A 55,037-nucleotide genomic window follows, 5' to 3' on the forward strand; every position below is an offset into this window, starting at 1 on the left:
GCGCCGGCTCAGAGGTGAAGGTCGTCTCGCCAGAGACCCACTCCCCTGCGATCAGGTGACGGCCGTGCGGCGTGAAGGTGGATTTGTCGAGCATGTCGAGAACTCCTTTACTTGCCCCATTTCAGGGCGATGAGGTCCAGGTCGCCTGCGAGTTGCAACAGGCGCTCCCGCGTGCGCGGGGTCATGGGTTGCAACGGATGGCGGACGTGATCGGATCCGATCACGCCGCCCTCTTTCATCACCACCTTGCAGGCGCGCAGCCCGCACTGGCGGTTTTCGTGATTGATGAGGGGCAGGCACTTCGTCCACTGCGCAAGGGCCGCGTCCTTGTCACCGGCAAGATAGCTGCGGATGATGACGCCGATATACTCGCACTGCAGGCCCGAGGTCATGGTGCCGGTGCATCCGGCGTCGAGATCGGCCAGCAGTGTCACCGCCTCTTCACCATCGAAGGGACCGATGATGTCCTTGCCCCCGGCCTCGATGAGCGCCGCCAGCTTGTCGGCGGCAAAGGGCATTTCCATCTTGAAATAGCTGACGTTTTCCAGCTCGCGCGCCATGCGTGCCAGAAGCGGCACAGACATCTGACAGCCCGACAGCGGGGCGTCCTGCACCATGATCGGGATCGAGATCGCGTCGGAGACCGCCCGGAACTGCTCATAGATCCCGGCCTCGGAGGGGACCAGCCCGACACCGTGATAGGGTGGCATCATCATGACCATAGACGCGCCCAGGGCCTGCGCGGCCTTGGCCCGGTCGACCACGATGCCGGTGCTGAAATGGCTGATCGTGACGATCACCGGCACCCGGCCCGCGACATGTTCCAGGCTGATCCGCATCAGCGTGGCGCGTTCCTCGTCCGACAGCACGAACTGTTCCGAGTAGTTGGCGAGGATGCAGATCGCATCAACCCCCTGGTCGATGATGCAGTCCAGAACACGGCGCATCCCCTCTTCGTCGACGCGGCCGTCATCATGGAAGGGCGTGGGGGCAACAGGAAGAATGCCGGTCAGCGGCGTTTTCATGGCGGGTCCTTTCTAGGTATCGGATGCGCGCAGGCGCTTATTCGTGGAAGGGGGCGACGGTCTCTCGTCGGCCCAGCAGGAAGGCATCGGCCACATGGCGCATGGGCGAGAGATCCACGTCGCTGCCGCCCGAGGCGACAAGCTGTGCCATGCGGGCGTAGAGGCGCGGGTATTCACCGGCCAGCGCCGGGCCATCGGCGCTTTGCTCGATGCCGTCGATCACCATGCGGGCGCCACCGTCGTGCAGTTCCAGCCTGCCCCGGTCGGTCTCGGCCTCGATGGTCCAGATCTGATCACCGTCCTGGCGCCAGTCGAAGACGGCACCCACCTCGGCCCCCGCCGGGTGGGCAAAGCGCAGACTGGCCGCGATCGGCCCCTGCTTGTTCTCGGGCACCTCCAGCGTGGCGTCCGTCAGGTGGATGGCATCGGGCAGGATCTCGGTCAGGATCGACAGCGCGTTGATGCCCGGATCGAAGACCCCCAGGCCGCCGGGCTCCCAGATCCAGGCCTGGCCGGGATGCCAGCGGCGCACGTCCTCTTTCCAGGTGATCTGCAGGCGGCGCAGGGTCCTGTCCGCCAGCCAGGCCTTGGCCGCAGCCACCATCGGCGCCTCGCGCGAATGCCAGGTGGCATAGAGCGAGACCCGCTGCGCCTGCGCCATGTCGATCAGCCGGTGACATTCCGACAGCGAGGCGCCGGGGGGTTTTTCCAGCATGACATGCCGTCCCGCCGCGATGGCGGCAGCGGCATAGTCAAAGCGCGGCACCGGCGGCAGGCAGAGCGAGACCACCCGAATGTCGCTGCGCCGCTCCAGCAGTTCGGCGAAATCGGTAAAGCTCTCGACCCCGTCGACGCTACCCTTGCGCGAAACGGTGGCGGCAAGATCCCAGTCCGGCGAGGCGGCAATGGCCGGAACGTGCTGATCCAGCGCGATCTTGCCGATTCCTACAAGTGCGATTTCCATCAATGCGAGTCCCTTCCGACCGGGGCGCCGCGGCACCCCTTGAGAAAATCCAGGTCGGCGCCGGTGTCGGCGCCCTCGACATGCTGCTGGTGCAACCAGGCATAGCCGCTTTCGGGGCGTTCATGGGTCGGGGTCCAGTCCGACAGGCGCGCCTGCAATTCCTCGTCGGACACATCCAGGTGCACACGCCGCGCGGGCACGTCGACCTCGATCATGTCGCCGTTTTTCACCACGGCCAGCGGTCCGCCCGCCGCCGCCTCGGGCGAGGTGTGCAGGATCACGGTGCCGTAGGCGGTGCCGGACATGCGCGCATCGGAAATGCGGATCATGTCCTTGATGCCCTTTTTCAGCACCTTGGGCGGCAGGCCCATGTTGCCGACCTCGGACATGCCCGGATAGCCCTTGGGCCCACAGTTCTTGAGCACCATGATGCAGGTTTCGTCGATGTCCAGGTCATCGTCGTTGATCTTGGCCTTGTAGTCGTCGATGTCCTCGAAGACGACCGCCCTGCCCCGATGCTGCATCAGGTGTTTCGAGGCGGCAGAGGGTTTCAGCACCGCACCCTTGGGGGCAAGGTTGCCCTTCAACACGGCAATTCCGCCCTGGTCGGTCAGCGGCTTGTCGACCGGCAGGATCACATCCTCGTTCCAGTTCTTCGCCTCCTTGACCTCGTCCCAGATCGTGCTGCCGGAGACGGTCAGCGCGTCCTTGTGCAGCTTGCCGCCCTCGCCCAACCGTTTCAGAACGACAGGCAGGCCACCCGCATAGAAGAACTCTTCCATCAGGTATTCACCCGAGGGCTGAAGATTGAGGATCGTGGCGATGTCTCGTCCGCAGCGGTCCCAGTCGTCCAGGGTAATGTCCACGCCGACGCGGCCCGCAATGGCCAGCAGGTGCACCACCGTGTTGGTGGACCCGCCAACGGCGCCATTGGTGCGGATCGCGTTTTCGAACGCTTCGCGGGTCAGCACGTCCGAGGGTTTCAGATCGTCCTTGACCATCTGCACGATGCGACGGCCCGTCAACTGCGCCATGACGCGGCGGCGCGAGTCCACCGCCGGGATCGCGGCGTTGCCGGACAGGGCCATGCCCAGCGCCTCGCACATCGACGCCATGCTGGACGCCGTGCCCATCGTGTTGCAGGTGCCGGAGGAACGCGTGACGGCCGCCTCGGCCTCAAGGAACTCGTCTTGCGTCATCTCCCCGGCCTTCACCGCCTCGGAGAACCGCCAGAGGTGCGTGCCCGCGCCGACGCGTTCACCCTGGAACCAGCCGTTCAGCATCGGCCCGCCGGTGACGACGATCGACGGCAGATCGCAGGAGGCGGCGGCCATGAGCAGCGAGGGCGTGGTCTTGTCACAGCCCACCATCAGGACGCAGCCGTCCATCGGCTGGCCGCGGATCTGTTCCTCGATCGACAGAGCGGCAAGGTTGCGGAACATCATCGCCGTGGGGCGAAAGGTGTTCTCGGAGGCGCTGAACACCGGCACCTCGACCGGGAAACCGCCGGCCTCCCAGATACCCGCCTTCACCTTTTCCGCCAGTTCGCGCAGGTGGCCGTTGCAGGGCGTCAGTTCCGACCAGGTGTTCAGGATGCCGATGATCGGGCGCCCGTCGAACAGGTCCTCGGGATAGCCCTGGTTCTTGAGCCAGCCGCGGTGATAGATCACATCCTTGGTGCTGCCACCGTACCATTCCTGGCTGCGCAGTTTGCGGGGCCATTCTGCCGGTTGGAACGCCATCTGCTTGCCTCCTTCCCTTGGGGAGATACGCCCGAAGGCGCACCGTCACCCCTGTTTCGATTTGTTGTAGACGTCGAAGATCACGGCAGCGAGCAGCACCAGCCCCTTGATCACCTGCTGGTAGTCGATGCCGATGCCCATGATCGACATGCCGTTGTTCAGCACGCCCATCAGGAAGGCGCCGACGACGGCCCCCACGATCTTGCCGACACCGCCCGACATCGAGGCCCCGCCGATGAAGACCGCCGCGATCACGTCGAGTTCCAGCGCGAAGCCCGCCTTGGGCGTGGCCGAGTTCAGGCGCGCCGCAAAGACCATGCCCGCGATCCCGGCCAGCACGCCCATGTTGACGAAGGCGAGGAAGGTCAGCCGCTCGGTCTTGATGCCCGAGAGTTTGGCCGCCTTCTCGTTGCCGCCCAGCGCATAGATGCGCCGGCCCGTGACCGTACGTTCGGTGAAGAAGGCATAGATGATCGTCAGCACGCCCATGGTGATGAGCACGTTCGGCAGGCCCCGGAAGGTCGACAGCTTGAACAGGATGAAGATCAGCGCAACCGCGATGATGCCGATGCGGGCCAGGAAGAAAGCCTGCGGTTCGCCGGCCATGCCATAGGCCTTGTTCTGGGCGCGCGCCTTGAGTTCCATCCAGACGATCAGCCCGGCAGCCACGAGGCCGGTGCCCAGCGCCAGCACGTTCACCCGACGCTGGCCCAGCAGGTCGGCAACGCCCTGCGAGATCCCCTGCGGGAAGATGTCCGGCACGAAACCGTTGGCCAGCATCTGGAATTCGCGCGGGAACGGGCCAAGCGACTGACCTTCGAGCAGCCACAGCGACGCGCCCCGGAACACCAGCATCCCCGCCAGCGTCACGATGAAGGAAGGGATCTTCCAGTAGGCGATCCAGTACCCCTGCGCCGCGCCGATCAGGCCACCGGCGACAAGGCAGGTGATCATGGTGACGGCCGTGGACATTTCCCATTCCACGATCATGACGGCGGCCAGGGCGCCGACGAACCCCATCACGGACCCGACCGACAGGTCGATGTTGCCCGAGACGATGACGATCAGCATGCCCAGCGCCATGATGACGATATAGCTGTTCTGCAACAGCAGGTTGGTGACGTTCACCGGCTTCAGCAGCGTGCCCTCGGTGACGATCTGGAAAAAGGCCATGATCGCGATCAGCGCGAACAGCAGCCCGTATTCGCGCAGGTGGCGGACGAGGTATTCGCCGATCCCCTGCTTTTCGGGCGCCTCGGCCCCGTGCTCTGCAAAGTCCATTACAGGCTCCCTTATTCGGTCACGATGAGCGACATGATGCGCTCCTGGCTGGCGTCCTCGGCACTCAGTTCGCCGACGAATGCGCCCTCGTTCATTACGTAGATGCGGTCACACATGCCCAGGAGTTCGGGCATTTCGGAGGAGATCATGATCACGCCCTTCCCCTGCGCGGAGAGGTCGTTGATGATCCCGTAGATCTCGAACTTGGCGCCGACGTCGATGCCGCGCGTGGGTTCGTCCAGGATCAGCACCTCGGGCTTGGCGAACAGCCATTTCGACAGGACAACCTTCTGCTGGTTGCCGCCCGAGAGGTTCATCACCCGCTGGAAGACACCCGGCGTGCGGATGTTCAGCGCCTTGCGGTACTCCTCGGCCACGCGGGTCTCGGCGCTTTCGTTCAGCACCTGGCCGCGCGCCACCTCTTCGAGGTTGGCCATCGTGATGTTGCGCTGGATGGTTTCCTCGAGGATCAGGCCCAGCGACTTGCGGTCCTCGGTGACATAGGCCAGCCCTGCCTCGATCGCCTTGCTGACGGTGCTGACGTCGACCGGCTTGCCGCTGATCTCGACGCTGCCGGAAATATTGCGCCCGTAAGAGCGGCCAAAGATGCTCATGGCGAGTTCGGTGCGCCCGGCCCCCATCAGGCCCGCGATGCCCACGACCTCGCCGGCGCGGACGGCCAGGTTGATGTCCTCGATCACCTGACGGTCGGCGTGCAGCGGGTGCCAGACGTTCCAGTCCTTGACCTCCATCAGCACTTCGCCCGCGCGGCGTTCGCGCGCCGGGTAGCGGTGCGCCATGTCGCGGCCCACCATGTCGCGCACGATGTTGTCCTCGGTGATTTCCTGGGTCCTGGCGTCCATCGTGGAGACGGTGGTGCCGTCCCGGATCACCGTCACAGAGTCCGCGACGCGGCGCACCTCGTTCAGCTTGTGACTGATGATGATCTGCGTGACGCCCTGCTGCTTGAGTTCCAGCATTAGGTCCAGCAGCGCCTGGCTGTCGCTTTCCGACAGCGCCGCCGTCGGCTCGTCCAGGATCAGCAGGCGCACTTCCTTGGACAGCGCCTTGGCGATCTCGACCAACTGCTGCTTGCCCACGCCCAGCTTGTCGACCAGCGTGCTGGGCGGTTCCTTGAGGCCGACCTTGCGCAACAGGTCCTCGGTGCGCCGGTTGGTCTCGCGCCAGTTGATGATGCCGCCGCGTGCGCGTTCGTTGCCCAGGAACAGGTTTTCCGCGATCGACAGAAGCGGCACAAGCGCCAGTTCCTGGTGGATAATGATGACGCCCTTCGCCTCGGAGTCCGAGATGTTGCCGAACTCTGCCAGCGCGCCGTCATAGTGAATTTCGCCGTCGTAGCTGCCCGCCGGATAGACCCCGGACAGGACTTTCATCAGGGTCGACTTGCCCGCGCCGTTTTCCCCGACCAGCGCGTGAATCTCGCCTTCCTTCACCGTCAGGTTGACCGTGTCCAGCGCCTTGACCCCAGGAAACTCCTTGGTGATCCCGCGCATTTCCAGAAGCGCCGTCATCCCCACTCCCCAATTTTCTGGTGGTTGCCAAGGCCCGCCCGCCGCCGTAACGCCGGACGGGCCCCGGGAGTAACCGGTTACTGGACCTGGTCCATCGTGTAGTAGCCGGAGCCGATGATCACGTCTTCCCAGTTGGACAGGTCGACCGAGACCGGTTCCAGCAGGTAGGAGGGCACGACCTTGACGCCATTGTCATAGGTGGTGGTGTCGTTGATCTCCGGCTCGCCGCCTTTCAGCAGGGCCTCGACCATGCCGACGGTCACGCGCGCCAGTTCGCGGGTGTCCTTGAAGACGGTCGAATACTGCTCGCCCGCCAGCATCGACTTGACCGAGCGGATCTCGGCGTCCTGGCCGGTGACGATCGGCATGTCCAGGTCGCCCGAACCATAGCCCACGCCCTTGAGCGACGAGATGATGCCGATGGACAGACCGTCGTAGGGCGACAGCACGCCATGCACGCGGGCATCGGTGTAATGCGCCGACAGCAGGTTATCCATGCGCGCCTGCGCCACCGCGCCGTCCCAGCGCAGGGTGCCGACCGTGTCCATGCCCATCTGGCCGGAGACGATGTTGATGGTGCCGTCGTCGATCAGCGGCTGCAGCACCGACATGGCGCCATCGTAGAAGAAATAGGCGTTGTTGTCGTCGGGCGAGCCGCCGAACAGCTCGACATTGTAGGGGCCGTCGCCGAAACGCTCTTCGAGGCCGGCGACAAGGCTGGAGGCCTGCTGCACGCCGACCTTGAAGTTGTCGAAGGTGGCGTAATAGCTGACGTATTCGCTATCGCGGATCAGGCGGTCATAGGCGATGACCTGGATGTCGGCGTAATAGGCGTTTTCCAGCGCGCTCGACAGGGTTGTGCCGTCGATGGCGGCGATCACCAACACGTCGACGCCGTTGGTGATCATGTTCTCGATCTGCGCCAGCTGGTTGGGAATATCGTCCTCGGCGTACTGCAGGATCGTATCATAGCCTGCGGCCTTGAACTGTTCGACCATCGACTCGCCGTCAGAGATCCAGCGCGACGAGGATTTGGTCGGCATCGCGATGCCAACGGTTTCGGCCACGGCGCCATAGCTGGACAGCGCCACTGCCGCCGAAGCGAGCAGAAGTTTCATGTTCATTGGTAGCCTCCCAAGGTCGGCGCGCGCCCTCCTGCGGCGACGCCTGATCTGTGTTTCGGACCCAGTGGATCCGGGCGTGACCGTAAGACGGGGCTGTATACCTGTAAAATTCCGATTATGATGATCTGCATATCAAGAACGATATGAGGCTCCCGCGATGGACATCGCCCGCCGGATCAAACCCGCGCACTTGGACCTGGTCCTGAAGATCGCCGAGACGCAGCAGTTGCAACTGGCCGCACAGGCGGTTGCGATCTCGCAGCCCGCCGCCTCGCGCATCCTGGCCGAGATCGAGACCAACATCGGCAGCCCGCTGTTTGTTCGCCACCCCAAGGGCATGGTCATGTCGCAGGCCGGAGAGGTCTTTGTCCGCCACGCCCGGGTGATCCTGGCCGAGGTGCGCACGCTGGAGGACGAGTTGCGCCACATCCAGTCCGGAGACCTGGGCGAGGTCCGGGTTGGATCGGTCACCGGTCCGGCGGTGGGCGTCCTGATGCCCGCCGTGCAGGCGGTGCAGCAGGACAGCCCCGACCTGGAAATCAGCGTCGACGTGGCGCCCTCTCGGGTGCTGATCCGCGACCTTGAGGAAGGACGGTACGATTTTGTGCTGGGTCGCATTCCGCCCGGCCACGACAGCCGGTTGTTCCGCGTCCACCCCGCAAGGACCGAGGTCGTCGCCCTGCTGGTGCACGACACGCATCCGCTGGCGTCACGCCAGGACGTCGAGGTGTCGGAACTGACCGGCTACCCCTGGGTGATGCAGGAACGCGGCATGCCGATCCGCGAATCCGTCGAGGCCGCCTTTCACACCGCCGGGGTTGCGATCCCGCCACGGGTGCTAAACAGTTCGTCCCTGTTGGTGGCCCTGGCGCAGGTGGCGCGCGTTCAGGCCATCGTGCCGCAGTCGAACGAGGTCAAGGAATTGCTGGTGCATTCAGACATCGGAGCCAGCCTGACGGCGTTGCAACTGCGCCGCTCGATCGTCGTGCCGCCCTATTTCGTCCTGCGCGACGGCAGCCGCAAGCTGTCGCGCGCCGCCGAACGCCTGTTGCAGGAGGTGCTGGCGCGGATCTGACCGCGCCAGCGGTTTGTCAGGTCTTGCTCAACGTGCTCGTCCCACCGGCGAAATGCACCAGAGACCGTTGCGCGGTGTCCTGGGTCACGGCCTCGATCAGGCCGAACAGCAGCAAGGTGCCAAAGGCCTCCTGCTCCTGTTCCAGGCGGCAGTCTATCGCGCCCAGGTTGCCCGGCAGGATCGGCGCGCCGGTCGCCATGCGGCCCAGCTCCAACCCGTCGAACCGGGCCGCGCCTTTGGGGGCGTCGCCCCCCGCGAAACGGTCTAGAATGGCCTGCCCACCCTGCTCTGCCAGGTAGTTGATCGCGAAAGCGCCAGCCTTGCGGATCACCCCCAGCGACGAGGTCGTCGGCATGACGGCCACGCTCATGATCGACGGGCTGGCGGTCAGATGCGTGGCGGAGAAGGCAAGGAACCCCGCCGGCCCGCCTTCTGTTTCCGCCGTCACGATGGCAGAGCCGATGGCGCGCATCCCCTGCGCGCGCCGGAAGTCCTTGATCGACAGCACCTCAGACATGCTGATCCCGCCGCCGGGCCGCGGTGCCGATGTCCTCAAGCCCCAGGACCTGCCGCGCGCCGGAGGGCGTGACGACGCTGACCCTGGACAGGCCTAGCGCGGCCAGCATCTCGGTGCAGGGTGCCCCCGTAGCCCCCCACGGGCGTCCGGATCGGTTCACAGATGACTGCGTCGCGCATGTTCACTTCCTCTTGTCAGTCGGGCGCCCGGACCCATCCGGGCGCCGCTTGTCCGTCTCAGGCAGGGGTCTTGCCCGCCAGCAACTGGCCCAGGCCGTTCACCGGCGGCACGCCAAGCATCCTGGCGACATGCCAGGGGCTGACCTGGTTGGTGGTCAACACCGGCGTGCCGGTCCTGGCTTCCAGCTCTTCGTTGATCGGAAAGCTCTTCCAGTTGCCGCAGGCCTGCATGATCGCATCCGCGTCGGAGCGGTAGATCTCGGCGCCCAGGTCCAGCGCGGTAGAGGCGTCCAGGCGGCCCACCTCGCGGTTGGCCACGATGCCGATGGCCTTCCGGTCCAGCACCTCAAAGCCGTTGTCCTCGATGAACTTGGCGCTGCGGGCGTTGACCGCATGGCTCAGCTTGCGGGCGCCTTCCTCGATTTCCTCGACGATGCGCAGGGTCGAGTTTTCCTCGATGTTCTCCAGCGTCAGGCGCGTCACGGGCAGGCTGCAGCCTTAGGGCAGCGAGGTGTAGAACTCCGGCTCCTGGGTGGAATTGGACGACGGGATAAACAAACCGATCCGCATGTCGGGACTCCTGTTTCTGGAACTTGGGGACGGCGAACCGGCCATCGGTCGCATCCGCGTGTTTGCCGGCAAGGAATTCGTCGCGCAGCTGGACCTTCTGGATCTTGCCGCTGGCGGTCATCGGGAATTCCGACAGCTTGTATTTCGCCACACCCCGGGATTCGAGATAGCCCACCACGTCGGCCAGCGAACTGGATTGGCCCGGGCGCCAGACAAACAGACATCCCTTTTCGCCCAACCGGGGATCCGGCACGGCCACCAGCGCCACCATGCTGAAGGCCCCATACGCCAGCAGCATTTCCTCGACCTCGCGCACGCTGATCTTGAGCCCGCCGCGGTTGACGATCTCTTTCTTGCGGCCGATCAGCTTGACATATCCCTGCTCGTCGATGGTCGCCCGGTCGCCCGAGAACAGCCAGCCATCCTCGCGGAACGTCTCGCTCGCGCGTTCGGGATCGTTGAAGTACCCCAGCGCCACATGCCGATCAGCATGCAGCCGGTTTTTTCGCAGAAGCTCTGGCCCAGTTTTCCGGGATCGCCGCACCGGCGCAGTCGAAGATGCGGAAACTCGACAGGTCATGCGGATCGCCTCGACGGGTCCCAGATGTCCTGGATGACCAGCGTCGCGCCCAGCGTCACCGCCATGCGCAGCCCCCACTGAAAGCCGGTGCCGTGGCTGAGAGGCGACGGCCCCCAGATCACGTCATCCGAGGTCAGTCCGATCAGGTCGCGCATGGCATGGGTGCCATACAGCATGGTGTTTTCGCTGTGCACCACGCCCTTGGGCTTTGACTCGGTCCCCGAGGTGAAGGCCAGCAGGGTCTCCGCGTTGCAGTCGTTGGGCGGAGCGGGCAGATCGCTGCCGTGCAGCTCGGAAAGGGCCACCTTGCCCTCTGCCGGGCCACGTGTATCGCCGACGACCGCGATCACCTCCAGCGCGGGCAGATCCGCGCGCAGGCCCTCGAACATCTCGACATAGTCCTGACGGCGATACTGGTCGGGAATGATGACCGCCATGGTCCCGGCAAACCCCAGGATTTAGGACAGTTCCTTGGCGCGGTAGTTGGTCAGCAGCGGGTTCGCCACCGCCCCCAGCTTGAGCGCGGCGATGTGCACGATCAACAGTTCGCCGCAGTTGGGCAGTTGGACCGAGATCACGTCGCCGGCGCTTACGCCCCGGGCCGACAGGCTGCCGGCCAGCGCGCTCGACCTCGGCGTAGCTGCGCCGACTGCCATCCGTATCCACCGTCGCGGTCTTCTCCGGCGTGGATTTCACTGCCGCCGTGAAGGCGGACAGAAGCGACTGGTCGCTCCAGGCACCCGCCGCGCGGTATTTCGCAATCGTTTCAGGGATTACCGTCGGGTCTATGGGCACCGCCATCTCCTCCTCTGTCTAGCGTGTCGTGGCGGTCAGCTCGGGTCGTGGTACCGGGCGGCCTCGTGGTCGAATTCGAAGTACTCCGGGCGTCGGGAAAAAAGGGATCGCCCCAGTTCTGCTGCCCGCCGTCAACGACGATCACCTCGCCATCGATGTATTTCCCCGAGGGCGCCGTGAGTTAGAGGATCGACTCCGCGATGTCCTGCGCGTCGCCCGCGCTCTTCATCGGATTGGCCTGGTAAAAGCTGGCCTGGCCCTGGGACGAGTCGTAGTTGAAGGCATCCGTGGCGATCGTGCCGGGCGCGACACAGTTGACGCGGATCTTGTAGGGCGCCCATTCGGTGGCGACCGTCTTGGACAGGTAGATCTGCCCCGCCCTCGCCGCACAGGTATGCGACACCTGCGGCAGCCCGCGCCAGACAACCGCGACGACGTCGACGATGTTCCCCGGAGCGCCTGTATCGCGCCAACGGCGGGCGGCGGCCTGCATCATGTGGAAGGTGCCGTTCAGGTTGATGTCGACAACCGCGCGCCAGCCCTTGGGCGAAATGTCCATTGCCGGCTGTGCGAACTGACCGCCCGCGTTGTTGACCAGGATGTCCAGCTTGCCATACGCGGCGTAGACATCGTCGAACGACTTGTCGACCTGTTCGGGATCACGGATCGTCATGGCATGGGATGTGACCTTGGTGCCAAAGCGGCGCGAGAAGGTCACCGCCTCCTACAGCCGGTCACCATCACGGCCACAGATCGCCAGGTCGGCGCCCAGCCGGGCATAGAGCGCGGCGGTCGCCTTGCCGATCCCGGTGCCTCCCCCCGACATCAGGACAACCTGCCCCTTGAACAGGTCTGGCGCAAAGACGGCCGGCAATTTGGCAAGCGCATCGTCCGTCATCGAATAATCGGGCATGTGTGCCTCATCCATACAGCACATCAAGATATGATCGAAACATACAGACCAGTTTTCTGCTCTGAGACTCCAGTAAGTGGAATGCGCCACACAACACCCATGATGTTCTTTGACAACAGGCTAAAGTTGGCTCTCAGATTCCGATGCCTCGCCCACTATTTACTGATCCCGGGCTGTCCCCACGCCGGAACAGCGGGGCCGGAGACACGATTCGGCACATCCGCAAATGAAAAAGGCCCGCCGGAGGAACGGGCGGGCCGCCCCCCATTCCAGGGGGCGAGGGAAAGGCAGGCGCGTCAGGCGCCCATCATCGGCGTCAGACCCGTGCACATGTGCGCAAGGCGTGGACCGATGTCCTTTTCAAACACCTCGGCGTCGATCTGGAACGAGGGCGCCACGCAGTTGATCGCCATCACGGTACTGGAGTCCGGCGATACGATCGGAGCAGCCACCGCCCGCGTGTCCTTTTGCCATTCGCCGTCGACGAAACAGAAGCCCCGCTCGCGCACCTGGGCCAGGCTCTCCTCGATCCGGGCCTTCAGGTCCGGCCAGGCATCGCCGTGGCGACGTTCGAAATGCTGGTAGAAAAAGGCGCGTTCCTCATCGGTAATCCCGGCCAGGAAGGCGCGCCCGATGGCCGAGGTCTCGATCTCGACCCGCGTGCCGACATCGTGGCGCATGGTCCGCAGGGGCGAGCCGTTGACCATCGAGACATAGATCATCGACAACCGGTCGCGGCTGGCCAGGCCGACAGTGGCCCCGGCATGATTGGCCAGAAGCTGCATGTCGTCCCGCGCAAGCTGGCGGATGCGGGTGTTGGTCAGCACGCAATAGCCCAGCGCCAGGATCGAGGCGCTGGGTTCATACTTGCCCGAGGACTCGATGTGGTTGAGATAGCCCAGCGCGGTCAGCGTATGCGTCAGGCGCGACACGGTCGCCTTGGGGATCTGCGTCGCCGCCGACAGTTCCGCGTTGCCCAGGGGGCCGCCGCCGGGCTTGAAGGCGCGCAGGATCTCGAATGCCCGGCCGATGGTCGAGACGAACTTGGCGTCCTTCTCCATCGCCTCCGGCACAAGACTGTCGGCCGCCACGCTTTTGGAGGTCTTTGCAGAGTCACGTTTCGGCATGACACACCCTCATGTCTGTTCCCGCCCGTGCAAACCGCCTGCAAATTGGCAGCTTCGGGCGTTCGGTCTGTCTCATTTCAAGAACACGTACCGCGTCGAACGGAACATGTCGACCAGTATGCGGGGCGCCCGGATCAAAGAAGCCCCGGTGTCCGTCGCAAGTCACGCATCGCGCTTTACCGCACCATAAGTCGCGAGATTTCGGCCAGGGCATCAGGCCGGCTATCGACCTCTCGCAACACCTGCAGGAAGGCCGCAACCCGGTCTTCGGGCCAGTCCTGCAAGGCATCGCGGAACTTGGCCTCTGTCGCCCGGGGCGACATGGGACGGTCCGGGCTGCCAAGGGCCGCCTCTTCCGAGATGTCGGTGACGATGACACCCGCACTCTCGGCGCCGAGGCGGCGGGCATCCGCCGCCTCCTGCCCGCGGCGGCGCCCGTCACGATGGCGACTTTCCCGCCTACCCTTGCCATGTTTCTCCTCCTTCTTGGATCGCGCGGTCCGAGCCGCGTCTTGTTGTCCGTTTCATCGCTACATCTGGCTTGGCAGCCAGAGCGTCAGCGCCGGGAAGGCCACGATGATGACCAGCGTGATGATTTCGAAAATCAGCAGATGGCCCGTGCCTCGGAACACCTGCGCCACGGGCACACCGGTGGTGGCCGAGACGACAAAGACGTTCAGCCCCATCGGCGGCGTGATCAGCCCGATCTCGACCAGCTTGACCACGACAACGCCGAACCAGATCGGATCATAGCCCAGCTTCGACACGACCGGGAAGGTCAGCGGTAGGGTGATCAGCAGGATCATCGAGAGGATCTGCCAGTTCTCCAGCCCGCAGCCGCCGCTCCACTGCAGCAACTGGTCGGGCGCGCGGCTGATGGTCAGGGAATAGCCAAAGACCGGCGCCCCCATGACGATCAGAAACTCATCGTGGACACGCGGATCGACCACAGCAACGCGTTCTTGAAACCCTTCCACCGTCATGCGCCCGCTCAGGGTGATTTAGATGAAGGCCGATAAGGCACCGATGGCGGCGGTCTCGGTCGTGGTGGCGGTCCCGCCATAAAGCGAGACGAAGACGACGGCCACGGTGACCAGGAAGCAAACCCCGCCGCCGCCAGCACCGTGGCGATGGACTGGCCACCCGGCAGGCGCCCGACCCATTTGCGCGCCGCGTCGAAGACATCCCGCGCCATCCCGCCCGAGTTCATGAACTCGGCCATCAGGATGAACAGGGGAATGGCCGCAAGGCTGGATTTGGCCGCCGACCGGTAGGCCGTGCCCGAGAGTTGCGAGACCATCGCCGGAAAGCCGAGGGTGACGTAAATCCCCAGCCCCCCGGTGGCGATCAGGGCAAAGGCAATGGGCATGCCCAGGGCGATGCGGGCGATCATCAGCCCGATGAACAGTAGGATTTCCATGGATATGGTCCCTGAAAGAATGAATGCGCGTCAATCGACGCCTTCGGCCGCCTGTGGCGTGTTGCCCGACAGCACGTTCACCGCCACGGTCAGCGCAAGCGCGCCGGCCCCGATGGCGACGATGAAAAAGGAGGGCGCGATCAGATAGCCGATCGGGTTCACCGTTTATTCGTTGGCCTTGTAGGATTCGACGCCGCGCCCGGCGGCTCTGCGAAACGGTCACTCTGCGTGTTTCTCGGCCAGGTCCAGGATCTCTGCGTAGACATCTTCGACATAGCCGAAACCACGGCCCGAGATCTTGGCGATGAAGGCATCGGCGAGGCGCACTTCCTTCTTGCTGAAGACCTGGTAGGGAGAGGTTCCCACACCAACCAGAAGCTTGATCCCCAGCTTGTCGTATTCCTGTTTCAGCGCCCCTCCACCCAGTTCCATGTAGACCTTGGTGGCCTGGGTGGACGACGAGATCAGGCCCGGCAGCGTCAGGGCGTTGGTCGCCGGAACCCGGCCCGCCATCGAGCCGCAGCCGGGGGCGAAATAGCCGATGTCGATCACGCCACTGCGAGCAAAATCAAGGTTTTCACCGGCGGCGCCCAGCTGGGCGGCGGGGAAGTATTCGACCGTGAATTCGCCGCTGTCCTCCAGCGCCGGGATCATCACGTTCATGATCGTCTCGTTGATCAGGTGGCCGCTGGGCAGCGAGTCCGCGATCTTGAGCGTGATCGGTTCGGCCACGGCGGCGACACCACCAAGGCCAGATGCGGTCGCCGTTGCCAGCATCCATCGTCTTTGCGGGTTCATTTCAACCCTCGCGAAAAGGTTTGTCCCTCCAGGACCCACCCGCACCCGGATACAAGCCGCGTCGGGGGCGAGTCGTATACTTGGCAAACAGTTTCATTTTTGCCTCCCGGGTTCCGTTTTAGAACTCAGGTGTCAACTTTTCGTAATTCATTTCCAAAAAATGAGACAAACACCCACTTTCAAGCCGTCAAAATCATCATGCCCCGTGAAACTCACGCTGCCCGACCGACAAAAAAGGCGTGACACCGTCATTCTCGATTTTACTGCTTCACTTATTGGCAATATGTATCCATTTTTGAGTTTTTTTAGACGCCTCGGCGGTACAGTTGTTCGGAAACAAGGCGCCCACCTGCAGCCGGCCATGCCGTTGCAGGAAGGCACCAACGCGGATCACCGCGCCCAGACCCTCCCGGGACAGGGAGCACAGGAGAGCCGACGTGGAGAAGTAGGAAACGTGCTCGACCTGACCCAGAGTGGCGACCGCGCCATACTCACGATCAACCGCCACTAGGCGCTCAACGCGCTGTCCTTTGTCCTGCTGGACCTGCTGGCGACCCGCCTGGATGAGGTCGAGGCCGGACCGGCGCGCGCTTGTCATCACCGGCGCCGGGACCAAGGCTTTTTCAGCGGGCGCAGATATCGACGGACTGGCCGGGCGCGGGTTGGTCGACGAACTGGACGGCACCCTGAAGGGTCAGCGCGTCTTCGACCGCCTGTCACGCCTGCGCCAGCCCTCGATCGCCTATGTAAACGGCTACGCGCTTGGCGGTGGATGCGAACTGTCCCTGGCCTGCACCTTTCGCGTCGCGGCACCGCGCGCCCGCCTCGGCCTGTCCGAGGTCAAGCTGGGCCTTGTGCCGGGATATGGAGGCACCCAGCGCCTGATCGGCACCGGCCGGGCGCTGGACCTGATGTTGTCGGACGACATGCTGGGGGCCGAAGACGCACTGGCGATGAGCCTGACCAACCGGATGATCCCCGAGGACGAAGGGCTGGACAGCGCGCTCGCCTATGCTGCGCGCTTTTCCGACAAGCGCCCGGTGGCCATTTCGCTGATCCGCGAGTCCGTCCGTCAGGGCATGGATCTTCCGCTGGACAACGGACTGGCGATCGAGGCGCAGAACTCGGTCCTGTCGTATCGCACCGCCGACGGCCAGGAAGGTCTGAATGCCTGCCTCACCAAGCGCAGCCCGCAATTCAAGGATGAGCGACATGGCCACGCCACGCGAAGACGGAAAGAATGACATCGCGGGCGTCGTCGGGGCGGACGTCATGGGCGGCGGGATCGTCCAGCTCTTCGCCTGCGCCGGCTACAGGACCAAACTGTTCGACAGCCGCGAGGGCGCGGCGGCGGCCTCCATCGCCAAGACCACCGCGCTGCTGCAAATGCGGCTGGACTTGGGCAAGATCGACCGCGCGGAACTGGACGCCCTGACCGGGATTGCCAGTGTGGCGGACAGGCTCGACGACCTGGCGGACGCCACCATCGTGATCGAGGCAATGATCGAGGATCTCGACAACAAACGAGGCATCTTTCAGCGGCTCGAAGAGATCGTCGCGGCGGATTGCATCAACGCGACGAACACCTCGTCCATCCTCGTCACCTCTATCACGGCGGGCATGACCGCGCCGGACCGGGCGCTTGGCGCGCATTTCTTCAACCCGGTGCCACTGATGCGCATCGCCAAGGTGATCTCGACCGCATCCTGACCCGCGCGGCGGGGTTCCGGATGGGTCCGTTCAGCCTGTTCGACCTGACCGGTCTGGACGTGTCCTATTCGGTGCTGGAACGCATCTACGAGGATTTCTACCAGGAACCGCGCTTTCGACCGGCCCCCTTCCTGCGCAAGAAGGTGGAAAGCGGGCTCTATGGCCGCAAGACCTGCGCCGGATTCTACGACTATGGCGACGCATCCTCGCCGGTATCGGACAAAGGACGCCCGTGGGGCGCCAGCCTGCCCGAGGCTGTCCCCCTGGCCCTTTCGCAAACACGCGTTGTCCCTGGATCGCGGAACGCCTGGCTGCGGCGGGTGTCGCGCTGACAGCGACACCCTGCTCCGAGGGCTGCGGGCTGAACCTGGTTGCGCCGGTCGGGTGCGATGCCACGGAAACCGCGACCTCCTTGGGCCTGCCCCTTGGCAATGCCGTTGCCTTCGATCCGGTCATCCCCACCCCGGGCGAAGTGACCCTGATGGCCACCATCGCCACCCGGCCAAAGGCCGTCGCCGCTGCGGCCAAGGCCCTGTCCACCGAAGGCAGCGCGGTTTCGGTCATCGAGGACAGCCCCGGCTTTGCCGTGCAGCGCGTGATCGCGACCATCGTCAACATCGCCTGCGAAATCGCACAACAAAGGATCGCGGCGCCCGGTGACATCGACATCGCCGTGGGGCTGGGCCTGAACTATCCGCAAGGACCGCTGGCGCTGGGGGATCACCATGGCCCCGCGCTGATCCTCGAGATCCTCGACGCGCTTCACGCGCGCACTGGCGACCCACGTTACCGCGCCTCGCTCTGGCTGCGCCGCCGCGCCGAGGCGGGCCTGTCGCTGACGCACACGGCCGGCAGCCCCCTGCCTGCCGAAAACACTCCTGCCGAACAAGAGACCGCCTGATGACCGACCCCAGACAGATATCCACGCCCGCGGCCAGCCTGCCGCAGGTCGAAAGTGCCGCCGTTGTCGGCGCCGGGACTATGGGCCTCGGGATCGCAATGGCCTCGGCGCGGGGGGGCGTGCCCACTTTTCTGGTCGATACCTCCGAAGACCGGCTGACGCAGGCAATGGCCGAGGCGACCGCCTCTTTCGACCGGTCTCTGGCCAAGGGCAAACTGACGCCCGAGGCACGCGACGCGGCCGTGACCAACATCCGGACAACGACCCGGCTCGACGACTTGGCGGGCACCGACCTGGTGATCGAAGCGATCTTCGAGGACATGTAGGCAAAGGCCGCCCTGATCGGAGAGCTGGACCGGGTCTGCGGACCGGAGACGATCCTGGCCTCAAACACCTCGCCCCTGTCGATCACCCGGATCGGCGCCCATTCCACCCGCCCGAAAGGGTGGTCGGCCTGCATTTCGGCCTGCCCGCCCAGTTGATGAAACTGGTCGAGGTGACGCGCGGCCTGCGCACCGACGACGCGGTGTTCGACCGGGCCTGGGCCTATTGCACGGCCATCGGGCAAAAACCTGTCGAGACGAAGGACACGCCGGGATTCATCCTCAACCATTTTTGCGATCCCGCTGCACAACGGGGCCATCCGCATGGTGGAAAGCGGCGTTGCCGCACCCGCCAACATCGACCGCGCGATCAAGACCGCCTACGGCCACGCGATGGGCCCGCTTGAATGGCTCGATCTTGTCGGGCTGGACACGCAACAGCGCCTTTGCCGCACGTTCCATGAAATCACCAATGACCCCGAACTGGCCTGCCCCAAACTCGTCCACGTCATGGTGGCCGCAGGCTGGCTGGGCAAGAAGACCGGCCGGGGGTTCTACGACTACGCCGACACCAAGACATTCGGAGCCTGACGTGAGCGACCTGCTCGCCCAATTGCAGCGCCACCTCGGCGACAGCGCCGCCACCCAGACGCTGGTCGAGCTTGGCCAGAAGACCCTGCGCGAAGCCTGCGCCGCGCAGGGCATCGACCCGGACACCGCCATCGGACTGGCGCGATATTCGGTCGATGGCGACACTTATACCGATCTCTTGGAAATCGTGCCCGGCAATGGCTCACCTCCCGCTGTTGTCGAGGAGGTCCGCGAAGGGGTCGAGGCGGCGGGACTGGTGCCCGTTGTCTCGGCCGATATGCCCGGGCGCATCGTCGACAGGCTGATGCGCCCCTACCTGAACCGCGCCCTGCGCGCCGCCGAGGATGGCATCGCCACGCCAGAGGCGCTGGACCAAGCGATCGAGATGGGGCTGGGCTATCGCACCGGCCCGATGACGCGGCTCAGGGGCGACGCCCTGCTGCATCACCATGACGACGCCGCACGGCTGCACGAGGACCTCGGCGACACCGCCTATCGCCCCGCCCCGACCGCGCGCATCGCGGACCGCATCCGCGCCCAGCGCCCGCACTCCGGCCAAAAGGACTGATCCGGTCACGGTTCGGGCCACGGTCCGGGACAGGGCGCCACAAGACAAGGCGGAGGTTCGGCAATGGCGGAAAGCAAGCACAAGACGATCGTTCACCAGGAACTCGAACTGGAGGGCAACGCAACCAAGGACGCGCGTTTCGTGTCGTCGATCGCCCGCACCTTCGAGGTGCTGCGCGCCTTTCGGCCCGGCGAGGGCCCGCTCAGCAACGCCGAGCTGTCAGAGGTCACTGGCCTGCCCAAGGCCACGGTCGCCCGTCTGACCCATACGCTGAAATCGCTGGGCTATCTCACCAGCCTCGGCAACGACAACCGGTTCGAACCCAGCCCCTCGATCCTGGCGCTTGGGTATTGCGTGCTGTCCAACCTGCGGGGCCGGCAACTGGCGCACCCGCAGATGACGGCGCTGACCAAACATGCCTCGGCCCCTGTCGGACTGGCCAGCCGCGACCGGATCGAAGCGAGCATCGCCGAGGTGCGCGAGCGCGGCTTCTGCCTCGTCGACGGCGAATGGCAGAGGGATACGCGGGCGGTGGCCTGCCCGGTCGTTTCGCCGGACCTGTCGACGGTCCTGGCGATCAACTGCGTGGCCCCCTCGTTCCAGATCGGCAACGAACAATTGGTCGAGGATATCGGCCCCCGGCTGGCGCATCTCGCCTCGGGGCTGGTTCCGATGATGGGAGGCACCTGAATGTCCGACACCGAAGATACCCCTGCCGAAAGCCTGCCGAGACGCCCGCTGGGCGGCCGGTTCGCCTGTCTCGACGGGATTTTGGTCCTGGATCTGACCACCTCGCTGGCTGGTCCCTATGGCTCTCTGCTACTGGCGGACCTGGGCGCCGAGGTGGTCAAGGTCTAACGCCGTGGCATCGGCGACGACTCGCGCTACTGGAAGCCGCCCACCCTGGGCGACACCCCGCTCTGGTTCAGCCCGGTCTATCGCAACAAGAAGCCCATCGAACTGGATTACGCCGGCCCGTGGGGGCGCGAGGTTCTTGAAGGGCTGGTGCGCAAGGCGGACGTGCTGCTGACAAACCAGCTGCCTCGCGTGCGCGACAAGCTGGGCATCGACTATGACACCATCAAGGCGATCAACCCGGCGATCATCTATGCCTCCATCACCGGCATCGGCACCGACAATGAGCGTGAGAACTGAGCCTGTTACGACCTGATCGCCGAGGGCTACAGCGGCGTCATGGACCTGACCGGTGAGCCCGACGGCCCGCCGCAGAAGGTCGGCACCCCGGCGGCGGACCTGTTGTCGGGCACCGATGCGGCGCTGGAATGCATGGCCGCGCTGATCTAGCGCGAACGGACCGGACGGAGGCACTACATCGACATTTCGCTGACGGAATCCATGACGCGTTACATGACACCCCGGCTCTATTCCTACCTCGGCGGCGGCGGCCTGCCCCGCCGCAGCGGGGCGCGCGACAGCTTGATCGCGGTCTACCAGGTCTTAGATACCGCGGACGACCCGATCACCCTGGGGTTGGCCAACGACAATGTCTGGCGCCGCTTCTGCGAGATCGCCGACCGGTCCGAGTGGATCGATGACGAGGCCTTTCGCCGCAACGAGAACCGCGCCCAGCAGCGCGCCCGCCTGGTGGCCGAGATCGGCACCATCCTTGTCACCCGCACCGCGCGCGAATGGCTGGACCTGTTCCAGGCCCGCGGCGTGCCCGCCGGTCCGATCAACTGGCTGGACCAGCTGGCGCAGGACCCGGTCCTGCACGAACGCGGCTTCATCTACGCGGTCGACATGAAAAACGGCCCGCTGCCGCAGGTGGACCTGAGCATCCGCATGGACGGCGCCCCATCCGGGATCGAGAGCCTGCCCCCGGGGCTGGGCGAACATTCCGCAGACGTGCTGCGCGACAAGCTGGGCCTGGACGAGGCCGCCATCGAAAACCTGAAGAGTGAGAACATCATATGACCGGAAAGCGCGACTTCGAAACGATCCTCTACGAAGAGGTTGGCCCGGTGGCGGTCATCACCCTGAACCGCCCCGACAACGCCAACATGTTCACCCCGACACCCTGCCGCCAGCTGCGCGACTGCATTGAGGACATCCGCAACGAGACCCGCACCCGGGCCGTCGTTCTGACCGGCGCGGGCGACAAGTTCTTCTGCATCGGCGGCGAGAAGGGTGACCTGGAAGGCACAAACCTCTATCCCGGCGTCGTTCCGACGCTGGAGATGTTCGAGGCCATTGAACGGTTGCAGTAACCGGTGATCGCGGCGATCAACGGCTCTGCCGTGGGCGGCGGCAACCTGCTGCAGATGGTCTGCGACATGACCGAGGCCAAGCGCAGCGCCGTCTTCCGCCAGGTGGGGCCGATGATGGGGTCCTTCGACGCCGGCTATGGCACCTGGTAGCTCGAGGATATCGTCGGCAAGAAGCGCGCCCCCGACACCAGAAAATTCGGACACTGACATGGTACCCACATCCACCCACGGCGCGATCGTCGTCACCGGCGCAAGCCGGGGCATCGGCGCCGCCATCGCCGCTGCCCTTGTCGAAGAGGGCGTGAACGTCGCCTGCCTGTCACGCAGCGGCGCTATGCCGGACCTGCCCGAGGGCGCGCATGAAGACCTTCGCCGCCGTTTCTACCCGATCGCCTGCGACATCGCCGACGAGGCCGGTTTTGCCGAGGCACTGCGCCAGACCTCGGACCGTTTCGGCGACATTGCCCGGGCTGGTCAACAACGCGGGCGTGCATGAACTGCGCAAGTCCTCCGGGATGACCGCGGAGGAATTCGAGAAGGTGATGTCGATCAACGCCACGGTGCTCTTTACCGCCAGCCCCGATACCCTGCCCTAGCCGCGCGACTCGGGCGTCGGCGTGATCGTCAACATCGGCGCCTTCTTCGAACGCCTTGGCGCCAAGCAGAGCACCGCCTATTGCGCCTCCAAGGCCGCCCGATCACGCGCTGCCTGGCCGCGGAATGGGGACGCTACGGGGTCTCTGCCGTCAACGTGGCACCCGGCTATATCGAGACCGACATCAACACGGACTACCTGTCCTCGCCCGAGGGGCGCGCCCAGGTCTCGGCCCGCAGCGTTCTCAAGCGGCCCGGTCGGGTCGACGAAATCGCCGCGCTCGTCGGACTCGTCGGCACGTTGGTTTCGGGCAAGGTTCCTTTCCTGACCGGCGAGACGATCTTCGTCGACGGCAGCCACGGCATCAGCCTCTGAGGTTTCCCATGAACGTATTCGAAAAACTCGACCCCGCCATCGAAACCCCGGAAGAGGAACAGATGTTCCTGCAGAGCGTGCAGCGCCTCTGCGCCGAACAGATCGCCCCCGGGCTACCAGGGTGCCGGGTTGTCCTGCCCCGCCTGTCTCGCCATCTGCCGCGAAGTGCCGAAGGCCTGTGCCTCGACCGGGATCGTCTGGGCAACGAATTTCCACGCCATCAGCCCATTGGTGGATTTCGCCAGCCACGACCAGAAGAACCGCTGGCTGCCGGTGATCGTCAACGGCGGGCTGGCCGCGCTGGCGCTGACCGAACCCAGCGCCGGGTCCGATGCCACGGGCATGAAGACCACCTTCCGCGAGGACGAGGACGAGATCGTGGTCAACGGCCCCAAGATCTTCATCACCAATGGCGACGTGGCCGACATCATCGTGCTGTTCGGCAAATGGGCAGAACTGGGCGACGGACGCGATGCGATTTCGGTGGCGGCGATCGAAAAGGGCGCGCCGGGGTTCGAGGTGATCGGCACGGACAAGAAGATGGGCTCGCGCGCGTCCAGCACCGCCGCCCTGTCGTTCATCAATTGCCGCATCCCGCGCGCCAACCTGTTGGGCAAGCCCGGCGAGGGCCTGAAGATGTTGTACGACTTCCTCAGAAAGTCCCGGCCCAGCGTCGCCGCGCAGGCCCTGGGCATTGCCCGCGCGGCCTTCGAAGACGCCATCGCCTATGTCAACGACTGTCCTGCTCCCCTGAAAAGTCTGCGGTTTGAGATTAGCCTGTTCTCCAAACGAGGAGACAGACGATGCGGAAAAGCCGTTTCAGCGAAGGGCAGGTCATTGGCATCTTGAAGGAGTACCAACGCGGTCCTGCTGCATGGCGGCCATCGCTATACCCGCGACTACCGCGTCGAGCGGCTGATGCGCGACGCCAAGATCAGCCAGATCTGGGAAGGCGCCAACGAGATTCACCGCCAGATCATCGGCCGGAGCTTTGCCGAGAAACGCTGACCGGCCCATCCGGACGGAAGAACGGGCGCCGGTTGCAACCGGCGCCCTTTTTGCATTTGCAGCACACCCGCGTGTCAGGCCGGCGGGTTCTCACGAAAGTGGAACGACTTGTCGACCTTGCCGAACCAGTCGTGTTCCAGGAACTTGTCGCGCCAGGGCGTCTTGCGCGCCGCCCGCATCGCCGGGCCGTCCAGCACATCGGCGCTGGTGACATAGTGCATGGCCAGGTGGGTCCATTCACTGTTCTCAAAGCTGTAGTGCGCGCTGCCCGCCCAGTCGGGGCATTCCAGGATCATCGGAATATGTTCCTGATCGTACCAGGCCTTGAATTCCTCGTGGAACGCTTGCGGGACCTTGAACCGAACCGTGTAGAGGATCGGCGCGGTCAGGACGGGATCGCTGACCCCTGTCTGGCGGAACTCGGACCGCTTGCGGGCCAAAAGGCTCTCGCTGGCCTCCGGCGTCGGCATGTCCGGCACGGTTTCGGGCAGCCGCTCGAGGTCGGCCACCAGCAGGTGCCAGCTGACGTTGAAGGCGGCATAACGGTTTGTCGCCAGCGCCTTGCCGAAACCGGGCAAGGCCGGAACACGGTCGGTCTCGCGGATCGCAGCCGCCTTTTTCGCGTTGCCATCGGCGGTATCGGCAATCGCCAGCCAGATCGCGTTACCCTTCATCTCTTTTCTCCTTTGGTTGTCTTGCGAGGTCGCCGGGCATGACGCCGTGCCAACCAAAAGAAATGCGCCCCAAACCACAAACGGATCTATCGTTTAATTTTTTGAGGCTTCAGTTTCACATTTTGGGTGCGACGGAGAAGGACGAAAGGCCACAATCCAACCGCTCCCGCCAGTCGAACAGACCAAACGGTGCCAGGGCGCCCTTGGCGCCGGCACGAAACATCTGCATTTTCCGGAGTGAAATGGTGCGGTCGAGAAGACTCGAACTTCCACGGGAGTTACCCCACAGCGACCTCAACGCTGCGCGTCTACCAATTCCGCCACGACCGCACTGTCCTGACTTGGTGGGAGGGTCTCTAGCGAAGCGCGGGGACGATGTGAAGAGGAAAAACGACAAAATCCCGCTCCACACACAAACTCTCCCTGCCCGGCCTGTTGCGGTCGCCCGCTGGTGGCGCCTTGCACGGAATGTCATTATGTGATCCTCCGCAAAGCGCGGGGATTTGAACGGCCGTCGAGGCCACACTCGGACAGGATCGTCGCAGCGCACAGCACGTCGGCCGACCCGGTCCAGAGGTTGCATCGGGCGGCCAGGGATCTGGCAGGCACCGCGCAGGAGACCGGGCGGATCTGCCCAGGATCAGGGAGGCGGGGCTCTGGCCCCGGTGACAGGCATGGAATGGAAGATCAGCGACGGACTGGTGCCCTACGAAGAGGCGCTTGCCTTCATGGAGGACCGCGCCGGCGCCATCGCCGAAGGGCGCGCGGACGAGTGCATCTGGCTGCTTGAGCACCCGCCCCTTTATACCGCTGGCACCTCGGCCAGAGTGGAGGATCTGAAAGACCCTGACCGCTTTCCGGTCTATACCTCCAAGCGCGGCGGGCAATATACCTATCACGGCCCCGGCCAGCGCGTCGTCTATGTCATGCTGGACCTCAACAAGCGGGGCCGCGACATCCGCCGCTTCGTGCAGGACCTCGAGGCCTGGGTGATCGCCACGCTGGCGGAATTCAACCTTGTCGGACATATCCGCGAGGGCCGCGTCGGTGTCTGGATCGAACGCCCCGAGAAGCCGCCGCTGGCGGACGGGCGCACGGCAGAAGACAAGATCGCCGCCATCGGCATCCGCCTGCGCCGCTGGGTCAGCTTTCACGGCATCTCGATCAACGTGGAACCGGAGCTGGAGCATTTCGAAGGCATCGTGCCCTGCGGCATCAGTGATTTCGGCGTGACGAGCCTGGTGGATCTCGGTCTGCCGGTGACGATGGACGACCTGGACGTGGCGCTGAGGACGCAGTTCGACGCGGTCATGGCCGAGCCCGCCAAAGATACGGCCTGATCCGAAAGACACGGCCGGGCAGCAATCTGCCGCCCGACCGGTCCTTCACGGGTTCAGCTGCAAATGCGCGATTTCGAAAGGCAGCCCATGGTCGTCCGTCGGCCGCCTGGACATTTCCCGGAATCCCAGCGCCGCGTAAAAGGCACAGGCCTGATCGTTGCGCGTATAGACATCCAGTGAAAGCGAGCCCTTGAGCGTCAGTGCCCGGTCAACCAGGCGGCGGCCTATGCCCCGCCCGTGGTAACCGGGGCTGACAAACAGACCGCCGATGAACCTGTCCAACAGGCTGATGAACCCGACCGGGGTTTCCTGCCGACAGGCAACCCATGTTTCGGATGAGGGCAGGTAAAGATCCTCGATCAGCTTTCGCTGTTCGAGAAGGCGCGCATGGCCAAGAAAGGAATGCGCGGCGAGAGACGCGTCGAACCAGATGGCCGACAGGGATTCGATGTCCGTGGCCATGTCGAAAGGCCGGATCACGCAGGTTTCGTTCTTCATGAGAACTCCACAGAATTTTGGATATGCATACAGGTCCGGCACGTCTGGTGCCGGGGCAAGCCGCCCGATGCGGTTCAGACTGGGGCGCTGCGCATATCTCTCCTTCTGCCGATGGTCCGAAGGTAGGCCGCCCAGGTCGCGGACGCAATGGCCGGGGGAAACCTGCGGCCCCTGCAGGCATGACGCGGACATGAAAAAGGGCAAGGACTGCTGTCCTCGCCCCCGGGGGCAGATCAAATTTCCCCCGCCGATGTCTTAAATGTTCAGGTGCTTGCAAATCATTCCTCGGTCAGGGCCGGAGCGGCAGCAGGCCCGGACCGGCTGTCTCAGGGTTTGCCGGAAAAGACGTGAAAGAGGATGTCTTCGCGGGCGATGCCCCGCTGTGCCAGTTCGGCATCCGACAGCGCGCGCAAGGCGTCGATGCGGGCGGTGCGCTGGCGATAGCGGCGGTCAAAGGGTGTCTCGAAGGCGCGCGCGAGGCGCTGGCGCAGGGTGGCACGGCTGGAAACGAAGCTGTTGTCGAAATAGGCCATCTTGAACTCCCCCGTTTGGGTGATGCGGTGTGCGGCAGATGGGTTCAATCTAGGGGGTGGCCGTCCGCCCCATAAGTCGGGAATGCCGGACCGTCGGGTATACCGGACCCCGTGCCCGGTACAGACGGCAGTCGCGGGAGCCGGGCATGAAAAAAGGGGGCGCACTCACAACGCCCCCTTAGACAATCATGGAAAGAATGGATGGGCGGAAAGCCCGGAAAAGGATTTGGTCAGTGAAACCTTGTCGCCGCGTCGCGCGGCGTCACGTCGGCGGATCAGGCCTTGCCCGAAAAGACGTGAAAGAGGATGTCCTCGCGGGCAATGCCGCGCCGCGACAATTCGGCATCCGATAGCATGCGCAGTTCGTCGATGCGGGCGGTGCGTTTGCGGTAACGGCGGTCGAAGGGGGTCTCGAACAGACGCGCAATGCGCTGGCGCAGGGTGGTGCGGTTGGCGTCAAAGCTGCTGTCGTAGTAGGCCATCGTGATCCCTCCCCTCGGGATGTTCGTGTTCTCGATGACCGGACATTAGGCTGGCGGCCCCGACGGACGAAAGTCGGGAAACCCTGACCGTAAGGAATACCTGACCCTCCGAGGAAAGGTCGCGGAACAGGCAAACCTGTGACGACAACTGCGCGACAAGCGCCCGGCCTGCCACTCTGGCAAACCATGACACATCGACAGCGGTTGCCAGGGGTGATCGGGAAGGGTCCTTGCAGGAAACGGACAACGGTCCGCATGGAGGCGACCTCGGTTTCTGACGAAACACCGCCCGCGCATGCGACCAAGGTGCGACAAAAAGATTTGATCTGCGTCAAATCCGGCCATTGCCGCCCTATTGGTCACATTCTAAAACGTGAAACGAACGTCGCGCGCGGGTGGATTCCCCGCCCTTGTGCGACGCCTAGGGATCAGCAGGAGGCAAACAATGGCAGATGCAGCCATTCACGGCCACGAGCACGAAGACAACCGCGGGTTCTTTACCCGCTGGTTCATGTCGACGAACCACAAGGACATCGGGATTCTGTACCTGATCGTCTCCGCGTTCGTCGGGCTCATTTCGGTCGTTTTCACCGTTTACATGCGCATGGAACTCATGTCGCCGGGCGTTCAGTACATGTGCATGGAGGGCATGCGCTTCCTGCCGACGGCGGTCGAGAACTGTACACCCAACGGCCACCTCTGGAACGTGCTGATCACCGGCCACGGCATCCTGATGATGTTCTTCGTGGTCATTCCGGCACTGTTCGGCGGTTTCGGCAACTACTTCATGCCGCTGCAGATCGGCGCGCCGGATATGGCGTTCCCGCGGATGAACAACCTGTCGTTCTGGCTGTATGTCGCGGGGTCCACCCTGGCGGTCTGCTCTGTCTTCGCACCGGGCGGCAACAACCAGCTGGGCTCCGGCGTGGGCTGGGTGCTTTACCCGCCGCTCTCGGTCAACGAAGGCGGCATGTCGATGGACCTGGCGATCTTCGCCGTCCACGTCTCGGGCGCGTCGTCGATCCTGGGCGCGATCAACATGATCACCACCTTCCTGAACATGCGGACCCCGGGCATGACCCTGTTCAAGGTGCCGCTGTTCTCCTGGGCGATCTTCGTCACCTCCTGGCTGATCCTGCTGTCGCTGCCCGTTCTGGCCGGCGCGATCACCATGCTCCTGACGGACCGTAACTTCGGCACGACCTTCTTCGATCCGGCCGGCGGCGGCGATCCGATCCTTTACCAGCACATCCTGTGGTTCTTCGGTCACCCCGAGGTCTACATCGTGATCGTGCCCGGTTTCGGCATCATCAGCCACGTCATCGCGACCTTCTCGCGCAAGCCGATCTTCGGCTACCTGCCGATGGTCTGGGCGATCATCGCCATCGGCGCGCTGGGGTTCGTCGTCTGGGCACACCACATGTACACCGTCGGCATGTCGCTGACCCAGCAGAGCTACTTCATGCTGGCCACAATGGTCATCGCGGTGCCAACGGGCGTGAAGGTGTTCAGCTGGATCGCCACCATGTGGGGCGGCTCGATCGAGATGAAGACCCCGATGCTCTGGGCCTTCGGCTTCCTGTTCCTCTTCACCGTCGGCGGCGTGACCGGCGTGGTGCTGAGCCAGGCGGGCGTCGACCGTGCCTACCATGACACCTATTACGTCGTGGCGCACTTCCACTACGTGATGAGCCTGGGTGCCGTCTTCGCGATCTTCGCGGGCGTCTACTTCTACTTCCCGAAGATGAGCGGCCGGATGTATTCCGAGTTCTGGGGCAAGATCCACTTCTGGATGATGTTCATCGGTGCGAACCTGACCTTCTTCCCGCAGCACTTCCTGGGTCGCCAGGGCATGCCGCGCCGGTACATCGACTACCCCGAGGCATTCGCCACATGGAACTACATCTCCAGCTGGGGTGCGCTGCTGTCCTTCGCATCGTTCCTGCTGTTCTTCGGGATCATGTTCCACGCCCTGACCCGTGGCGCCCGCGCCAACCAGGCGAACCCCTGGAACGAGTACGCGGACACGCTGGAATGGACCCTGCCCTCGCCGCCGCCGGAGCACACCTTCGAGCAGCTGCCGAAGCAGGAAGACTGGGACAAGGGCCACGCGCATTAAGCGCCCGGGCTTGACCAAGACAAGAAAGGCCCCGCCAACGCGGGGCCTTTTCACATGAAAGGGGCCTGTCATGATCTTCTACTATGCCCTGCTATTCGCGCTTGCCATCATTCCATGCGCCCTGTCCCGGCATCGCTGGCCGCATGTGCTGGTGTTCTGGACGGTGGGCGTGTCGCTGGTCCTGGCGGTTCTGGTGGTCATCGGGGCGCCGGTGGCCCCCCGGATCGTTGTCGATGCCGGCCTGATCGACCCGCAGGATCCTGAAGTGCTCCAGCCGATCTTCATGCGCAACGCCATGCTGACGGTGGGCGGCGCTGCGATCTACGTCGGGCTGGCTCAGACGCAGGCATTGCGAATGCCACATGCACTCGCGCTGTTGATGCTGGGCACGCTGTACACGCTCACGGAACACGACCTCGTCTATGGACTTGGCACCCCGACGTTCAGCCATATCCCGGCGGAAATCCAGGACGATTTCGCCCGCCGCATGGCCGACCACACAGCCAAGATGAGACAGGCTGTCCGCATCACCAGCTTCGTCGGCATAGCCGGGTTCCTTGGCCTTGCGGCCTACCAGATCTGGCTTCGTCTCAAACGCGGGCCGGTCGGAAGCTGACCCCGATATCCCGCCCGCGGACCCGGAGCGACCGCGCCCCGCGAAAGGACTCCGCGACCCGCGGGAGCCTGTTTCAAGGCGTGACGCTCACTCGCGCCATTCATAGACGTAACGATAGCAGCCCAGCGGCTGCAGCGTGACCGTCATCTGGAAACGGCCATCCTTGTAGCGCGCGCCCTCGGGCGGCGCGAACGTCCCGCTCCACGCGGCAGAGGGCGCCTGGTTGTAGGCGGTGCCGATGAACCCGTCGGTGCGGTCCTTGACGATGTCCACCGTGGCCCGAGAGCCCTTGGCACAGTTTTCGCCCTCTGTGCCGTAGTAGTAGAACAGCCCGCCGTGCCCCCAGCCGGCGGCATAGTCCCCCTGCACGCTGGCCGAGAGCGGCACCTCCTGGCCCGGAACGAGGTAAGGGGGCGGCGCGGCCCAGGTATAGGTCACGACAAAGGCGTCCCAGGCATCGCCACAGCGCGGCTTGCTGTGGGAAAACTGACCGCTGCCGGCACCGACCGATCCTTTCGGCTCGTAACAGCTGTTGTTGTCGGTAAAGGTCGTCATCCCCCCCTGCGAGACCATCGCCCAATGCCCGCCCTGCGGCGCGGCCGGGCCCGGATCGTCCCGCACCGGCTGCGGAGCCGGATCGGCCAGGCTCATGCGCTGCGCAATCTCGGCGCAGCGCCCCTCGATGATCGGCAGGACGTAGTGCGACAGCGCAAGGCTCTGCAGCCGGGCCTGCGCCACCTCCTGCAGGTCGATGCCGACCTCTCGGTTACGCCGCGCCTCTATCTTGGACAGGGCCGCGTCAAAGGCCCGATCCGCGACGGCCCTGGCGTCGTCGCGGACGTTTTCGATGATGCGCAGCCGCTCATCGTTGCCGACGTCACGCTCGGGCACCGCGCCCTGCACGTCCGGCGGACCGAATATTTCCTCGTAGGCCTTGCGAAACTGCCGGTCCGCTTCTGCATAGGCCGCATCGCGTGCTGCCAGCGGCGCCTTCATCGCCTCCGCGGCCAGCACCATTTCGGCTTCGATCTCTGCCACGTTGCGGGCAGCCTTGTCGCGCAGCATCTGCTGCGCGCGCTGCACCACGTTCCCGTCCCAACCGTTCATCAGCGCGTGCTGCACCATCTCCTGAACCCAGCGGGCCCGGTTCTGGGCCACGCGCTGCCGGTTCGCCTCCAGGATCGCATCCGGGGTCAGCACCAGTTTGCGCCCGGTGTTCGCACCATCCAGCACTACCTTGGTCCAGCCAGAGGCCATGAGCGACAGCAGGTCCCATTCGTCCGGCATCTTCCAGATCGCCAACAGGGACATGGCGTAATCGTCGAACAGGACATCCATGTCCGGCGGCAGATGGGCATCCAGGTAGAGCGCCGTCATCACCGCCCTGGCGCAATCGTCGCCCCCGGTCATGTCCAGCACCTGCTGCAATTCCACCAGGTCGTCGCCGTGATAGCGATCGAGGTCGCGCACTCCCGGCATCACCCATCCCTGCGCAAAGGCACGCGCGACGTGATCGTCGATCTGGCGTCGCGCATCGACCACATCCGCGCAGGCCGCGCCCCCTGCCAGGGCCAGCACAAGGGCACCTGTGGCCAGCCCGCGAGCCCAATGCCGCCTGTCATGCCTTTGTTCCGTGACGCACATCCTGTCATCCTCCCGGTTCTGCGACACCGACCTTAGCATTTCCCCGGGAACCCGGACTTTGACCCACAACAATTCTGCTGTATATCCAGCCTGATGAATTCAACCCGGGGTGAGACCGGGCCCATTTTCCGACGGATCCATGCCCTACCACTGGACAACGCCCCCCCGCGAAGCTTCACAGGTCCTGCAGCTCTGGCCGCATAATTCCCTGTCGGCCGAAGGCTTTGCCGCGATGATCCTGGGCTTTTTCCTCTTTGCCTCGGTGCCGCTCTACAGCGTGATCGGGACGGCGGTGCTATGGGGCCTCCTGCCCTTCATGCTGGCGGCGACCGCGGCGCTTTATTACGCACTGCGCCGCAACCAGCGCGACCGCCGTATCCTGGAGGTGCTGACCGTCACGCCCGAGGTCACGCATCTGACCCGCACCAATCCCAAGGGCGACACCCAGGACTGGGAAAGCAACACCTACTGGGTCAAGGTCGCCTGCCACGAGGCCGGAGGGCCGGTGCCCTACTACGTCACGCTCAAGGGCAATGGCCGCGAGGTCGAGATCGGCGCCTTCCTGAGCGAAGAGGAACGCCGTTCCCTGTTCAACGACCTGACCGACGCGGTGCGCCGCGCGGCCAATCCCTGAAGGGCAAAAGCATGGCGCAGGTCCCCGCTACCCCGAAATGGCACCGGGCCGCGATGCGGCTGTCGGTGGCCCTGAACCGCGAAGCCTGGATCGACCGGCTGACCCCGGCCCCCAGCGAGGCCGCCGCCCTGCGCCTGCGCGACGCGCTGGCCGCCCGCGTCCCGCCGCTGCGCAAGCGCGTGGTCTTCCTGATCCCGCTGGTGGGCCCGGACCATGTCGGCGACTGGGAGGCCGTGGCCGACAGGCTCTCGGCGACACTGGACTGTTTCATCGCGCAGGATGATCCCAACTGGCAGGCGGTGATCTGCTGCCAGGAACGCCCGCCCCTGCCCGACGATCCGCGCATCACCTTCCTGCCCTTCTCGGCGCCGGAACCGGGAAATGACAAGTGGCTGAAGCTGGCCGCGCTGACCGCCCACCTGGACGAGATGGATCTGCCGCCCGCCTATGTCATGAGCTTCGACGCCGACGACCTGCTGCGCCAGGGCAGCGTGCGCGAGATGCTGCGCCGCCAGGCGCCGGGCGGCTACCTCGTGCAATCCGGCTTTGTCATGGACGATGCGACCGGGACTATCGCCCTGGCCGACCGCCCTTCGCTACGTCAGCCCCTGCGCAAGCCCTTCTGGAAGCTCTGCGGTTCCTGCGCGGCGCTGGCCCATGACCCGGACCTGCAGCAAAGCACCGCCTTCCTGCAGGCGATGACACAGCACGAACACCGGATGTTCCCTTACCTTGCCGCGCTGGCCGGGCGCACGCTGGCACCGCTGTCGCAACCGGCGGTCCTCTATGTCCTGAACCACGGAGAGAATTTCGGCGCGCGGCGCGGGCGGGTCAGCTTCAAGACGCGCTTCGTGGAACGCTTCCGCATCGACGACCCCTCGGAACTGGCGCTGATCGCCGATGGCTTCCCGGTGCCAGAGATCGGCGACGACACGGCCGAAGCAACCGCCTGACCCGGACGAGCCTGACCCGGACAAGAAAAAAGGCCGCCCCGAAAGGCGGCCCTTTTTGATTCCGTCGGACCGCCTTCGGTCAGGCCGACAGCCGGTCCTTTACCCGGGGGCCGACAGACCCGAAATCCATCTGGCCCGTGTATTTCGACTTTAGCACGCCCATGACACGGCCCATGTCGCGGATCGATTCCGCGCCGACCTCGGCCATTGCCGCGTCGATCGCCTTGGCGACCTCCTTGTCGTTCAATGCGCGCGGCAGGAATTCCTCGATCACCTCGATCTCGGCGGTTTCGCGTTCGGCCAGGTCCAGCCGGCCCGCCTCTTCATAGCTTTTGGCGCTTTCGCGGCGCTGCTTGACCATCTTGCCAAGGATGGCCAGCACCTCGGTGTCATCGACCCCGGTCTCGTTGCCTTCCCCGCGGACGGCGATGTCGCGATCCTTGATGGCGGCGTTGATCAGGCGCAGCGTCGAAAGGCGATCCTGCGCCTTGTCCTTCATCGCCTGCTTGACCGCCGCGTTCACCTTTGCACGCAGTTCCATGACCTTATCCCCTCACGGTTCATGAATTTGTGACACTACTTCAGGACGCCCCCTGTTGCAAGCGCAGCATTTTTGCGCCAACCCTCTGATAATCAATGACTTTTGTTTTCCATCAAGCACTTGACCAGCGCCCCGGGCGGCCTTAGGTTCCGGCCAATTTGCCGCCACCCGGAGATCTGCCATGCCTGCTGCCCACGCACGCCCGACCGCCTGCCTTGCCCTTGCCGACGGGACGCTTTTCTATGGCACCGGCTTCGGCGCCACCGGCCAGACCACGGCAGAGCTGTGCTTCAACACCGCGATGTCCGGCTACCAGGAGATCATGACCGATCCGTCCTACGCGGGCCAGATCGTCACCTTCACCTTTCCACATATCGGCAACGTCGGCGTGAACCCCGACGATGACGAGACCGGTGACCCGGTGGCGGCGGGCATGGTCGTGAAATGGATGCCGACGCAAAGCTCGAACTGGCGCGCGGCGCAGGAACTGGGCGACTGGCTGGCGGCACGCGGACGCATCGCCATCGGCGGCATCGACACCCGCCGCCTGACCCGCGCCATCCGTCAGCAAGGCGCGCCGCATGTGGCGCTGGCCCACGATCCCGACGGCAACTTCGACACCGAGGCGCTGGTTGCCGCGGCGCGCGGTTTCCCGGGGCTTGAAGGGCTGGACCTGGCGCTGGATGTGACCTGCGCACAAAGCTATCGCTGGGACGAGATGCGTTGGGCCTGGCCCGAAGGCTACCAGCGGCAGGAACAGGCGCGGTACAAGGTCGTCGCCGTGGATTACGGCGCCAAGCGCAATATCCTGCGCTGCCTTGCCTCGGCCGGTTGCGAGGTCACGGTCCTGCCCGCCACCGCCACCTTCGACGACGTCATGGCGCATGAGCCGGACGGCGTTTTCCTGTCGAACGGCCCCGGCGACCCTGCGGCCACCGGCGCCTACGCGGTGCCGATGATCCAGCGGCTGCTGTCCGACACCAAGCTGCCGGTCTTCGGCATCTGCCTCGGGCACCAGATGCTGGCCCTCGCGGTGGGCGCCAAGACGATCAAGATGAACCACGGCCACCACGGCGCGAACCATCCCGTCAAGGACATGGATACGGGCAAGGTCGAGATCACCTCGATGAACCACGGCTTTGCCGTCGACAGCCAGACCTTGCCGCAAGGGGTGCTGGAAACGCATATCTCGCTGTTCGACGGGTCCAACTGTGGCATCCGCTTGGCCGACCGCCCGGTGTTCAGCGTGCAGCATCACCCCGAGGCAAGCCCCGGCCCGCAGGACAGTTTCTACCTGTTCGAGCGCTTCGCCGCCTCGATGGACGCAGCCTGAGCACCGGCTTCTCGGAAAAAAACGCGGTCTGTTAATCGTTTGGCGGCAGTTTGCCGCCAAACTGCCTTGTTTGGTTAAGCATTCGTTTACCAAAGGCGTGTGAAGGTTCCGGTAACCGAGTTTACCGGGACGCGGCATGTCAGAGCACCGCCTGCATCTGGCCGAGGCCAAGCTGGCCCAGGCAAAGGCCCGACGAGGCCAGCCCATCAGCCATATCCTGATGGAGGAGGGTCGCGTCGCACCGACCGAGATGTTGGGCGCGATGGCCGAGGCCAGCCGCATCGGCCAATCGGTGCCCCAAGTCGTCGTGGCAGAGGCCATCGCCTCTCGCGAGGAGGTGCTGGAGGCGCAGGCGCAGCATTTCGGCGCCCTGGTCCTGCGCCGCCGCGACAGCCCGCCCGTCCCCGCCGTCATCGACCGGCTGCCGCCGGAGTTCTGCCTGGAGCACGGGGTCCTGCCCTGGATGCGCGTGGGCGACACTCTGCTGCTGGCCACCTCCCGACCAGATGATTTCCCCGACCTGCTGCCGCTCTTGCCGCCCGACATCGGCCCCGTCGTCATGGCGCTGGCGCTGGAGGCCGACATTCACGCCGAGATCTCGGCCCGGGCCGGCGCCCGGCTGGCAGAGGCTGCCGAGACATGGGTCCCCGACGAGGACAGCTGCCGCGACCTGAACCGGATGACCCCGCGCACGCGGATGCTGGCGATTGGCGCGGGCCTCCTCTGCCTGGTGTTGCTGCTGTTGGCGCCGCGCCTGCTGTTCGGGGCCGCGCTGCTTCTGGCGCTGGGATCCCTGGTGCTGGCGCAACTGATGAAGCTGGCGGCCCTCGCCGCCCTGCCCCGGCGCGCTCCGCCGGTCCATGCCACCCTGCCCGCGGACCCGCCGCTTGTCTCGATCCTGGTGCCGCTCTTTCGCGAAGAGGACATCGCCCAGACGCTGGTCAAACGCCTGTCGCGGCTCTCCTACCCCAAGGCCCTGCTGGATGTCGTTCTGGTGCTGGAGGCCGAGGACCAGCTGACCCGCGAAACCCTGTCCCGCACCCGTCTGCCGCCCTGGATGCGCACGATCACCGTGCCCCCCGGCCGGATCACGACCAAGCCCCGGGCGCTGAACTATGCCTACCGGTTCACCCGCGGGCAGATCGTCGGAATCTACGATGCCGAGGATGCCCCCGCCCCCGACCAGATCACCCGCGTCGCGGGCCATTTTGCCCGCGCCCGGGCCGAGGTCGGCTGCCTGCAGGGCATCCTCGACTACTACAATCCGCGCGCCAACTGGCTGTCGCGCTGTTTCACCATCGAATACGCCAGCTGGTTCCGCATCCTGCTACCCGGCCTGTCCCGTCTGGGCTTTGTCGTGCCACTGGGCGGAACGACGGTGTTCTTTCGCCGCGAGGTTCTGGAAAAGGTCTGCGGCTGGGACGCGCATAACGTGACCGAGGACGCCGACCTTGGCGTGCGCCTTGCGCGGCACGGGTTTCGGACCGAACTGATTTCCAGCGTCACCCGCGAGGAGGCCAACAACCGCTTCTGGCCCTGGATCAAGCAGCGGTCTCGCTGGCTCAAGGGCTACGGGATCACCTGGTGGGTCCATACCCGCAACCCGCGCAGGCTATGGCGCGATCTCGGCCCGAAACGCTTTGTCGGGGTGCAGTTGCTTTTCCTGACGACACTGGTGCAATTCGCGCTTGCGCCGGTTCTGTGGTCCTTCTGGCTGATCCTGATGGGGCTGCCGCACCCGCTGGACCCACACCTCTCGCGCCCCCTGATCCTAGGTCTGACGACGCTTTTTCTCAGCGCCGAGGCGGTGTCGATCTTGATCGGCCTTGCCGCGCTGGCCCGTAGCCCGCACCGCGCGCTCTTTGCCTGGGTGCCGACGCTCTTCGCCTATTTCCCGCTGGGAACACTGGCGATCTACAAGGCGCTTTGGGAAACCCTGCGCAACCCCTTCTACTGGGACAAGACCCAGCATGGCCGCTCGGCCCCGGACCGCCCCGGATCGGACCTGCCGCCCGAGGGCTGAGGCCGAGGTCACACCGTCATGTGCTCGGCGTTGTCCTGTTTCAGGCGAGTGATGAACGCGGTCGAGATATGGTCGCGCAGCGCACGGTAGGCGGCGTCCTCGTCCCGCTTGGAAACCGCATCGACAATGGCCTGGTGTTCGCCCAGCGCGATCTCGCCCCGCCCCTTCGCTGCCAGCGAGGTTGTCGCCATCAGCGCCATCGACCGATAGACAAGGTCCAGTTGCTGCACCAGGTAGCGATTGTGCGAAGCCAGGTGGATCATCCGGTGGAACCGCCGGTTGGCGCGCGCCATCGCCGCCGGGTCGTTCAACAGGGCGCGATCCTCTTCGATCATGTCGCGCAGCACCCGCACCTCTTCCTCGGTGGCGTGCCTTGCCGCCAGCCGCGCGGCCAGCCCCTCCAGCTCGGAGCGTACCGCGTAAAGTTCGGCCATCTGGTTGTGATCCAGCGAGGCCACGATCAGCGACCGCCCGTCGCGCGCCAAGAGCGACTGGGTTTCCAGCCGTTGCAACGCTTCGCGGATCGGCGTGCGCGACACGCCGAAACGCTCTGCCAACTCGCTTTCCACCAGGCGGTCTCCCGGCTTGTAGATACCTGAATCGATGGCTTCGAGTATCATCGTATAGGCATCTTTCTGTGCCGGCTTGACCTCGCTCATAGAACCCTCCCTGCGTCCACCGCGCCACGATAGCGCCAGCAGCATGGCAGGTTCAAGCTGCGCGGATTGCCGCGCGACCGAGCAAAAGGTAGGCATTCGACATGACCAAGAACAGATTTGCCCATGTGCGGGCCTGGGTCTTCGACCTAGACAACACGCTCTACTCTCCTGCCGTGCGCCTTTTCGACCAGATCGAGGCGCGCATGAACAGCTATGTCATGCGCGTGACCGGCGCCGCCCGGGACGAGGCCGCCCAGCTGCGCCGCGACTACTGGGCGCGCTACGGGACCACCCTGGCCGGGCTGATGACCCATCACGAGGTCGACCCCGAAGACTACCTGGTGGACGTACACGACATTTCATTCGACGCGCTGACCCCCGATCCGCACCTTGCCGAGCTGATCGCCACCCTGCCCGGCCGCCGCATCGTCTACACGAACGGCAGCGCCCCCTATGCCGCCCAGGTGCTCAAGGCGCGCGGGCTGGAGGCCGCCTTTGACGCGATCTATGGCGTCGAAGACGCAGGATACACGCCCAAGCCCCGGCCCGAGGCATTCGAGCGCATCTTTGCCCGCGACGGGCTGGACCCGGCAGTAGCGGCGATGTTCGAGGACGATCCGCGCAACCTGGCCGCCCCGCACGCGATGGGCATGCGTACGGTTCACGTCGCGCCCGAGGCGGCCCCGGCGGACCACATCCACCACCACACAGACGACCTTGTGGCGTTCCTGCGCGGGTTGAAATAGCGCGCCGCCAAGGCGGGCGGAGAATTGATCCACAAAAGCTTCATGTGGCATGCGACATTAAGCACCTGTTCGGCGGGCACCGAAGTGTTATCTCCACCATCAGAACAGATCAGGAGATGCGAATATGTCGAGTGCCGAAACCGCCGCCGCCCAGGACATGCCCCGCAAGGCGATCTCGCCCGAACAGGTGGCCTACCTGATCGCCGCCTTGCTGGTGGGCGCCGGCGCCGCGATGACCGCGCTTTTCGGCCTTCCCGGGCTTGCGATGACGGCCCTGGCCCTCGTTCCGGTGGTCTACGTCGTGCTGATCCTCATCTCCGTCGGCAAGTAACCCCGCGACCGCAAACCGCGCCCCGCGCGACACCGATCCCGATACACATTCCCCCGCACCCGCCCTAGGGTCCCGGCAAAGGAGTCGTGAAGATGGATTACGATATCGTCATTTCGGGCGGCGGCATCGCGGGTCTGACCGCGGCTGCGGGCTTTGCCTCGGCCGGGTTCTCGACGCTCTGCGTCGACCCCACCCCGCCGGTGACAGAGCGCGAGGCCGACGGTGCGGACCTGCGCACCACGGCCTTCCTGCAACCGGCCCAGGCCTTTCTCGACGAAATCGGCCTCTGGTCCCGGCTGGCGGATCACGCCATGCCGTTGCAGGTCATGCGGATCGTCGATGCGGGCGGCCCGGTGGCCGAGCCGCGCGTGACCCGCGATTTCGACGCCGCCGACCTTTCGGACCGCCCCTTTGGCTGGAACCTGCCCAACTGGCTGCTGCGGCGGGAAATGGCGGCCCGCCTGGGCGAGCTGGCCAATGTCGATTTCCGACCCGGCACCGGCACGACCGCGCTCTTCACCCGCGAGGGCGAGGCCCGCGTGACGCTTTCGGACGGCAGCAAGGTGCGCTGCCGGATGGTGGTGGCGGCGGACGGACGCGCATCGCCCATGCGCCAGGCGGCGGGCATCGGCGTCAAGACAACGCGGTTCGGGCAAAAGGCGCTGGCCTTCGCGGTCACGCATCCGATCCCGCATTGCAACGTCTCGACGGAAATCCACCGCACCGGCGGCCCCTTCACCCTGGTTCCCCTGCCTGACCTCGATGGCCGCCCCTGTTCCGCCGTGGTCTGGATGGAGGACGGCCCAAAGGCACAACGCCTCTTCGATCTGGACCCCGCGACTTTCCAGGCGGAAATGTCGGAACGGTCGTGCTTTCTCTTCGGTCCGCTGGAACTGGCCTCGCGTCGCACGATCTGGCCGATCATCGCGAAAGAGGCGGAACGCCTGTCGTCCCAACGCCTCGCACTGGTGGCCGAGGCGGCGCATGTGGTGCCCCCCATCGGCGCACAGGGCCTGAACATGAGCCTCAAGGATCTCGCCGCCCTGCGCGACCTGGCACTGGCCCGCCCCGAGGGTCTGGGCGATGCGCAGATGCTGTCCGCCTACCACCGCTCTCGCATCACGGATATCCGCGCCCGCGTTGCCGGGATCACCGCGCTGAACCGCATTTCTCAGCTCTCGGCGCAGCCGCTGCGCGACATCCGCGCCAAGGGGCTGGACGCGCTCTATGGCCTCAAGCCGGTGCGGACCTCGCTCATGCAGATGGGACTGGGCGCGCGCGGATAGGGGGACAGGGGGCGCTGCCCCCTCTGGGCCCAAGGCCCATTCACCCCCGAGGGTATTTCGAAAACCAAAGAAGACTGGCGCGCGGCCCTTGTTTCTTTGGGCCCAAAATACCTCCGGGGGAGTCGCCAGGGGCGACGGGGGCAGAGCCCCCTCCTACAGAACCTCGTCCACCACCTTGCGCAACCGCGCCACCGTGGCCTCGACATCGTACAGCTTGTCCAGCCCGAACAGACCGATGCGGAAGGTGGAGAACTCCGGCGGCTCGTCGCATTGCAACGGCACACCCGCCGCGATCTGCATGCCGTGGGCCGCAAAAGCCTTGCCCGTCTTGATATCCGGATCGGCGGTATAGCAGACCACCACGCCCGGTGCGCCGTAGCCATCTGCAGCGACGGATGTCACGCCCTTTTCGGCGAACATCGCCCGTACCGCGTCCCCAAGCGCCCATTGTGCCGCCTTCAGCTTGTCGAACCCATAGGTGCGGGTTTCGGCCATCGTGTCGCGGAAGGACCGCAACCCGTCTGTCGGCATGGTGGCGTGGTAGGCATGGCCGCCGTTCTCGTAGGCCTGCATGATCTGGTACCATTTCTTCAGGTCGACGGCGAAACTGTCCGAGGTGGTTTCCTCCAGCCGCGCAAGCGCGCGGTCCGACATCATCACCAACCCCGCGCAGGGGGTCGAGGACCAGCCCTTTTGCGGCGCAGAGATCAGCACGTCGACCCCGGTGGTGCGCATGTCGACCCAGGCGCAGCCCGAGGCGATGCAGTCGAGCACCATCAGCGCCCCCACATCATGCGCGGCCTTGGCCAGCCGGGTGACATAGTCATCCGGCAGGATCACCCCGGCCGAGGTTTCGACATGCGGAGCAAAGACGACATCGGGGCGCGTCTCGGCGATCTTGGCCTCGACCTCTTCGATCGGCGCGGGGGCAAAGGGCGCATCCGGCGCGTTGCCGGTGCGGCGTGCCTTCATCACCGTGGTCTCGCCTGCGAAAGCACCGGCCTCGAAAATCTGCGACCAGCGGTAGGAGAACCAGCCGTTGCGCACCACCAGCACGTCAGCACCGCGCCCGAACTGGCGGGCCACCGCCTCCATCCCGTAGGTGCCGCCACCGGGCACCACGGCCACGCCATCGGCGGCATAGACTTCTTTCAGCATGGCCGAGATGTCGCGCATCACCTCCTGGAAAGCGGCGGACATGTGGTTGAGCGAGCGGTCGGTGAAGACGACCGAGAATTCTTCCATCCCGTCGGGATCGACTGTGTCTAGCAAGGCAGCCATAGGGTCCTCCATGTTTGCCCAAAGCTCTATCCCGCCCGGCGCGCGGCGAAAAGACCAACCAATGGGGCAGATACGAAAAACGGCGGCGCAAGGCATGCGCCGCCGTTCCCAAAGTCTCGGGCCGTGACCCGCAGGATCAGTTGCTGACCAGCTCCGTGCGAGGCGTATGGCCGGCCACCACCACGACATCGCCGGTGCGGATGAACTTGAAGGTCGCGTCCGGCGCGTCCGGCAGGCCGAAGGTGACGTTGTCACCGTCTTGCAGCAGCATGACCAGGCGGGCGGGCTCTGCGGCTTCATCGGTGACATAGGTCGCGACCAGCTCAAACCCGCCCTCTGCCTCGGTCCAGTAGAGGCTCATATCGATACCGGCCTCGTGCAGGGTGGCGCCCTCGGCGGCCTTGTCCAGGGCAACGGTGCCCGCCAGGGCGGCGGAAGAGGTCAAGGCGATGGCGGCGGCGGTCAGGATGGTTTTCATGATGGTCCCCAAGATATCTGCGGTTGCGCGGCGGGTCCGCCGATTGCAGGCCCGTTCAATTCTGCACCGCAGCATAAAAGACGACATCCGGAAAAAACCACGCACAATATCGCATAGCCGTCATGAGAAATCCGGCCAAGTATCTGCATACAAAGGAATACTACGCAAACATTGGCAAGACAAGACCTGTTTAGCCCAGCGGCCCGGGCCGCCGCTCCTCGCTCAGGAGCACGTTGGCGTCGAGGTTTCCCACCCCGGGCAGCGTCATGATGCGGCGGCGCAGCACGCGCTCGAAATCCGACAGGTCGCGCGCCACCACCCGCAGGCGGTAGTCATAAGCGCCCAGGACATGTTCCACCGTCTGCACCTCGGGGATGGCGCTGACCGCCCGTTCGAAATCCTCGAGGCTGACCCGCCCCTTGGTCGCCAGCTTGACCCCAAGGAAAACCGTCACGCCAAAGCCCAGCGCCGCCGTGTCCACATCCAGCCGGGTGGCACGGAACACGCCCGCCTCGCGCAGGCGCTTGATGCGGCGCCAGCAGGCGGGCTGCGACAGGCCCAGATCGCGCCCCAGTGCCCCGGCCGAGGCAGTGGCATCCTGCGCCAGCGCGCGGATCAGCGCCCGGTCGGTGTCGTCCAGGGCGATCACAGCGGCAGCGCCTCGCGGTCCTTGACGCGCGCGACATGCATCAGCGCCTCGATGTCGGCGATATGCGGCAGGGTCAGCAGGCGCTCCCGATACAGTTGCTGGTAATGCGCCATGTCCCGCGCGATCACCGACAGGCGCACGTCCACCTGCCCCAGGAATGTCTGGATCTCCAGCACCTCGGGCACCTCGCGCGCGGCCGCGATGAACTCGTCGAAGGCGCGCGGTTGCGTCTTGTCCAGCGTCACCCGAAGGCTGACCTCCACCTCGTAGCCCAGCGCCCGCCAGTCGATCACCCCGCGCAGCCCGTGCAACACGCCGCGCGCGCGCAGCCGCTCCAGCCGCCGCGCCAGGGTCGAGGCCGTGACCCCTGCCCGTTCGGCCAGAGCCCCACCGGCCATGTCCGGCTCTGCCATCATGTGGCGCAGAATGCGCCTGTCCGTATCATCAAGCATGATTTTCGCAACATCTCCCAACTATGCGAATGCTAATGCTTCTTCTTGGCGAAAATACCCGAAAAACGCAAACACTCTCGCGCCGCCGGGCGTAGAGTGCGCGTCAGAACAACAAGACCAAGGAAGGAGCGCCGACATGCGCGTTTACTATGATCGCGATTGCGATGTGAACCTGATCAAGGACAAGAAAGTCGCCATCCTGGGCTACGGCTCCCAGGGCCACGCCCACGCGCTGAACCTGCGCGACTCCGGCGCCAAGAATGTCTGCGTGGCGCTGCGCGAAGGCTCGCCCTCGCGCGCCAAGGCCGAAGGCGAAGGCCTGCAGGTCATGGGCATCTCCGAGGCGGCCGCCTGGTGTGACGTGATCATGTTCACCATGCCCGACGAACTTCAGGCAGAGACCTACAAGAAATACGTCCACGACCACCTGAAGGAAGGCTCCGCCATCGCCTTTGCCCACGGTCTGAACGTGCACTTCGGCCTGATCGAGCCCAAGCCCGGCGTCGACGTCATCATGATGGCGCCCAAGGGCCCCGGCCACACCGTGCGCGGCGAATACACCAAAGGCGGCGGCGTGCCCTGCCTTGTGGCGGTTCACAACGACGCCTCGGGCAAGGCGCTGGAAATCGGCCTGTCCTATTGCTCTGCCATCGGCGGCGGCCGGTCGGGCATCATCGAAACCAACTTCCGCGAAGAGTGCGAAACCGACCTCTTCGGTGAGCAGGCGGTTCTCTGCGGTGGCTTGGTCGAGCTGATCCGCATGGGCTTCGAAACCCTGGTCGAAGCCGGCTACGAGCCGGAAATGGCCTATTTCGAGTGCCTGCACGAGGTGAAGCTGATCGTGGACCTGATCTACGAAGGCGGCATCGCCAACATGAACTACTCGATCTCGAACACCGCCGAATACGGTGAATACGTCTCCGGCCCGCGCATCCTGCCCTACGATGAGACAAAGGCACGGATGAAGGCGGTCCTGACCGACATCCAGACCGGCAAGTTCGTGCGTGATTTCATGCTGGAAAACGCCGTCGGCCAGCCGTCGTTCAAGGCGACCCGCCGCATCAATGACGAACACCAGATCGAAGAAACGGGCGAAAAGCTGCGCGCCATGATGCCCTGGATCTCGGCCGGCAAGATGGTCGACAAGTCCAAGAACTAAGGCCCTCGCCGGACTCTTCCGGTTATGGAACATCGCTGGAACGCCCCCATCGCGGGGCGTTCCTTTTCGTTTGAACAACCGAAAAAGATCGCCCCCAGGCAACGCACACCGATGACGCACATCATTTCTTGATCCTGAACGCCCAATCATGAAGGTTAATCAAATGTAAATTTTACGCCGACGGCAAATGTCGGCCAATATTGGAGCGACCATGTCCGTCAACATCATTGCCAGCAGCACGTCCACAGTGACCCTTTCCGGGTCTGCCCTCAGCCTCCTTCCCGAAGGCAACACCGTCTTCCCCAGTTCCGGCAATGGCGTCGTTTTAACCAACACCACTTTTGCGGATGTGGTCATCCGGGGCGCCGTGACAGGCGCGACCGGGATCTCTGCCCCCGACGTCATCAGCGGGCGCGTGACCATTGTCGTCGGTGAAACCGGCACCGTCGACGCCGACAATGGCATCGTCAGCGCCCGGTTCGCCACGGTCATCGACATCCAGGGGGCGGTGACAGGAGTCTTCTCGAACGGTGTGGTGATCGACACCCCCGCAACAGGGTCGTCCATATTCCCCTCCGTGATCTCGGTCTCGGGGTCTGTCTTTGGCAACAACAACGGACTCCAAATCGATCAGGCCCGAACTGTGGTCCACAATTCGGGGCGCATCGTGGGAAGCACGGGCATCCAGATCAACGAGCCGGACACCCACATCACCAACAGCGGCGAAATCATCGGAAACAGCCGCTTCTCCGGCCCGGGTGACTTTGGGCGGGCGATCGAAGGCAGCGCCGCGCTCGACATCAGAAACTCCGGTCTTCTCAGCGGCACCGCCGTGGACGTCGTCCTGTCGACCTCGTCCACGGCCACCGACCGCTTGCTGAACACGGGTCTTGTCGATGGCAGCGTGAACATGGCGGGCGGCAGCGACGTGGTCATCAACACCGGTCAGATCCTTGGCAACGTTACGCTCGGCGATGGAAGCGACGGCTATCACGGGTTCGGTTCCGGGATAACCACGGCTCTTGTCGCGGGTGGAAATGGCAACGACACGCTGGCCGGCGGCGACCTGGCCGACGACCTCGATGGCGGCCCCGACGACGACAAGCTGGTGGGCCGGGGCGGCGACGACACCTTGACCGGCGGCGGCGGCGCGGACCTGATTTTTGGCGGGGCGGGCAGCGACAGCGTGAATGCCGGCACCGAGAACGACACCGTGCGCGGCGGCGACGGTGACGACACGGTCTTTGGCGGCTCGGGCGATGACGACATCTTTGCCAACGCGGGTGACGACGACCTGATCGGCGAGGCTGGCAACGATTTCATCCAGGGCGGCGCGGGCAACGACTATATCGAAGGCGGCGCCGACAACGATACGCTGAACGGCAACGCGGACGGTGACAGCATCTATGGCGATGGCGGCAACGATGTGCTGATCGGCCAGGATGGCAGCGACGAACTTTACGGCGGCGACGACAACGACACGATGGACGGCGGCGCGGGCGACGACATCCTGGAAGGCGAAAACGGCGATGACATCCTGCGTGGCCGGGCCGGCGAGGACGAGCTTGCGGGTGGGCTGGGCCGGGACTTCCTGTCCGGCGGTCAGGACGCGGACCAGTTCGTGTTCCGCGCGCTTGCGGAAACCGCCGTGGGTGCCAATCGCGACCAGATCCTCGACTTCGAACAGGGCCTGGACAGCATCGTGGTCGCAGGCCTTTCGCCGGGTGTCTTCGAGTTTCGCGGCACGACCGCTTTTGCGCCCTCCGGAAACCCGGAACTGCGGCTGGTCGAAACGGCGACCGGCTCGACCATCGTGCAGATCGACGCGAACGGCGACGGCACGGCGGACGCGGAAATTCGCGTTGCCAATGTCACCGGGCTGACAGCGGATGATTTCGTGCTCTGACAACCAAGTCGAACCGGAGCCGCGCGCGCCCGCAAGCTTGTCTCGGCTCCCACCGCTCTCTGAAACGTAATTTTGCGCCCAATGGCGCTTTGGACAAAGGGATAGACCAATGGCAGATTTTGTTATCACCAGCTACAACACGACCGCGCGCAGCATTATTGGCGGCGAAGACGGCTATATCACCAAGGATGGCGAGCTGGTGGTCAGCGGCAGCGATGTCATCACCGGTTCGGGCTCAGGCACAAGCTACATGGGCGTCAACGGCAGTGTCGTGGCAAGGGGCGGCGGTGGCTTTGAGGCAATCCAGGTTACGACGGAGGCATTCGTCATTCAGGTCGGGCCTAACGGTTATATTGCCACGTCGTCGGGCGAAACCATCGACTATCGTGGCACATTCGGATTTTGGCTGATCAATCACGGTACGATCGAATCTTACGGCAATGGCGTGATCGGCTTCGCAACCGATCCAGCCATCATAATAGAAATCGTGAACCACGGCACCATTGCGGCGCGGCTGGACGGCCTGGATCTGGTGAGCGGCACGTTACAAACCAAGGTCTTCAACACCGGCTTGATCGCCAGTGCGACCGACACAGGCATCAGAAGCAACGTTGCGGAAACCGGTGGCACTTTGTTGCAGAACTCGGGCACGATCACCGGCGAGGCGGGATCCTACAGGGGCGGCGATGGAGCAGATATCATTTTCAACTCGGGGCTGATGGACGGTGACATCGACCTCGACGACGGCAACGACCAATACGATGGATCCCTGGGCAGGGTGCGGGGCACAGTCGATGCGGGCACCGGCAATGACACGGTGAAGGGCGGCGAAGCTGTCGATCACCTGCAAGGCGGAAGCGACGACGATACGGTGCTGGGCCGCGGCGGCGACGACCTGCTCGAAGGCGGGTTCGGCAATGATTTCATCCTCGGTGGCGCGGGAAACGACGAGATCTCGGGCGGTCAGGACAATGACACGCTGAACGGCAACAGCGGCGACGACACGATGCTGGGCAATGACGGCAACGATATCCTGGTCGGACAGGACGGGTCCGACAATCTCGATGGCGGTGACGGCCTGGACACGATCGACGGCGGCAATGGCGACGACGTGCTGGAGGGCGGCGACGGCAACGACATCCTGCGCGGCCGCGCCGGAGAGGACGAACTCGCGGGCGGTCTTGGCCGCGACTTTCTCACCGGCGGACAGGATGCTGACCAGTTCGTGTTCCGTGCCCTTGCCGAAACCGTCGTCGGCGCCAACCGCGACCAGATCCTGGATTTCGAACAAGGGGTGGACAGCATCGTGGTGGCCGGCCTGTCGCCGGGCGTCTTCGAGTTCCGCGGCACAGGCGCCTTTGCCCCCTCCGGCAACCCCGAACTGCGCCTTGTCGAGACCGCCACGGGGTCGACCATCGTCCAGTTCGATGCGAACGGCGACGGAGCCGCGGATGCGGAAATCCGGGTGGCGGGCGTCACCGGGCTGACGGCGGATGATTTCGTGCTCTAGGCTAGAACCGGCCCTTGCGGCACAAAAACATTGACGGATGATTAATCCGCGGCGAGACTCCGCGCCGGAGCAACATTTGTGTTCCGGAGATTTTTTCGATCCCTTTCGACCTTTTTTTCAGGAGACTTCAAACATGGCAGATTTCGGACTTGGCGCGTTTTCGACTACAGCGCGCACCCTCGACGGCAGCCAATCCGGCTTTCTCGACCGCGACGGAACTCTCTACGTTGACGGCGACGCCGCCGTCACCGCCACAACCGGCACAAACTGGCTGAGCAACCACGGCTTTATCTATGCCTGGGGGGCCGGGCATCAGGCGGTCGATGCCAATGGCGGCGTGTTTGAAATGCTCAACGGGGTCGACGGGGTCATCGACGCCGAGAACCCGACCAGCGGCACCGTGGACATCGACGTCACGACCTTGGCGAATGTGGTCAACCACGGCACCATCCATTCCACCAACAGCGATGCGATCAACTTTCAGGACAGCGATGGCGCTGCCCGGTTCGACCTGGTCAATACCGGCAGGATCACCAGCAACGATGGCACCGCCGTGAATGCCGATGTCGGCGACTCTTACATGTACCTCGGCAATTCCGGCTTCATCTCGGGCGAAAACACTGGCTTGTCCCTCTCCTCGGACTCCACGACTACATTCACCCATATTCTCAACAACTCAGGCGTGATCGAGGGGCTGGCAAGCATCGCCCTCAATTTCGCCTTCGGCAACACTGGTGATTTCCTGATCACCAACTCAGGCACGATCAGTGGCTGGTCCCACGGGCTTAGCACGTTCCGGGATACCAATGTCCAGATCCTGAACTCCGGCCTGATCGAAGCGCGCGCCTTCGGCGGCGATGCCATCGCCCTGAACGGAGGCGACGACGTGGTGCGCAACACCGGCACGATCTTTGGCAACGTGACCCTGCAAGACGGCACCGACCACCTCGACAACAACGGCGGCGTGATCAACGGCGCCGTTGATGCCGGCGCCGGCAACGACACGCTGGCCGGCAGCGACAACTCGGATGATTTCTCCGGCGGCACCGATGACGACACCATCGTCGGCCGTGGCGGCGACGATCTGCTGAAAGGGGACGACGGGAACGACTTCATCCTCGGCGGTGCCGGCAACGACGACATCGAGGGCGGCATCGACAATGATACCGTCAACGGCAACGCAGGCGACGACACCATCCTGGGCGATGACGGCAACGACCTGCTGGTCGGCCAGGACGGCAGCGATTTCCTCGACGGCGGTGCCGGGCTCGACACGATGGACGGCGGCAACGGCGACGACGTGCTGGAAGGCGGCGCCGACAACGACATCCTGCGCGGGCGCGCGGGCGAGGATGAACTGGCGGGCGGCCTGGGTCGGGACTTTCTGACCGGGGGCCAGGATGCAGATGTCTTTGTCTTCCGCAGCGCGGCAGAGACGGTCGTGGGCGCCAACCGCGACCAGATCCTCGACTTTGAACAGGGCGTGGACCTGATCACCGTCGCGGGCCTGTCGCCGGGTGTGTTCGAGTTCGTGGGCACCAATGCCTTTGCCCCCTCCGGCAACCCAGAACTGCGCCTGTTCGAGACGGCCACCGGGTCGACCATCGTGCAGCTGGATGCCAATGGCGACGGCACCCCGGACGCCGAGATCCGCGTGGCCAATGTCACCGGCCTGACGGCGGACGACTTCGTGCTCTGACGCTTGCCGCAGCAGAGGGATAGCCCCCTGCCCACAGGAACCCAAAGGCCCGGAGGCACACTCCGGGCCTTTGTCATGTTACCAGAAATTCACCCTGCCCACCCGAGGCGCATGACCCGCGCGGACGCCCGCCCATCGTGCAATCCGGTGACATGTCCGCCCGGCCTGCCCGACATATCGCAGGGAAGGAGGGCGCGGCCGTAAAAGGTGAAATGGTTAACAACGGGCCTGAACCCCGGAGTTCATATTACCCAAATGGAAAACTGAAAGGCACTTATCTTCCGAACGAGCTCGCAAGCGACTGGCGATACGATCAGCAATGGCGACGATTACATCCTGGCCGAGGGCGTGATCGTCTCCGACCAGACCACCGACGCGCTCCGGATCGACACGACCGGCAGCAACGCCGTTCAGATTGTCGGAAGCCTCTTCCCCGCGGTTTTCGCCGAAGGACTCAAGATCGACGCCAATGCGGTCACCGTCAACATCCTGACCGCGGGAACGGTTGCCGGGGGGGCTACGGCAACGAAATCATCGGAGCGGAAACAGCTGTCGACAGCGTCGTTACGAACGCCGGGTCGGTGACCGGGGACTACGGGTTCATCGTCTTCGCCGATGGAACCGGCGTGTCCAACAGCGGCACCACACCGGGCTGATCGACAGCAGCCTCGCGCTGAATGCCGGCAACGACGTCGTGGTCAACGGCGGCGCCATTGTCGGTGATGTCGATCTTGGTAGCGAGAACGACTTTTTCCGCGCCACTGGAGACGGCGTCGTCACTGGCCGGGTCATCGGCGAGACTGGCGACGACACGCTGCTCGGCGCCAATGGCGACGACGGTTTCGCGGGCTTCGACCTGCTGGCGGGCCACTGAGGGGACGACACGCTGTTCGGAGGCGTCAATGACGACACGATCTTTGGCGGTTCGGGCGACGACAGCATCGACGGCGGGACCCAGAATGACACGGTCAACGGAGGCTCGGGCAATGACACGATCCTGGGCGGCACCGGAGACGACCTGTTGGTCGGCCAGGACGGCGCAGACCGGCTGGAAGGCGGCGACAACGACGACACGATGGACGGTGGCAACGGCGACGACGTGCTCGAAGGCGGCGACGGCAACGACATCCTGCGCGGCCGCGCCGGGGAGGATGAGCTGGCCGGCGGGCTGGGCCGGGATTACCTGACCGGGGGACAGGGGGCGGATTTCTTTGTCTTCCGGGCGCTGGCGGAAACCGTCGTGGGCGCCAACCGCGACCAGATCCTCGATTTCGAACAGGGCGTCGATTTGATCTCCGTCGCCGGCCTCAGCCCCGGTGTCTTCGAGTTCCGCGGCACGGCAGCTTTCGCGCCGTCCGGCAACCCGGAACTGCGGCTTCTCGAGACCGCCACCGGCTCGACCATCGTTCAGCTGGACAACAACGGGGACGGCACGCCCGATGCCGAGATCCGGGTGGCCAACGTGACCGGCCTGACGGCGGACGACTTCGTGCTTTGAACCTGATCCTTGTCGGGAAAGGCAGTTCAAGCGATCCTTGCAAGCACTTGCCGCCTTTGACAGCGGCGCATCTCAATACTGGCTAGGCCGACGGGCGCCTCCGTGTAGAGAGCCCGCGGCCGCATTTAGGGAGCACACCTCTTATGGCGACCAATTACGTGATATTTTCTACTGATACCGTGCAATCCTCGGCGTTTCGCACATCCCTGGCGACCGATCAGGACCACATCCTTGTGCGCGAGGGCGTCGAGTTGATCGTCGACACCTTGGTGTCCGCGTTTAGCACCAGCGGCTCTTCGACCGCCGCCACCGAGCTGACTTTCAGCAACCACGGCACGATTTTGTCCGGCGCCACTGGGGTGAACAGCTTTTTCGGCCAGGGTACCTTCAGCGTCTACAACGGCGCGACAGGCGTCATTGGCAGCTACCTGAACCACGGCGATGGCATCTCCACGCGGACAGATTTTAGCCTGATCCGGAACCAGGGCGAAATCTATGGTCGGCGCGGGATTACCCTGTCCTATTCCGAAGGCTCAACCGTCGAAAACTCTGGAACGATCACCGGCTCGGGCACCGGGGAAAATGACGCCGCAATCTCGCATTATTCGGCAAACGGCATTTCGACCGATCCAGCACACCGCATCAACAACTCGGGCACGCTCTTTGGGGCCACGCGCTCCGAGGCGAACGGGGGCGGGCAATGGGCGATCGATTTCTATTCCTATGGATCCTTCGACTCCTTTGCCCGCGCGCATGTGGTCAATACCGGCGCCATCTTCGGCAACATTTCCCTTGGGCAATATGATGACACCATCGGCAATGGCGGCGATATCATTGGCGACGTGGTACTGGGCGATGGGAATGACAGGATCGCCAACAGCGGATTGATCGGCGGCGAGATCACGCTGGGCGATGGCGCGGATGTCTACTTCGGGATCGGCACCGGCGTCACCTCCGGCCTTGTTCTGGGCGGCGTCGGCAACGACACGATTGTCGGTGGCGACAATGCCGATCTCTTTCGGGGCGGCGATGACGCCGATCTTCTGGTGGGTCGCGCCGGCAATGACACGATGTACGGAGAGGCGGGCAACGATACGTTGATCGCCGGAGATGGCGACGATAATCTCGAAGGCGGTACCGGCGATGACGTCGTCAACGGCAATGCGGGCTCGGACCACATCTATGGCAATGACGGCAACGACGCGCTCGTCGGTCAGGATGGCAGCGACTTCCTCGATGGCGGCGACGACAACGACACGATGGATGGCGGCAACGGGGACGACACGCTTGAAGGCGGTGACGGCAACGACATCCTGCGCGGTCGCGCCGGAGAGGATGAGCTGGCCGGCGGCCTTGGCCGGGACTTTCTCACCGGGGGTCAGGGCGCGGATTTCTTTGTCTTCCGGTCGCTGGCGGAAACGGTCGTGGGGGCCAACCGCGACCAGATCCTGGATTTCGAACAGGGCGTGGACCTGATCTCTGTCGCGGGCCTCAGCCCCGGTGTCTTCGAATTCCGCGGCACGGCGGCCTTTGCCCCCTCGGGCAACCCGGAACTGCGGCTGCTGGAAACGGCCACGGGGTCGACGATCGTGCAGCTGGACAATGACGGCGACGGACTCGCGGATGCCGAGATCCGCGTGGCCAACGTGACCGGCCTGACGGCGGACGACTTCGTATTGTGACCTTGCACAGGCCGTGAAACCGCCTTCCGGTTCAACGAACTTGTCAGATTTGACTCCGTGCCGGTCAATAACGGGCTTGGCCAACCGAGGGTTGCTTTCGGTGTCTGTCACAAAAAATCTGCCAGCCAAAGACCCCGATATGTTTGGCTGGTAAGAGTGATAGCGCTTCCCGTTTTCCAAGTATGCCGCATTTCGATCAAGAAGAGCGCCCTTGCTTCGTAATTAAAAACGAGAGGACAAAACGATGGCTATTCTTACGATAACCGTGGACGACGTCGCGGCGGGCGACCGCATCCTGCCTGCCAGCTTTGACACGGTCATTATTTCAGATGGCGTGATTGTCGGTGCAACCGGCACCGGCGGCGACGGGATTTACGGCTTTGGCGTGGTGGACGTCACAATGATCGTGAACGGGGTTTTGTCCGGCGAGAGCACCGGCGCCAAGTTGGGCGCCGGCTCTTCTATCGCCATCGGGGCCAACGGCACGGTCAGCGGCTATCACGCAGCCATATACTCGAACGGCGACGGAGCATCCATCAACAACCTTGGCACAATCGTCAGCCAAGGCGTTGTCTATGCTTCGGCGATCTACCTCAATGCCACCGCCACCGACAATATCGTCTCCAATGGCGGGTCGATTACCTCGGCCACCAACGGAGTCCGGATCGAGGGCACAGGCGCGACGATCACGAACTCCGGTATCCTGAGCGGTGTCGACAGCGGCATCCTTTGCATTGTGGAGGCTGATATCGACAATTCCGGCTCGATCATGTCGAGCCAGGGATCGGCGCTTGATTTCAGCGGTGCCAATGGCGACGTCGTGTTGGTCAACTCTGGCCTGATCAGCTCCGAACTGACGGTCGTCGCCATCACCGGCGGCGGAAATTCCATCGTGAATGCCGGTATGATGACGTCGGACGCGGGAGCTGGCATCGCGCTGAGCGACCCGACTTCAGGTACCATCGGCGACAACTTCGACCCCAGCCAGATAACCAATACCCCGACCGGCGTGATCAACGCCGAGGGCATCGGCATCTCGACCGAGGCCCCCTCCTCGACCGTGATCAACGATGGTCAGATCATCAGCCGAACCGACCAGGGCGTCGCCATGTCCGGCGCCTATACCACCGTGTTGAACAACGGCGTGATCTCCGCCTTCGAGGAGGGCGTTGTCGTTGACGGCTTCTCAATGAAAGTCATCAACAACGGCGAGATTTCCTCCACCCGCGCCGTCGGCGTGACCCTGAACACCACTGGCGGGTTCGGAGCGCCCACATCCGCCACCCTGATCAACAACGGCACGATCACCTCTGGCGAAACGCCGGCGCCGCCCCTGGGGTCCTCGAACATCTTCCCCGCCGTACAGGGCGCCTCGAATGTCAATGCCATCGACATCATCGTCAACCGCGGTGTGATCTCAGGGAATGTCGATCTGGACGACGGTGGCGACCGAATAAGCAATTCGGGAGAAATCATCGGTGACGTCAATCTTGAAGCGGGCAACGACCTCTACCGGGGGATCGACCAGGGGGCGGTCAGTGGCGATGTCCTGGGCGGAACAGGCAACGACACCCTGCTCGGCAGTGACGGCAACGACAGCCTCAATGGCGGGGACGATTCCGATCTTGTCGTCGGTCACTCGGGCAACGACACCTTGCTCGGCGAGGCCGGGAACGACACGCTCTTTGGCGGCGCGGGCGATGACAGCCTCGACGGTTCGGCCGACAATGACGTTCTCAACAGCGGCGCGGGCAATGACACGGTGTACGGCGGCACCGGGAATGACGCCCTCGTCGGTCAGGGCGGCTCGGATTTCCTCAACGGCGGTGACGGCCTGGACACGATCGACGGCGGCAACGGCGACGACGTGCTGGAAGGCGGTGCAGACAACGACATCCTGCGCGGCCGCGCCGGAGAGGACGAGCTGGCGGGCGGGCTTGGCCGCGACTTCCTGACCGGCGGCCAGGATGCGGACCAGTTCGTGTTCCGCGCCCTGGCCGAAACCGTCGTCGGCGCCAACCGTGACCAGATCCTGGACTTTGAACAGGGGGTGGACAGCATCGTGGTGGCGGGGCTGTCACCGGGCGTCTTCGAGTTCCGCGGCACGGCGGCCTTTGCCCCCTCCGGCAACCCCGAATTGCGCCTGCTCGAGACCTCGACAGGTTCCACCATCGTGCAATTCGATGCCGACGGAAACGGCAGCGTGGACGCAGAGATCCGCGTGGCGGGGGTGACCGGCCTGACGGCGGACGACTTCGTATTGTGATCCTCCCCCTGCCCGTCTGGAGGCAGAAAAGCCCCGACAGTCAAGGCGACAGGTCTTGACTGTTTCGGCTATAGTCGTTGAGCACGACGCGCATTTTAGCAAGA

The 55,037-nt window shown here is 64.5% G+C and carries 60 protein-coding genes, 1 tRNA gene and 5 pseudogenes; 35 read left to right on the forward strand and 31 right to left on the reverse strand.

Annotated features, from left to right (window positions below):
• Nucleotides 1-107 precede the first annotated feature (107 nt).
• From BLQ71_RS08290 to chvE, 6 genes are all read right to left on the reverse strand, one after another.
• A complete protein-coding gene (locus BLQ71_RS08290) occupies nt 108-1,025 on the reverse strand; it encodes a dihydrodipicolinate synthase family protein (protein ID WP_074621369.1) in 918 nt (305 codons plus the stop codon).
• Between the two features lie 37 nt (nt 1,026-1,062).
• Nucleotides 1,063-1,989, reverse strand: a complete 927-nt coding sequence (locus BLQ71_RS08295; RefSeq protein WP_074621370.1) for a Gfo/Idh/MocA family protein — start codon at nt 1,987-1,989, stop codon at nt 1,063-1,065.
• Nucleotides 1,989-3,731, reverse strand: coding sequence for an L-arabinonate dehydratase (gene araD, locus BLQ71_RS08300; RefSeq protein ID WP_074621371.1), 1,743 nt, complete (start codon nt 3,729-3,731; stop codon nt 1,989-1,991). Before araD ends, BLQ71_RS08295 begins: the two co-directional genes overlap by 1 nt.
• A 45-nt stretch (nt 3,732-3,776) precedes the next feature.
• Nucleotides 3,777-5,012 carry a multiple monosaccharide ABC transporter permease gene (gene mmsB, locus BLQ71_RS08305; RefSeq protein WP_043144354.1) on the reverse strand — a complete coding sequence of 412 codons (1,236 nt, stop codon included), beginning with the start codon at nt 5,010-5,012 and terminating at the stop codon, nt 3,777-3,779.
• 11 nt (nt 5,013-5,023) lie between these two features.
• Nucleotides 5,024-6,544, reverse strand: a complete 1,521-nt coding sequence (gene mmsA / locus BLQ71_RS08310; protein WP_069210156.1) for a multiple monosaccharide ABC transporter ATP-binding protein — start codon at nt 6,542-6,544, stop codon at nt 5,024-5,026.
• Nucleotides 6,545-6,621: 77 nt separating this feature from the next.
• Entirely contained in the window at nt 6,622-7,668 is a 1,047-nt protein-coding gene (gene chvE / locus BLQ71_RS08315) for a multiple monosaccharide ABC transporter substrate-binding protein (protein ID WP_043144352.1), read from the reverse strand.
• 157 nt (nt 7,669-7,825) lie between these two features.
• On the opposite strand from chvE, the gene BLQ71_RS08320 reads away from it, so the two are divergent.
• The gene (locus BLQ71_RS08320; protein ID WP_074621372.1) at nt 7,826-8,743 is read left to right on the forward strand and encodes a LysR substrate-binding domain-containing protein; all 918 of its coding nucleotides are present in this window, start codon (nt 7,826-7,828) and stop codon (nt 8,741-8,743) included.
• 16 nt (nt 8,744-8,759) lie between these two features.
• Here BLQ71_RS08320 and BLQ71_RS08325 read toward each other — a convergent pair whose 3' ends face one another.
• The 12 genes and pseudogenes from BLQ71_RS08325 to BLQ71_RS08370 all read right to left on the reverse strand — a co-directional run bounded on the left by BLQ71_RS08325 (nt 8,760) and on the right by BLQ71_RS08370 (nt 15,621).
• The gene (locus tag BLQ71_RS08325; RefSeq protein WP_074621373.1) at nt 8,760-9,260 is read right to left on the reverse strand and encodes a flavin reductase family protein; all 501 of its coding nucleotides are present in this window, start codon (nt 9,258-9,260) and stop codon (nt 8,760-8,762) included.
• A 236-nt stretch (nt 9,261-9,496) separates the two neighbouring features.
• Entirely contained in the window at nt 9,497-9,784 is a 288-nt protein-coding gene (locus BLQ71_RS26770) for an aspartate racemase/maleate isomerase family protein (protein ID WP_074621374.1), read from the reverse strand.
• Nucleotide 9,785: 1 nt separating this feature from the next.
• Nucleotides 9,786-10,589, reverse strand: a complete 804-nt coding sequence (locus BLQ71_RS08335) for a class I adenylate-forming enzyme family protein (protein WP_083342192.1) — start codon at nt 10,587-10,589, stop codon at nt 9,786-9,788.
• Nucleotides 10,586-11,245 (reverse strand): annotated as a pseudogene (locus BLQ71_RS08340) (AMP-binding protein). The gene BLQ71_RS08335 and the pseudogene BLQ71_RS08340 overlap by 4 nt, the downstream one beginning before the upstream one ends.
• Before the next feature lie 320 nt (nt 11,246-11,565).
• A complete protein-coding gene (locus BLQ71_RS26775) occupies nt 11,566-12,102 on the reverse strand; it encodes an SDR family oxidoreductase (RefSeq protein WP_229754830.1) in 537 nt (178 codons plus the stop codon).
• A gap of 6 nt (nt 12,103-12,108) precedes the next feature.
• On the reverse strand, nt 12,109-12,297 hold the full coding sequence (locus tag BLQ71_RS26780; RefSeq protein ID WP_229754831.1) for a hypothetical protein: 189 nt from the start codon (nt 12,295-12,297) through the stop codon (nt 12,109-12,111).
• Between the two features lie 296 nt (nt 12,298-12,593).
• Nucleotides 12,594-13,424 (reverse strand): IclR family transcriptional regulator, encoded by an 831-nt coding sequence (locus tag BLQ71_RS08355; protein ID WP_083242369.1) that lies wholly within the window; start codon nt 13,422-13,424, stop codon nt 12,594-12,596.
• A gap of 176 nt (nt 13,425-13,600) precedes the next feature.
• On the reverse strand, nt 13,601-13,747 hold the full coding sequence (locus BLQ71_RS26360) for a hypothetical protein (protein WP_157923303.1): 147 nt from the start codon (nt 13,745-13,747) through the stop codon (nt 13,601-13,603).
• A 207-nt stretch (nt 13,748-13,954) separates the two neighbouring features.
• Complete coding sequence (locus tag BLQ71_RS08360; protein ID WP_175459230.1) at nt 13,955-14,374, reverse strand: TRAP transporter large permease subunit; 420 nt, start codon at nt 14,372-14,374, stop codon at nt 13,955-13,957.
• Between the two features lie 41 nt (nt 14,375-14,415).
• A complete protein-coding gene (locus BLQ71_RS08365) occupies nt 14,416-14,844 on the reverse strand; it encodes a TRAP transporter large permease subunit (RefSeq protein ID WP_074621379.1) in 429 nt (142 codons plus the stop codon).
• 30 nt (nt 14,845-14,874) lie between these two features.
• Nucleotides 14,875-15,006, reverse strand: coding sequence for a hypothetical protein (locus BLQ71_RS26965; protein WP_261394832.1), 132 nt, complete (start codon nt 15,004-15,006; stop codon nt 14,875-14,877).
• Nucleotides 15,007-15,063: 57 nt separating this feature from the next.
• On the reverse strand, nt 15,064-15,621 hold the full coding sequence (locus tag BLQ71_RS08370; protein ID WP_074621380.1) for a TRAP transporter substrate-binding protein: 558 nt from the start codon (nt 15,619-15,621) through the stop codon (nt 15,064-15,066).
• 226 nt (nt 15,622-15,847) lie between these two features.
• Here BLQ71_RS08370 and BLQ71_RS25935 point away from each other — a divergent pair, with 226 nt between their 5' ends.
• The 16 genes and pseudogenes from BLQ71_RS25935 (at nt 15,848) to BLQ71_RS26805 (ending at nt 23,941) form a co-directional block, all read left to right on the forward strand.
• Nucleotides 15,848-16,153, forward strand: a complete 306-nt coding sequence (locus BLQ71_RS25935) for a hypothetical protein (protein ID WP_133066155.1) — start codon at nt 15,848-15,850, stop codon at nt 16,151-16,153.
• Nucleotides 16,154-16,205: 52 nt separating this feature from the next.
• Nucleotides 16,206-16,886 (forward strand): enoyl-CoA hydratase/isomerase family protein, encoded by a 681-nt coding sequence (locus BLQ71_RS08375; protein WP_088702341.1) that lies wholly within the window; start codon nt 16,206-16,208, stop codon nt 16,884-16,886.
• Nucleotides 16,855-17,352: a 3-hydroxyacyl-CoA dehydrogenase NAD-binding domain-containing protein gene (locus tag BLQ71_RS25940; RefSeq protein ID WP_157923304.1), complete on the forward strand. Its 498-nt coding sequence runs from the start codon at nt 16,855-16,857 to the stop codon at nt 17,350-17,352. The genes BLQ71_RS08375 and BLQ71_RS25940 overlap by 32 nt, the downstream gene beginning before the upstream one ends.
• 20 nt (nt 17,353-17,372) lie before the next feature.
• The gene (locus BLQ71_RS25945) at nt 17,373-17,684 is read left to right on the forward strand and encodes a 3-hydroxyacyl-CoA dehydrogenase family protein (RefSeq protein ID WP_088702342.1); all 312 of its coding nucleotides are present in this window, start codon (nt 17,373-17,375) and stop codon (nt 17,682-17,684) included.
• A gap of 80 nt (nt 17,685-17,764) precedes the next feature.
• Complete coding sequence (locus tag BLQ71_RS25950) at nt 17,765-18,253, forward strand: 3-hydroxyacyl-CoA dehydrogenase family protein (RefSeq protein ID WP_198548542.1); 489 nt, start codon at nt 17,765-17,767, stop codon at nt 18,251-18,253.
• A 98-nt stretch (nt 18,254-18,351) separates the two neighbouring features.
• Nucleotides 18,352-18,983: pseudogene (locus tag BLQ71_RS26785) on the forward strand (3-hydroxyacyl-CoA dehydrogenase family protein).
• Entirely contained in the window at nt 18,880-19,167 is a 288-nt protein-coding gene (locus BLQ71_RS26580; RefSeq protein WP_268236844.1) for a 3-hydroxyacyl-CoA dehydrogenase family protein, read from the forward strand. Before BLQ71_RS26785 ends, BLQ71_RS26580 begins: the two are co-directional and overlap by 104 nt.
• Nucleotide 19,168: 1 nt before the next feature.
• The gene (locus BLQ71_RS08390) at nt 19,169-19,735 is read left to right on the forward strand and encodes a 3-hydroxyacyl-CoA dehydrogenase family protein (RefSeq protein WP_074621381.1); all 567 of its coding nucleotides are present in this window, start codon (nt 19,169-19,171) and stop codon (nt 19,733-19,735) included.
• A gap of 63 nt (nt 19,736-19,798) precedes the next feature.
• Nucleotides 19,799-20,425 (forward strand): IclR family transcriptional regulator, encoded by a 627-nt coding sequence (locus BLQ71_RS08395; RefSeq protein WP_074621382.1) that lies wholly within the window; start codon nt 19,799-19,801, stop codon nt 20,423-20,425.
• Nucleotides 20,426-21,670, forward strand: a pseudogene (locus BLQ71_RS26790) (CaiB/BaiF CoA transferase family protein).
• Nucleotides 21,667-22,113, forward strand: a pseudogene (locus BLQ71_RS26795) (enoyl-CoA hydratase-related protein). The pseudogenes BLQ71_RS26790 and BLQ71_RS26795 overlap by 4 nt, the downstream one beginning before the upstream one ends.
• A 58-nt stretch (nt 22,114-22,171) precedes the next feature.
• Complete coding sequence (locus BLQ71_RS25750; RefSeq protein WP_157923305.1) at nt 22,172-22,459, forward strand: SDR family NAD(P)-dependent oxidoreductase; 288 nt, start codon at nt 22,172-22,174, stop codon at nt 22,457-22,459.
• Nucleotides 22,460-22,639: 180 nt separating this feature from the next.
• Nucleotides 22,640-22,933: an SDR family oxidoreductase gene (locus tag BLQ71_RS25755; protein WP_157923306.1), complete on the forward strand. Its 294-nt coding sequence runs from the start codon at nt 22,640-22,642 to the stop codon at nt 22,931-22,933.
• Between the two features lie 165 nt (nt 22,934-23,098).
• Nucleotides 23,099-23,161, forward strand: a pseudogene (locus BLQ71_RS27050) (hypothetical protein); the annotation flags it as partial.
• 114 nt (nt 23,162-23,275) lie between these two features.
• Nucleotides 23,276-23,782 carry an acyl-CoA dehydrogenase family protein gene (locus BLQ71_RS08420; protein WP_229754833.1) on the forward strand — a complete coding sequence of 169 codons (507 nt, stop codon included), beginning with the start codon at nt 23,276-23,278 and terminating at the stop codon, nt 23,780-23,782.
• A gap of 21 nt (nt 23,783-23,803) precedes the next feature.
• Nucleotides 23,804-23,941, forward strand: coding sequence for an acyl-CoA dehydrogenase family protein (locus BLQ71_RS26805; protein ID WP_268236845.1), 138 nt, complete (start codon nt 23,804-23,806; stop codon nt 23,939-23,941).
• Between the two features lie 74 nt (nt 23,942-24,015).
• Here BLQ71_RS26805 and BLQ71_RS08425 read toward each other — a convergent pair whose 3' ends face one another.
• Both BLQ71_RS08425 and BLQ71_RS08430 read right to left on the reverse strand, forming a co-directional pair.
• Nucleotides 24,016-24,615 (reverse strand): DUF4286 family protein, encoded by a 600-nt coding sequence (locus tag BLQ71_RS08425; RefSeq protein WP_074621384.1) that lies wholly within the window; start codon nt 24,613-24,615, stop codon nt 24,016-24,018.
• A 243-nt stretch (nt 24,616-24,858) separates the two neighbouring features.
• Nucleotides 24,859-24,945 (reverse strand) — tRNA-Leu (locus tag BLQ71_RS08430).
• A 344-nt stretch (nt 24,946-25,289) separates the two neighbouring features.
• On the opposite strand from BLQ71_RS08430, the gene lipB reads away from it, so the two are divergent.
• Nucleotides 25,290-25,955, forward strand: a complete 666-nt coding sequence (lipB, locus tag BLQ71_RS08435) for a lipoyl(octanoyl) transferase LipB (protein ID WP_074621385.1) — start codon at nt 25,290-25,292, stop codon at nt 25,953-25,955.
• A 45-nt stretch (nt 25,956-26,000) separates the two neighbouring features.
• Here lipB and BLQ71_RS08440 read toward each other — a convergent pair whose 3' ends face one another.
• The 3 genes from BLQ71_RS08440 to BLQ71_RS08450 form a co-directional block, all read right to left on the reverse strand.
• Nucleotides 26,001-26,453: a GNAT family N-acetyltransferase gene (locus BLQ71_RS08440; RefSeq protein WP_074621386.1), complete on the reverse strand. Its 453-nt coding sequence runs from the start codon at nt 26,451-26,453 to the stop codon at nt 26,001-26,003.
• 326 nt (nt 26,454-26,779) lie between these two features.
• Nucleotides 26,780-26,986 carry a hypothetical protein gene (locus tag BLQ71_RS08445; RefSeq protein WP_043144334.1) on the reverse strand — a complete coding sequence of 69 codons (207 nt, stop codon included), beginning with the start codon at nt 26,984-26,986 and terminating at the stop codon, nt 26,780-26,782.
• Between the two features lie 275 nt (nt 26,987-27,261).
• A complete protein-coding gene (locus tag BLQ71_RS08450; protein ID WP_074621387.1) occupies nt 27,262-27,468 on the reverse strand; it encodes a hypothetical protein in 207 nt (68 codons plus the stop codon).
• A 445-nt stretch (nt 27,469-27,913) separates the two neighbouring features.
• On the opposite strand from BLQ71_RS08450, the gene ctaD reads away from it, so the two are divergent.
• Both ctaD and BLQ71_RS08460 read left to right on the forward strand, forming a co-directional pair.
• Nucleotides 27,914-29,587, forward strand: coding sequence for a cytochrome c oxidase subunit I (gene ctaD / locus BLQ71_RS08455; RefSeq protein WP_043144332.1), 1,674 nt, complete (start codon nt 27,914-27,916; stop codon nt 29,585-29,587).
• A 70-nt stretch (nt 29,588-29,657) separates the two neighbouring features.
• Nucleotides 29,658-30,203, forward strand: coding sequence for a hypothetical protein (locus BLQ71_RS08460; RefSeq protein ID WP_074621388.1), 546 nt, complete (start codon nt 29,658-29,660; stop codon nt 30,201-30,203).
• Nucleotides 30,204-30,290: 87 nt separating this feature from the next.
• Here the strand turns inward: BLQ71_RS08460 and BLQ71_RS08465 are convergent, their stop codons facing one another.
• Nucleotides 30,291-31,847, reverse strand: a complete 1,557-nt coding sequence (locus BLQ71_RS08465; protein WP_074621389.1) for a hypothetical protein — start codon at nt 31,845-31,847, stop codon at nt 30,291-30,293.
• A gap of 139 nt (nt 31,848-31,986) precedes the next feature.
• On the opposite strand from BLQ71_RS08465, the gene BLQ71_RS08470 reads away from it, so the two are divergent.
• Nucleotides 31,987-32,481, forward strand: coding sequence for a DUF2244 domain-containing protein (locus BLQ71_RS08470; RefSeq protein ID WP_074621390.1), 495 nt, complete (start codon nt 31,987-31,989; stop codon nt 32,479-32,481).
• 11 nt (nt 32,482-32,492) lie between these two features.
• Nucleotides 32,493-33,434, forward strand: a complete 942-nt coding sequence (locus tag BLQ71_RS08475) for a hypothetical protein (protein ID WP_069210179.1) — start codon at nt 32,493-32,495, stop codon at nt 33,432-33,434.
• A gap of 79 nt (nt 33,435-33,513) precedes the next feature.
• On the opposite strand, the gene BLQ71_RS08480 is transcribed toward BLQ71_RS08475, so the two are convergent.
• Nucleotides 33,514-33,975, reverse strand: coding sequence for a GatB/YqeY domain-containing protein (locus BLQ71_RS08480; RefSeq protein WP_043144328.1), 462 nt, complete (start codon nt 33,973-33,975; stop codon nt 33,514-33,516).
• Between the two features lie 181 nt (nt 33,976-34,156).
• Here BLQ71_RS08480 and carA point away from each other — a divergent pair, with 181 nt between their 5' ends.
• Nucleotides 34,157-35,308: a glutamine-hydrolyzing carbamoyl-phosphate synthase small subunit gene (gene carA, locus BLQ71_RS08485; protein ID WP_074621391.1), complete on the forward strand. Its 1,152-nt coding sequence runs from the start codon at nt 34,157-34,159 to the stop codon at nt 35,306-35,308.
• Nucleotides 35,309-35,444: 136 nt separating this feature from the next.
• On the forward strand, nt 35,445-37,331 hold the full coding sequence (locus BLQ71_RS08490; RefSeq protein ID WP_074621392.1) for a glycosyltransferase: 1,887 nt from the start codon (nt 35,445-35,447) through the stop codon (nt 37,329-37,331).
• 8 nt (nt 37,332-37,339) lie between these two features.
• On the opposite strand, the gene BLQ71_RS08495 is transcribed toward BLQ71_RS08490, so the two are convergent.
• Nucleotides 37,340-37,990: a GntR family transcriptional regulator gene (locus BLQ71_RS08495; protein ID WP_043144324.1), complete on the reverse strand. Its 651-nt coding sequence runs from the start codon at nt 37,988-37,990 to the stop codon at nt 37,340-37,342.
• Nucleotides 37,991-38,091: 101 nt separating this feature from the next.
• Between BLQ71_RS08495 and BLQ71_RS08500 the strand changes: the two genes are divergently transcribed.
• From BLQ71_RS08500 to BLQ71_RS08510, 3 genes are all read left to right on the forward strand, one after another.
• A complete protein-coding gene (locus BLQ71_RS08500; protein ID WP_074621393.1) occupies nt 38,092-38,736 on the forward strand; it encodes a pyrimidine 5'-nucleotidase in 645 nt (214 codons plus the stop codon).
• A 124-nt stretch (nt 38,737-38,860) separates the two neighbouring features.
• Nucleotides 38,861-39,067 carry a hypothetical protein gene (locus BLQ71_RS08505; RefSeq protein ID WP_043144320.1) on the forward strand — a complete coding sequence of 69 codons (207 nt, stop codon included), beginning with the start codon at nt 38,861-38,863 and terminating at the stop codon, nt 39,065-39,067.
• A gap of 92 nt (nt 39,068-39,159) precedes the next feature.
• The gene (locus tag BLQ71_RS08510) at nt 39,160-40,353 is read left to right on the forward strand and encodes a UbiH/UbiF family hydroxylase (RefSeq protein ID WP_074621394.1); all 1,194 of its coding nucleotides are present in this window, start codon (nt 39,160-39,162) and stop codon (nt 40,351-40,353) included.
• A gap of 153 nt (nt 40,354-40,506) precedes the next feature.
• Here the strand turns inward: BLQ71_RS08510 and BLQ71_RS08515 are convergent, their stop codons facing one another.
• The 4 genes from BLQ71_RS08515 to BLQ71_RS08530 all read right to left on the reverse strand — a co-directional run bounded on the left by BLQ71_RS08515 (nt 40,507) and on the right by BLQ71_RS08530 (nt 43,213).
• On the reverse strand, nt 40,507-41,634 hold the full coding sequence (locus BLQ71_RS08515; RefSeq protein ID WP_074621395.1) for an aminotransferase class V-fold PLP-dependent enzyme: 1,128 nt from the start codon (nt 41,632-41,634) through the stop codon (nt 40,507-40,509).
• Between the two features lie 136 nt (nt 41,635-41,770).
• Entirely contained in the window at nt 41,771-42,112 is a 342-nt protein-coding gene (locus BLQ71_RS08520; protein WP_074621540.1) for a hypothetical protein, read from the reverse strand.
• A gap of 190 nt (nt 42,113-42,302) precedes the next feature.
• Entirely contained in the window at nt 42,303-42,761 is a 459-nt protein-coding gene (locus tag BLQ71_RS08525) for an Lrp/AsnC family transcriptional regulator (protein ID WP_069210183.1), read from the reverse strand.
• On the reverse strand, nt 42,758-43,213 hold the full coding sequence (locus BLQ71_RS08530) for an Lrp/AsnC family transcriptional regulator (protein ID WP_043144373.1): 456 nt from the start codon (nt 43,211-43,213) through the stop codon (nt 42,758-42,760). Before BLQ71_RS08530 ends, BLQ71_RS08525 begins: the two co-directional genes overlap by 4 nt.
• Before the next feature lie 136 nt (nt 43,214-43,349).
• On the opposite strand from BLQ71_RS08530, the gene ilvC reads away from it, so the two are divergent.
• From ilvC to BLQ71_RS08555, 5 genes are all read left to right on the forward strand, one after another.
• On the forward strand, nt 43,350-44,372 hold the full coding sequence (ilvC, locus tag BLQ71_RS08535; RefSeq protein WP_043144313.1) for a ketol-acid reductoisomerase: 1,023 nt from the start codon (nt 43,350-43,352) through the stop codon (nt 44,370-44,372).
• Nucleotides 44,373-44,583: 211 nt separating this feature from the next.
• Entirely contained in the window at nt 44,584-46,278 is a 1,695-nt protein-coding gene (locus BLQ71_RS08540) for a calcium-binding protein (protein ID WP_157923307.1), read from the forward strand.
• Between the two features lie 109 nt (nt 46,279-46,387).
• Nucleotides 46,388-47,788, forward strand: a complete 1,401-nt coding sequence (locus tag BLQ71_RS08545) for a calcium-binding protein (protein WP_074621397.1) — start codon at nt 46,388-46,390, stop codon at nt 47,786-47,788.
• 133 nt (nt 47,789-47,921) lie between these two features.
• Complete coding sequence (locus tag BLQ71_RS08550) at nt 47,922-49,487, forward strand: calcium-binding protein (RefSeq protein WP_074621398.1); 1,566 nt, start codon at nt 47,922-47,924, stop codon at nt 49,485-49,487.
• 348 nt (nt 49,488-49,835) lie between these two features.
• A complete protein-coding gene (locus BLQ71_RS08555) occupies nt 49,836-50,072 on the forward strand; it encodes a hypothetical protein (protein ID WP_074621399.1) in 237 nt (78 codons plus the stop codon).
• Nucleotides 50,073-50,079: 7 nt separating this feature from the next.
• Here the strand turns inward: BLQ71_RS08555 and BLQ71_RS08560 are convergent, their stop codons facing one another.
• A complete protein-coding gene (locus BLQ71_RS08560; protein ID WP_074621400.1) occupies nt 50,080-50,358 on the reverse strand; it encodes a hypothetical protein in 279 nt (92 codons plus the stop codon).
• 15 nt (nt 50,359-50,373) lie between these two features.
• Between BLQ71_RS08560 and BLQ71_RS08565 the strand changes: the two genes are divergently transcribed.
• The 3 genes from BLQ71_RS08565 to BLQ71_RS08575 all read left to right on the forward strand — a co-directional run bounded on the left by BLQ71_RS08565 (nt 50,374) and on the right by BLQ71_RS08575 (nt 54,933).
• Nucleotides 50,374-50,985, forward strand: a complete 612-nt coding sequence (locus tag BLQ71_RS08565) for a calcium-binding protein (RefSeq protein WP_083342197.1) — start codon at nt 50,374-50,376, stop codon at nt 50,983-50,985.
• A 158-nt stretch (nt 50,986-51,143) separates the two neighbouring features.
• Nucleotides 51,144-52,667, forward strand: a complete 1,524-nt coding sequence (locus BLQ71_RS25760) for a calcium-binding protein (protein WP_157923308.1) — start codon at nt 51,144-51,146, stop codon at nt 52,665-52,667.
• A gap of 244 nt (nt 52,668-52,911) precedes the next feature.
• Nucleotides 52,912-54,933: a calcium-binding protein gene (locus BLQ71_RS08575; RefSeq protein WP_083342199.1), complete on the forward strand. Its 2,022-nt coding sequence runs from the start codon at nt 52,912-52,914 to the stop codon at nt 54,931-54,933.
• Nucleotides 54,934-55,037 lie beyond the last annotated feature (104 nt).

Source organism: Antarctobacter albus, from assembly GCF_900101505.1.
Lineage (GTDB): Bacteria > Pseudomonadota > Alphaproteobacteria > Rhodobacterales > Rhodobacteraceae > Antarctobacter > Antarctobacter albus.

What these genes read in the sequence shown, in the direction of transcription:
- BLQ71_RS08290 (WP_074621369.1), bottom strand. Translation starts at nt 1,025, where the DNA reads ATGAAAACGCCGCTGACCGGCATTCTTCCTGTTGCCCCCACGCCCTTC.
- BLQ71_RS08295 (WP_074621370.1), bottom strand. Translation starts at nt 1,989, where the DNA reads ATGGAAATCGCACTTGTAGGAATCGGCAAGATCGCGCTGGATCAGCAC.
- araD (WP_074621371.1), bottom strand. Translation starts at nt 3,731, where the DNA reads ATGGCGTTCCAACCGGCAGAATGGCCCCGCAAACTGCGCAGCCAGGAA.
- mmsB (WP_043144354.1), bottom strand. Translation starts at nt 5,012, where the DNA reads ATGGACTTTGCAGAGCACGGGGCCGAGGCGCCCGAAAAGCAGGGGATC.
- mmsA (WP_069210156.1), bottom strand. Translation starts at nt 6,544, where the DNA reads ATGACGGCGCTTCTGGAAATGCGCGGGATCACCAAGGAGTTTCCTGGG.
- chvE (WP_043144352.1), bottom strand. Translation starts at nt 7,668, where the DNA reads ATGAACATGAAACTTCTGCTCGCTTCGGCGGCAGTGGCGCTGTCCAGC.
- BLQ71_RS08320 (WP_074621372.1), top strand. Translation starts at nt 7,826, where the DNA reads ATGGACATCGCCCGCCGGATCAAACCCGCGCACTTGGACCTGGTCCTG.
- BLQ71_RS08325 (WP_074621373.1), bottom strand. Translation starts at nt 9,260, where the DNA reads ATGTCTGAGGTGCTGTCGATCAAGGACTTCCGGCGCGCGCAGGGGATG.
- BLQ71_RS08335 (WP_083342192.1), bottom strand. Translation starts at nt 10,589, where the DNA reads ATGACCTGTCGAGTTTCCGCATCTTCGACTGCGCCGGTGCGGCGATCC.
- BLQ71_RS26780 (WP_229754831.1), bottom strand. Translation starts at nt 12,297, where the DNA reads ATGCCCGATTATTCGATGACGGACGATGCGCTTGCCAAATTGCCGGCC.
- BLQ71_RS08355 (WP_083242369.1), bottom strand. Translation starts at nt 13,424, where the DNA reads ATGCCGAAACGTGACTCTGCAAAGACCTCCAAAAGCGTGGCGGCCGAC.
- BLQ71_RS26360 (WP_157923303.1), bottom strand. Translation starts at nt 13,747, where the DNA reads ATGTCGCCCCGGGCGACAGAGGCCAAGTTCCGCGATGCCTTGCAGGAC.
- BLQ71_RS08365 (WP_074621379.1), bottom strand. Translation starts at nt 14,844, where the DNA reads ATGGAAATCCTACTGTTCATCGGGCTGATGATCGCCCGCATCGCCCTG.
- BLQ71_RS08370 (WP_074621380.1), bottom strand. Translation starts at nt 15,621, where the DNA reads ATGCTGGCAACGGCGACCGCATCTGGCCTTGGTGGTGTCGCCGCCGTG.
- BLQ71_RS08375 (WP_088702341.1), top strand. Translation starts at nt 16,206, where the DNA reads ATGAGGTCGAGGCCGGACCGGCGCGCGCTTGTCATCACCGGCGCCGGG.
- BLQ71_RS25940 (WP_157923304.1), top strand. Translation starts at nt 16,855, where the DNA reads ATGGCCACGCCACGCGAAGACGGAAAGAATGACATCGCGGGCGTCGTC.
- BLQ71_RS25945 (WP_088702342.1), top strand. Translation starts at nt 17,373, where the DNA reads ATGGGTCCGTTCAGCCTGTTCGACCTGACCGGTCTGGACGTGTCCTAT.
- BLQ71_RS08395 (WP_074621382.1), top strand. Translation starts at nt 19,799, where the DNA reads ATGGCGGAAAGCAAGCACAAGACGATCGTTCACCAGGAACTCGAACTG.
- BLQ71_RS25750 (WP_157923305.1), top strand. Translation starts at nt 22,172, where the DNA reads ATGGTACCCACATCCACCCACGGCGCGATCGTCGTCACCGGCGCAAGC.
- BLQ71_RS08420 (WP_229754833.1), top strand. Translation starts at nt 23,276, where the DNA reads ATGAAGACCACCTTCCGCGAGGACGAGGACGAGATCGTGGTCAACGGC.
- BLQ71_RS08425 (WP_074621384.1), bottom strand. Translation starts at nt 24,615, where the DNA reads ATGAAGGGTAACGCGATCTGGCTGGCGATTGCCGATACCGCCGATGGC.
- lipB (WP_074621385.1), top strand. Translation starts at nt 25,290, where the DNA reads ATGGAATGGAAGATCAGCGACGGACTGGTGCCCTACGAAGAGGCGCTT.
- BLQ71_RS08440 (WP_074621386.1), bottom strand. Translation starts at nt 26,453, where the DNA reads ATGAAGAACGAAACCTGCGTGATCCGGCCTTTCGACATGGCCACGGAC.
- BLQ71_RS08445 (WP_043144334.1), bottom strand. Translation starts at nt 26,986, where the DNA reads ATGGCCTATTTCGACAACAGCTTCGTTTCCAGCCGTGCCACCCTGCGC.
- BLQ71_RS08450 (WP_074621387.1), bottom strand. Translation starts at nt 27,468, where the DNA reads ATGGCCTACTACGACAGCAGCTTTGACGCCAACCGCACCACCCTGCGC.
- ctaD (WP_043144332.1), top strand. Translation starts at nt 27,914, where the DNA reads ATGGCAGATGCAGCCATTCACGGCCACGAGCACGAAGACAACCGCGGG.
- BLQ71_RS08460 (WP_074621388.1), top strand. Translation starts at nt 29,658, where the DNA reads ATGATCTTCTACTATGCCCTGCTATTCGCGCTTGCCATCATTCCATGC.
- BLQ71_RS08465 (WP_074621389.1), bottom strand. Translation starts at nt 31,847, where the DNA reads ATGTGCGTCACGGAACAAAGGCATGACAGGCGGCATTGGGCTCGCGGG.
- BLQ71_RS08470 (WP_074621390.1), top strand. Translation starts at nt 31,987, where the DNA reads ATGCCCTACCACTGGACAACGCCCCCCCGCGAAGCTTCACAGGTCCTG.
- BLQ71_RS08475 (WP_069210179.1), top strand. Translation starts at nt 32,493, where the DNA reads ATGGCGCAGGTCCCCGCTACCCCGAAATGGCACCGGGCCGCGATGCGG.
- BLQ71_RS08480 (WP_043144328.1), bottom strand. Translation starts at nt 33,975, where the DNA reads ATGGAACTGCGTGCAAAGGTGAACGCGGCGGTCAAGCAGGCGATGAAG.
- carA (WP_074621391.1), top strand. Translation starts at nt 34,157, where the DNA reads ATGCCTGCTGCCCACGCACGCCCGACCGCCTGCCTTGCCCTTGCCGAC.
- BLQ71_RS08490 (WP_074621392.1), top strand. Translation starts at nt 35,445, where the DNA reads ATGTCAGAGCACCGCCTGCATCTGGCCGAGGCCAAGCTGGCCCAGGCA.
- BLQ71_RS08495 (WP_043144324.1), bottom strand. Translation starts at nt 37,990, where the DNA reads ATGAGCGAGGTCAAGCCGGCACAGAAAGATGCCTATACGATGATACTC.
- BLQ71_RS08500 (WP_074621393.1), top strand. Translation starts at nt 38,092, where the DNA reads ATGACCAAGAACAGATTTGCCCATGTGCGGGCCTGGGTCTTCGACCTA.
- BLQ71_RS08505 (WP_043144320.1), top strand. Translation starts at nt 38,861, where the DNA reads ATGTCGAGTGCCGAAACCGCCGCCGCCCAGGACATGCCCCGCAAGGCG.
- BLQ71_RS08510 (WP_074621394.1), top strand. Translation starts at nt 39,160, where the DNA reads ATGGATTACGATATCGTCATTTCGGGCGGCGGCATCGCGGGTCTGACC.
- BLQ71_RS08515 (WP_074621395.1), bottom strand. Translation starts at nt 41,634, where the DNA reads ATGGCTGCCTTGCTAGACACAGTCGATCCCGACGGGATGGAAGAATTC.
- BLQ71_RS08520 (WP_074621540.1), bottom strand. Translation starts at nt 42,112, where the DNA reads ATGAAAACCATCCTGACCGCCGCCGCCATCGCCTTGACCTCTTCCGCC.
- BLQ71_RS08530 (WP_043144373.1), bottom strand. Translation starts at nt 43,213, where the DNA reads ATGCTTGATGATACGGACAGGCGCATTCTGCGCCACATGATGGCAGAG.
- ilvC (WP_043144313.1), top strand. Translation starts at nt 43,350, where the DNA reads ATGCGCGTTTACTATGATCGCGATTGCGATGTGAACCTGATCAAGGAC.
- BLQ71_RS08540 (WP_157923307.1), top strand. Translation starts at nt 44,584, where the DNA reads ATGTCCGTCAACATCATTGCCAGCAGCACGTCCACAGTGACCCTTTCC.
- BLQ71_RS08545 (WP_074621397.1), top strand. Translation starts at nt 46,388, where the DNA reads ATGGCAGATTTTGTTATCACCAGCTACAACACGACCGCGCGCAGCATT.
- BLQ71_RS08550 (WP_074621398.1), top strand. Translation starts at nt 47,922, where the DNA reads ATGGCAGATTTCGGACTTGGCGCGTTTTCGACTACAGCGCGCACCCTC.
- BLQ71_RS08575 (WP_083342199.1), top strand. Translation starts at nt 52,912, where the DNA reads ATGGCTATTCTTACGATAACCGTGGACGACGTCGCGGCGGGCGACCGC.